The 56,671-nt window shown below is 60.5% G+C and carries 51 protein-coding genes and 1 riboswitch (1 of these 52 running past the window's edge); of the genes, 31 read left to right on the top strand and 20 right to left on the bottom strand.

What is annotated here, in order from left to right:
• Positions 1 to 586, top strand: the 3' portion of a protein-coding gene (locus tag HX875_RS19870; protein WP_177044898.1) for a GNAT family N-acetyltransferase. It extends 539 nt beyond the left edge of the window; 586 of the gene's 1,125 nt are visible here — the last part of the coding sequence; its start codon lies off the left edge, out of view; the stop codon is at positions 584 to 586.
• An 11-nt stretch (positions 587 to 597) separates the two neighbouring features.
• Here the strand turns inward: HX875_RS19870 and aqpZ are convergent, their stop codons facing one another.
• The 5 genes from aqpZ to HX875_RS19845 all read right to left on the bottom strand — a co-directional run bounded on the left by aqpZ (position 598) and on the right by HX875_RS19845 (position 5,702).
• Positions 598 to 1,299: an aquaporin Z gene (gene aqpZ / locus HX875_RS19865; protein WP_177044896.1), complete on the bottom strand. Its 702-nt coding sequence runs from the start codon at positions 1,297 to 1,299 to the stop codon at positions 598 to 600.
• Positions 1,300 to 1,478: 179 nt separating this feature from the next.
• The gene (locus HX875_RS19860) at positions 1,479 to 3,311 is read right to left on the bottom strand and encodes an ABC transporter ATP-binding protein (protein WP_177044894.1); all 1,833 of its coding nucleotides are present in this window, start codon (positions 3,309 to 3,311) and stop codon (positions 1,479 to 1,481) included.
• Between the two features lie 83 nt (positions 3,312 to 3,394).
• Complete coding sequence (locus HX875_RS19855) at positions 3,395 to 3,958, bottom strand: peptidylprolyl isomerase (protein ID WP_063032494.1); 564 nt, start codon at positions 3,956 to 3,958, stop codon at positions 3,395 to 3,397.
• Positions 3,959 to 3,961: 3 nt separating this feature from the next.
• Positions 3,962 to 4,765, bottom strand: a complete 804-nt coding sequence (locus HX875_RS19850; protein WP_177044892.1) for an alpha/beta fold hydrolase — start codon at positions 4,763 to 4,765, stop codon at positions 3,962 to 3,964.
• Between the two features lie 13 nt (positions 4,766 to 4,778).
• Positions 4,779 to 5,702: a LysR family transcriptional regulator gene (locus HX875_RS19845; protein ID WP_177044890.1), complete on the bottom strand. Its 924-nt coding sequence runs from the start codon at positions 5,700 to 5,702 to the stop codon at positions 4,779 to 4,781.
• A gap of 49 nt (positions 5,703 to 5,751) precedes the next feature.
• Here HX875_RS19845 and HX875_RS19840 point away from each other — a divergent pair, with 49 nt between their 5' ends.
• The 3 genes from HX875_RS19840 (at position 5,752) to HX875_RS19830 (ending at position 7,890) form a co-directional block, all read left to right on the top strand.
• The gene (locus HX875_RS19840; protein ID WP_177044888.1) at positions 5,752 to 6,066 is read left to right on the top strand and encodes a 3-phosphoglycerate kinase; all 315 of its coding nucleotides are present in this window, start codon (positions 5,752 to 5,754) and stop codon (positions 6,064 to 6,066) included.
• 151 nt (positions 6,067 to 6,217) lie between these two features.
• Positions 6,218 to 6,817, top strand: a complete 600-nt coding sequence (locus HX875_RS19835) for an FMN-dependent NADH-azoreductase (protein WP_177044886.1) — start codon at positions 6,218 to 6,220, stop codon at positions 6,815 to 6,817.
• Positions 6,818 to 7,020: 203 nt separating this feature from the next.
• Entirely contained in the window at positions 7,021 to 7,890 is an 870-nt protein-coding gene (locus HX875_RS19830; RefSeq protein WP_177044884.1) for a carboxylate/amino acid/amine transporter, read from the top strand.
• Here the strand turns inward: HX875_RS19830 and HX875_RS19825 are convergent.
• Entirely contained in the window at positions 7,887 to 9,185 is a 1,299-nt protein-coding gene (locus tag HX875_RS19825) for a mechanosensitive ion channel family protein (RefSeq protein WP_177044882.1), read from the bottom strand. The two genes, HX875_RS19830 and HX875_RS19825, sit on opposite strands and share 4 nt — an antisense overlap.
• A 193-nt stretch (positions 9,186 to 9,378) precedes the next feature.
• On the opposite strand from HX875_RS19825, the gene HX875_RS19820 reads away from it, so the two are divergent.
• Entirely contained in the window at positions 9,379 to 10,725 is a 1,347-nt protein-coding gene (locus HX875_RS19820; RefSeq protein ID WP_177044880.1) for a DEAD/DEAH box helicase, read from the top strand.
• Between the two features lie 46 nt (positions 10,726 to 10,771).
• Here HX875_RS19820 and HX875_RS19815 read toward each other — a convergent pair whose 3' ends face one another.
• On the bottom strand, positions 10,772 to 11,047 hold the full coding sequence (locus tag HX875_RS19815) for a hypothetical protein (protein ID WP_177044878.1): 276 nt from the start codon (positions 11,045 to 11,047) through the stop codon (positions 10,772 to 10,774).
• A 155-nt stretch (positions 11,048 to 11,202) separates the two neighbouring features.
• On the opposite strand from HX875_RS19815, the gene HX875_RS19810 reads away from it, so the two are divergent.
• Positions 11,203 to 11,592, top strand: coding sequence for a transcriptional regulator (locus HX875_RS19810; protein WP_177044876.1), 390 nt, complete (start codon positions 11,203 to 11,205; stop codon positions 11,590 to 11,592).
• Between the two features lie 3 nt (positions 11,593 to 11,595).
• On the opposite strand, the gene HX875_RS19805 is transcribed toward HX875_RS19810, so the two are convergent.
• The 3 genes from HX875_RS19805 to HX875_RS19795 all read right to left on the bottom strand — a co-directional run bounded on the left by HX875_RS19805 (position 11,596) and on the right by HX875_RS19795 (position 13,641).
• Positions 11,596 to 12,462 (bottom strand): DUF6279 family lipoprotein, encoded by an 867-nt coding sequence (locus HX875_RS19805; RefSeq protein ID WP_177044874.1) that lies wholly within the window; start codon positions 12,460 to 12,462, stop codon positions 11,596 to 11,598.
• 66 nt (positions 12,463 to 12,528) lie between these two features.
• Positions 12,529 to 13,254 carry a TorF family putative porin gene (locus HX875_RS19800; protein ID WP_177044872.1) on the bottom strand — a complete coding sequence of 242 codons (726 nt, stop codon included), beginning with the start codon at positions 13,252 to 13,254 and terminating at the stop codon, positions 12,529 to 12,531.
• Positions 13,255 to 13,461: 207 nt separating this feature from the next.
• Positions 13,462 to 13,641: a hypothetical protein gene (locus HX875_RS19795; RefSeq protein ID WP_088422903.1), complete on the bottom strand. Its 180-nt coding sequence runs from the start codon at positions 13,639 to 13,641 to the stop codon at positions 13,462 to 13,464.
• A 323-nt stretch (positions 13,642 to 13,964) separates the two neighbouring features.
• On the opposite strand from HX875_RS19795, the gene HX875_RS19790 reads away from it, so the two are divergent.
• The 3 genes from HX875_RS19790 to HX875_RS19780 all read left to right on the top strand — a co-directional run bounded on the left by HX875_RS19790 (position 13,965) and on the right by HX875_RS19780 (position 16,973).
• Positions 13,965 to 14,801, top strand: coding sequence for a CvfB family protein (locus tag HX875_RS19790; protein ID WP_177044871.1), 837 nt, complete (start codon positions 13,965 to 13,967; stop codon positions 14,799 to 14,801).
• A 110-nt stretch (positions 14,802 to 14,911) separates the two neighbouring features.
• On the top strand, positions 14,912 to 15,319 hold the full coding sequence (locus HX875_RS19785; protein WP_177044869.1) for a DUF2177 family protein: 408 nt from the start codon (positions 14,912 to 14,914) through the stop codon (positions 15,317 to 15,319).
• Positions 15,320 to 15,530: 211 nt separating this feature from the next.
• A complete protein-coding gene (locus HX875_RS19780; protein ID WP_177044867.1) occupies positions 15,531 to 16,973 on the top strand; it encodes an NCS1 family nucleobase:cation symporter-1 in 1,443 nt (480 codons plus the stop codon).
• Here HX875_RS19780 and HX875_RS19775 read toward each other — a convergent pair.
• Positions 16,885 to 18,093, bottom strand: a complete 1,209-nt coding sequence (locus HX875_RS19775) for an MFS transporter (RefSeq protein ID WP_177044866.1) — start codon at positions 18,091 to 18,093, stop codon at positions 16,885 to 16,887. The two genes, HX875_RS19780 and HX875_RS19775, sit on opposite strands and share 89 nt — an antisense overlap.
• Before the next feature lie 104 nt (positions 18,094 to 18,197).
• On the opposite strand from HX875_RS19775, the gene ptrR reads away from it, so the two are divergent.
• The 3 genes from ptrR (at position 18,198) to HX875_RS19765 (ending at position 21,892) form a co-directional block, all read left to right on the top strand.
• Positions 18,198 to 19,091, top strand: coding sequence for a putrescine utilization regulator PtrR (ptrR, locus tag HX875_RS19770; RefSeq protein ID WP_177044865.1), 894 nt, complete (start codon positions 18,198 to 18,200; stop codon positions 19,089 to 19,091).
• A 137-nt stretch (positions 19,092 to 19,228) separates the two neighbouring features.
• Entirely contained in the window at positions 19,229 to 19,351 is a 123-nt protein-coding gene (locus HX875_RS32820; protein WP_003210728.1) for a PA1414 family protein, read from the top strand.
• A 441-nt stretch (positions 19,352 to 19,792) separates the two neighbouring features.
• Positions 19,793 to 21,892, top strand: a complete 2,100-nt coding sequence (locus tag HX875_RS19765; RefSeq protein WP_177044863.1) for an NAD(P)-dependent oxidoreductase — start codon at positions 19,793 to 19,795, stop codon at positions 21,890 to 21,892.
• A gap of 62 nt (positions 21,893 to 21,954) precedes the next feature.
• Here the strand turns inward: HX875_RS19765 and HX875_RS19760 are convergent, their stop codons facing one another.
• The 4 genes from HX875_RS19760 to speB form a co-directional block, all read right to left on the bottom strand.
• Positions 21,955 to 23,337: a sodium:solute symporter gene (locus HX875_RS19760; RefSeq protein WP_177044861.1), complete on the bottom strand. Its 1,383-nt coding sequence runs from the start codon at positions 23,335 to 23,337 to the stop codon at positions 21,955 to 21,957.
• Positions 23,338 to 23,449: 112 nt separating this feature from the next.
• Complete coding sequence (locus tag HX875_RS19755; RefSeq protein WP_177044859.1) at positions 23,450 to 24,955, bottom strand: purine-cytosine permease family protein; 1,506 nt, start codon at positions 24,953 to 24,955, stop codon at positions 23,450 to 23,452.
• A gap of 21 nt (positions 24,956 to 24,976) precedes the next feature.
• On the bottom strand, positions 24,977 to 25,402 hold the full coding sequence (locus HX875_RS19750) for a YybH family protein (RefSeq protein WP_177044857.1): 426 nt from the start codon (positions 25,400 to 25,402) through the stop codon (positions 24,977 to 24,979).
• A complete protein-coding gene (gene speB, locus HX875_RS19745; protein ID WP_003210733.1) occupies positions 25,402 to 26,352 on the bottom strand; it encodes an agmatinase in 951 nt (316 codons plus the stop codon). Before speB ends, HX875_RS19750 begins: the two co-directional genes overlap by 1 nt.
• Before the next feature lie 236 nt (positions 26,353 to 26,588).
• Here speB and HX875_RS19740 point away from each other — a divergent pair, with 236 nt between their 5' ends.
• The 8 genes from HX875_RS19740 (at position 26,589) to HX875_RS19705 (ending at position 40,358) form a co-directional block, all read left to right on the top strand.
• Positions 26,589 to 27,482 (top strand): LysR family transcriptional regulator, encoded by an 894-nt coding sequence (locus tag HX875_RS19740; RefSeq protein WP_003210734.1) that lies wholly within the window; start codon positions 26,589 to 26,591, stop codon positions 27,480 to 27,482.
• A gap of 5 nt (positions 27,483 to 27,487) precedes the next feature.
• Complete coding sequence (locus HX875_RS19735) at positions 27,488 to 28,078, top strand: tRNA-uridine aminocarboxypropyltransferase (protein ID WP_177044855.1); 591 nt, start codon at positions 27,488 to 27,490, stop codon at positions 28,076 to 28,078.
• A 70-nt stretch (positions 28,079 to 28,148) separates the two neighbouring features.
• Positions 28,149 to 34,076 carry an NEL-type E3 ubiquitin ligase domain-containing protein gene (locus tag HX875_RS19730; protein ID WP_177044853.1) on the top strand — a complete coding sequence of 1,976 codons (5,928 nt, stop codon included), beginning with the start codon at positions 28,149 to 28,151 and terminating at the stop codon, positions 34,074 to 34,076.
• Positions 34,077 to 34,183: 107 nt separating this feature from the next.
• The gene (cysM, locus tag HX875_RS19725) at positions 34,184 to 35,086 is read left to right on the top strand and encodes a cysteine synthase CysM (RefSeq protein WP_003210736.1); all 903 of its coding nucleotides are present in this window, start codon (positions 34,184 to 34,186) and stop codon (positions 35,084 to 35,086) included.
• Complete coding sequence (rlmD, locus tag HX875_RS19720) at positions 35,086 to 36,438, top strand: 23S rRNA (uracil(1939)-C(5))-methyltransferase RlmD (protein ID WP_177044851.1); 1,353 nt, start codon at positions 35,086 to 35,088, stop codon at positions 36,436 to 36,438. The genes cysM and rlmD overlap by 1 nt, the downstream gene beginning before the upstream one ends.
• 135 nt (positions 36,439 to 36,573) lie before the next feature.
• Positions 36,574 to 38,817, top strand: a complete 2,244-nt coding sequence (gene relA / locus HX875_RS19715; RefSeq protein WP_177044842.1) for a GTP diphosphokinase — start codon at positions 36,574 to 36,576, stop codon at positions 38,815 to 38,817.
• A 136-nt stretch (positions 38,818 to 38,953) separates the two neighbouring features.
• A complete protein-coding gene (mazG, locus tag HX875_RS19710; protein WP_177044840.1) occupies positions 38,954 to 39,787 on the top strand; it encodes a nucleoside triphosphate pyrophosphohydrolase in 834 nt (277 codons plus the stop codon).
• Between the two features lie 25 nt (positions 39,788 to 39,812).
• Positions 39,813 to 40,358: a DUF2058 domain-containing protein gene (locus tag HX875_RS19705; protein WP_177044838.1), complete on the top strand. Its 546-nt coding sequence runs from the start codon at positions 39,813 to 39,815 to the stop codon at positions 40,356 to 40,358.
• A gap of 240 nt (positions 40,359 to 40,598) precedes the next feature.
• Here HX875_RS19705 and HX875_RS32815 read toward each other — a convergent pair whose 3' ends face one another.
• The 4 genes from HX875_RS32815 to purM form a co-directional block, all read right to left on the bottom strand.
• Entirely contained in the window at positions 40,599 to 40,787 is a 189-nt protein-coding gene (locus HX875_RS32815; RefSeq protein WP_008438187.1) for a hypothetical protein, read from the bottom strand.
• 252 nt (positions 40,788 to 41,039) lie between these two features.
• Entirely contained in the window at positions 41,040 to 41,753 is a 714-nt protein-coding gene (locus tag HX875_RS19695) for a DUF3108 domain-containing protein (RefSeq protein WP_088426114.1), read from the bottom strand.
• 8 nt (positions 41,754 to 41,761) lie between these two features.
• Entirely contained in the window at positions 41,762 to 42,412 is a 651-nt protein-coding gene (purN, locus tag HX875_RS19690; protein WP_177044836.1) for a phosphoribosylglycinamide formyltransferase, read from the bottom strand.
• Positions 42,412 to 43,470, bottom strand: coding sequence for a phosphoribosylformylglycinamidine cyclo-ligase (gene purM, locus HX875_RS19685; protein WP_063032448.1), 1,059 nt, complete (start codon positions 43,468 to 43,470; stop codon positions 42,412 to 42,414). The genes purN and purM overlap by 1 nt, the downstream gene beginning before the upstream one ends.
• A 360-nt stretch (positions 43,471 to 43,830) precedes the next feature.
• Here purM and HX875_RS19680 point away from each other — a divergent pair, with 360 nt between their 5' ends.
• The 5 genes from HX875_RS19680 to HX875_RS19660 all read left to right on the top strand — a co-directional run bounded on the left by HX875_RS19680 (position 43,831) and on the right by HX875_RS19660 (position 48,450).
• Positions 43,831 to 44,871, top strand: coding sequence for a DUF2066 domain-containing protein (locus HX875_RS19680; RefSeq protein WP_177044834.1), 1,041 nt, complete (start codon positions 43,831 to 43,833; stop codon positions 44,869 to 44,871).
• 53 nt (positions 44,872 to 44,924) lie between these two features.
• Positions 44,925 to 45,998, top strand: coding sequence for an AI-2E family transporter (locus HX875_RS19675; RefSeq protein ID WP_177044832.1), 1,074 nt, complete (start codon positions 44,925 to 44,927; stop codon positions 45,996 to 45,998).
• 217 nt (positions 45,999 to 46,215) lie between these two features.
• Positions 46,216 to 46,920 (top strand): DnaA regulatory inactivator Hda, encoded by a 705-nt coding sequence (gene hda, locus HX875_RS19670; protein ID WP_010176467.1) that lies wholly within the window; start codon positions 46,216 to 46,218, stop codon positions 46,918 to 46,920.
• Positions 46,921 to 47,133: 213 nt separating this feature from the next.
• On the top strand, positions 47,134 to 47,763 hold the full coding sequence (locus HX875_RS19665; protein ID WP_177044830.1) for a C40 family peptidase: 630 nt from the start codon (positions 47,134 to 47,136) through the stop codon (positions 47,761 to 47,763).
• A gap of 144 nt (positions 47,764 to 47,907) precedes the next feature.
• On the top strand, positions 47,908 to 48,450 hold the full coding sequence (locus HX875_RS19660) for a C40 family peptidase (protein WP_003210749.1): 543 nt from the start codon (positions 47,908 to 47,910) through the stop codon (positions 48,448 to 48,450).
• A 74-nt stretch (positions 48,451 to 48,524) separates the two neighbouring features.
• On the opposite strand, the gene HX875_RS19655 is transcribed toward HX875_RS19660, so the two are convergent.
• Positions 48,525 to 49,838, bottom strand: coding sequence for a PQQ-dependent sugar dehydrogenase (locus HX875_RS19655; RefSeq protein WP_177044828.1), 1,314 nt, complete (start codon positions 49,836 to 49,838; stop codon positions 48,525 to 48,527).
• A 99-nt stretch (positions 49,839 to 49,937) separates the two neighbouring features.
• A riboswitch (cobalamin riboswitch) is annotated at positions 49,938 to 50,174 on the top strand.
• 80 nt (positions 50,175 to 50,254) lie between these two features.
• Here HX875_RS19655 and cobO point away from each other — a divergent pair.
• From cobO to HX875_RS19625, 6 genes are read left to right on the top strand one after another with little or no spacing between them, the layout of a single operon-like run.
• Positions 50,255 to 50,866, top strand: a complete 612-nt coding sequence (gene cobO / locus HX875_RS19650) for a cob(I)yrinic acid a,c-diamide adenosyltransferase (RefSeq protein ID WP_177044826.1) — start codon at positions 50,255 to 50,257, stop codon at positions 50,864 to 50,866.
• Complete coding sequence (locus HX875_RS19645; protein WP_177044824.1) at positions 50,863 to 52,254, top strand: cobyrinate a,c-diamide synthase; 1,392 nt, start codon at positions 50,863 to 50,865, stop codon at positions 52,252 to 52,254. The genes cobO and HX875_RS19645 overlap by 4 nt, the downstream gene beginning before the upstream one ends.
• Positions 52,251 to 52,901: a 5,6-dimethylbenzimidazole synthase gene (bluB, locus tag HX875_RS19640; protein WP_177044822.1), complete on the top strand. Its 651-nt coding sequence runs from the start codon at positions 52,251 to 52,253 to the stop codon at positions 52,899 to 52,901. Before HX875_RS19645 ends, bluB begins: the two co-directional genes overlap by 4 nt.
• Positions 52,898 to 53,806, top strand: coding sequence for an adenosylcobinamide-phosphate synthase CbiB (gene cbiB, locus HX875_RS19635; protein ID WP_177044813.1), 909 nt, complete (start codon positions 52,898 to 52,900; stop codon positions 53,804 to 53,806). The genes bluB and cbiB overlap by 4 nt, the downstream gene beginning before the upstream one ends.
• Positions 53,799 to 54,788, top strand: a complete 990-nt coding sequence (cobD, locus tag HX875_RS19630) for a threonine-phosphate decarboxylase CobD (protein ID WP_177044812.1) — start codon at positions 53,799 to 53,801, stop codon at positions 54,786 to 54,788. Before cbiB ends, cobD begins: the two co-directional genes overlap by 8 nt.
• Positions 54,785 to 56,236 (top strand): cobyric acid synthase, encoded by a 1,452-nt coding sequence (locus HX875_RS19625; RefSeq protein WP_177044810.1) that lies wholly within the window; start codon positions 54,785 to 54,787, stop codon positions 56,234 to 56,236. Before cobD ends, HX875_RS19625 begins: the two co-directional genes overlap by 4 nt.
• Positions 56,237 to 56,671 lie beyond the last annotated feature (435 nt).

The following is a 56,671-nucleotide window of genomic DNA, read 5'->3' as shown; positions in this document are numbered from 1 at the left end:
CGACGCCCTGAGTTCACGCAAGCGCAAACAGATGCGCAAGGAGCGCGAACAGGTGGCGGGGCAGGGCATCGAGTTCGAGTGGTTGCAAGGCCATGAGTTGAGCGAGGCGCAGTGGGATTTTGTCTATGCCTGTTACGCCAATACCTACGCCGTGCGCCGACAATCGCCCTACCTGACCCGGGCGTTTTTCAGCCTGCTGGCCGAACGCATGCCCGAGGCCATTCGCGTGGTGCTGGCCAAGCAAGGTTCACGGCCGGTGGCCATGGCCTTCAGCCTGATCGGCGGCGACAGTTTTTATGGACGTTATTGGGGCTGCCTGGCGGAGTTCGACCGGCTGCATTTCGAGACGTGTTTCTATCAAGGCATGGACTATGCGATTGCCCATGGCTTGCAGCGTTTCGACGCCGGCGCTCAGGGCGAGCACAAGTTGATTCGCGGGTTTGAGCCGGTGATCACCCATTCCTGGCACTACCTGCGGCATCCGGGATTGAAGGCGGCGGTGGCGGATTTCCTGGAGCGCGAAAGCGTGGGGATTCTGGCGTATGCCGAAGAGGCGAGAACAGCCCTGCCTTACCGGCAAGGCTGAACCCGGTTGGCTCAGGCTGTTTCTTCCTTGCCCAGCCATCGATAGGTGAAACCGCCGACCACTGCACCCAGGATCGGCGCCAGCCAGAACATCCACAACTGCTGCAGCGCCCATCCGCCGACAATCAGCGCCGGGCCGGTACTGCGGGCCGGGTTGACCGAGGTGTTGGTGACGGGGATCGAGATCAGGTGGATCAGTGTCAGCGCCAGGCCGATGGCGATCGGCGCCAGGCCTGCCGGGGCACGGCGGTCGGTGGCGCCGAGGATGATCAGCACAAACATCGCCGTCATCACCAGCTCACAGACAAACCCCGCTGCCATCGAATAACCACCGGGCGAATGCTCGCCATAGCCGTTGCTGGCGAGCCCCGAGGCCAGTTCGAACCCGGGCTTGCCGCTGGCGATGAAGTACAACAGCGCGGCGGCGATGGTGCCGCCGATCACCTGGGACACGATGTACGCCGGTAACTCCCTGGCCGGAAATCTTCCGCCCACTACCAGCCCCACCGAGACTGCCGGGTTCAGGTGACAGCCGCTGATATGCCCGATGGCAAATGCCATGGTCAGCACCGTGAGCCCGAACGCCAGGGCCACACCGAGCAGACCGATCCCGACGTTGGGGAACGCTGCGGCCAACACCGCACTCCCACAGCCGCCCAACACCAGCCAAAACGTACCCAGTCCTTCCGTAACTGAACGTTTGAACAGTGACATGAACACATCCTTAGTAGATTTCTCTATCTGATTAACGGGTCTGTAATGCGTCCCTGCTGCCTTAAATCAGGGCCCTCCTGGGGCCTGATTGGAGTACAGCAGGATTGTGTCGCGAGACCAGCGGGATAGAGAAAACTGTCAGAATTGTTCGGAATTGAGGTAGTCGTTAACCAACGGAATCAGTCTATTCCGACGAACCCGCCGGTCTGGTGTTGCCACAATCGCGCATACAAACCGCCATGTGCGAGCAGTTCAGCATGGCTGCCGCTCTCGGCAATCTGGCCTTTTTCCAGCACTACCAGCCTGTCCATTCTGGCAATGGTGGAAAGGCGGTGTGCGATGGCGATTACCGTCTTGCCCTGCATCAGGGTTTCCAGGCTTTCCTGGATCGCCGCTTCGACTTCCGAATCCAGCGCCGAGGTGGCTTCGTCCATGATCAGGATCGGCGCGTCCTTGAGCAGTACCCGCGCAATGGCGATGCGCTGGCGTTGCCCGCCGGAGAGTTTGACCCCGCGCTCGCCGACGTGAGCATCCAGGCCGGTGCGGCCCTCGGCGTCCGACAGCAGCGGAATGAATTCGTCGGCCCGGGCCTTGTGCACGGCAGCCCAGAGTTCTTCATCGGTGGCGTCCGGCTTGCCATACAGCAGGTTGTCGCGGATCGAACGGTGCAGCAGCGAGGTGTCCTGGGTGATCATGCCGATCTGTTCGCGCAGGGTTTCCTGGGCGACTTCGGCGATGTTCTGGCCGTCGATCAGGATGCGTCCGCCTTGCAGGTCGTACAGGCGCAGCAGCAGGTTGACCAGGGTGGATTTACCCGCGCCGGACGGCCCGATCAGGCCGATTTTTTCACCTGGCTTGATGTCCAGGTTCAGGCCGCTGATGATTCCGCTCTTCTTGCCGTAGTGGAAATCCACCTGATCAAACCGCACTTCGCCATGGGGCACTTCCAGGCGCGGGGCGTTCTCCCGGTCGGTTACCGCCAGCGGCTGGGCGATGGTTTTCAGGCCGTCCTGCACCATGCCGATGTTTTCGAAAATGCCGTTGACCACCCACATGATCCAGCCGGACATGTTGACGATACGAATCACCAGGCCGGTGGCCAGGGCGATGGCGCCCACCGAAATCAGCGACTGGGTCCACAGCCACAGGGCAAGGCCGGTGGTGGTGACGATCAGCAGACCGTTCATGGTGGTGATCACGATGTCCATGCTGGTCACCACACGGCTGGCCATCTGGGTTTTCTCGGTCTGCTCGACGATGGCTTCCTTGGCGTAGTTCTGCTCGAAATTCGTGTGAGCGAACAGCTTCAAGGTGGTGATGTTGGTGTAGCCGTCGACAATCCGCCCCATCAGTTTGGAGCGTGCCTCGGAGGAAATCACCGAGCGTTCCTTGACCCGCGGCACGAAGTAACGCAGGGCCAGGCTGTAGGCGACGATCCAGGTAATCAGCGGGATCATCAGGCGCCAGTCGGCTTCGGCGAACAGCACCAGGGCGCTGATGGCGTAGATCGCCACGTGCCAGATCGCATCCACGGCGGCCACTGCAGAGTCGCGCAGGGAGTTGCCGGTTTGCATGATGCGCTGGGCAATACGCCCGGCGAAGTCGTTCTGGAAGAAATTCAGGCTCTGCTTGAGCACATAGCTATGGTTCTGCCAGCGGATCAGGCTGGTCATGCCGGGGCTGATGGTCTGGTGCACCAGCAGGTCATGCAGGGCGCCGAAGATCGGGCGCAGCAGCAGGGCGACCACGGCCATCCAGATCAGCTCGGTGGCGTGGATCTGGAAGAAGTTGGCGGGTGGCGTACCCTGGGCCAGGTCAATGATGCGGCTCAGGTAGCTGAACAACGCCACTTCGATCAGCGCGCCGATCAGGCCCACCACCAGCAAGGCGGCAAAGCATGGCCATACCTGGCGCAGGTAATAGATATAGAAGGGCAGGACTTTATCGGGAGGAGCGGCGCTGGGAGCGTCGCGGAAGATGTCGATCAGTTGTTCAAAACGACGATAGAGCATTAGGTCTGACGCCCGCGCGGCGGGCTCTCCTGTTCAAATGCGCACGGTGCCTTTTGGGCACCGCGCGAAACTCCCTGTAGCCTTCAGTCGATGCGCTTGGCCGACTTGATCAGGACAGGATCGATTGGCACGTTCTGCATGCCCTGTTTGGTGGTGGTTTGCGAGTTGACGATGATGTCGACCACGTCCATGCCCTTGACCACTTTGGCGAACACGGCGTAACCGGCATCGCGGCCCGGGTCGAGGAAGGCATTGTCCGCAACGTTGATGAAGAATTGGCTGGTGGCGGAGTTCGGGTCGTTGGTACGGGCCATCGACAAGGTACCGCGCACGTTATGCAGGCCGTTGCTGGCTTCGTTCTTGATCGGTGCTTCGGTCGGCTTTTGCGACATTTGCGAGGTGAAACCGCCGCCCTGCACCATGAACCCCGGGATTACCCGGTGAAAAATGGTGTTGGTGTAGAAGCCCTTGTCGACATAGGCCAGGAAGTTCTTGGTGCTGATCGGGGCCTTGACCGGGTCCAGTTCGATTTCGATGTCGCCATTGGTGGTAGTGATCAATACGTGCGGTGCCTTGGCAGGCTCGGCCGCCATCAGGTTGGCAGCGAACAGTACGGAACCGGCAAAGAAGGCGATTTTTTTCAGCATGGGTCAGTGATCCTGGGTTGTGGTTTCGACTGTCTTGAGAAAATCGAGCAGGGTGTTATTGAAGTGTTCGGGTTGGTCCAGCGGCGTGGCATGGCGGGAATCCTCGATCACCACCAGCCGCGCATCGGGCAGCAGTTTTACATAGATTTCTTTCTGCGCCACGGGGGTGTAGTCGTGGTCGGCGCTGATGACCAGGGTTGGACAGGAAATTCTCGAAAGTTGTTCCTGTACGCCCCAGCCAACAATGGCGTCGAAGCTGGCGAGGTAAGCACGTTTGTCGTTTTTTGCCCAGCGTTCGGTCATCTTGCGGCGCAGTTCGGCCTGTTCGGGCTTGGGAAACAGCATGCTGCCCAGGGCTTTGCCGATGGTGTTCAGGCTGAGGATGCGCGCCAGGCTCCAGCGCCTGGCCCACTGCCAATAGTCACTGGCGCTGCGAACCTTGACCTGGGGCGCGCTGTTGACGATGCACAGGCTCTTGAGCCTCTGTGGTTCGTCCACCGCCAATTGGAACGCAATCATGCCGCCCATGGACAGGCCGACCACATGGGCCGGCGGCAGTTGCAGGTGTTCGATCAAGGCCACCAGGTCGGCGGTGAAGCCCGCGATGCTGTAGCGTTCCCGGGGTTTGTCGGAGCGGCCGTGACCGCGCACATCTACCACGATCAACCAGTAGTGTTTTGACAGCACCGGCACTTGCAGCTCCCAGTCCAGGCAGCTGGAGCCCAGGCCGTGGATCAGGATCAGCGGCGTGCCATGGCCATATTCCTCGTAATGCAGGGTGCAACCTTCATGTTCGAAATAGGCCATGTGAACTCCTTGTTCAGGCTTGTTGCGGTGCGGCGAAAGGTGCGTCCAGCGGAGCCGTGTCGAAGGTGCGCAACAACTCGACAAGAATCTGCGTGGCCGGGCCCAGGGGTTTGTCCTTGTTCGAGTAAAGATAGAACGTCGGGTTGCGGCTGCCACCCCGTTCCAGGGGCAGCAGCTTGAGCAGGCCTTCCTTGAGTTCGCGCTCGATCATGTGCCGGGGCAACCAGGCAAAGCCCAGGCCGCTGCTGACGAAGGTGGCGGCGGTGGGCAGGCTGCCGACGGTCCAGCGTTGTTCGGCGCCGAGCCAGCCGACATCCCGTGGCTGCTGGCGGCCGGAGTCGCGGATCACTACCTGCATGTGGCTTTCCAGGTCCTGGAAGCTCAGTTCGCGGTGCAACCGATGCAACGGGTGATCGGGGTGGGCCACGGCGACAAATTCAACGTCGCTCATTTCCGTGCCCAGGTAGCCCGGAATGATAAAGCCGCAGATGGCGAGGTCGGCCATGCCGTCCATCAACAGCTCTTCGACGCCGGACAACACTTCTTCACGCAGTCGCACCCGGCAACCACGGCTTTGCGGCATAAAAGCGGTGAGGGCGCGCACGAGGCGGGCGTTGGGGTAGGCCGCATCGACCACCAGCCGCACCTCGGCTTCCCAACCCTGTTCCATATGGTGGGCGAGGTCTTCCAGTTGGCTGGCGTTTTTCACCAGTTGCCGCGAGCGGCGCAGCAGCACTTCGCCGGCTTCGGTGAGCACCGCCTTGCGCCCGTCGATGCGTAGCAGCGGGACGCCGAGCTGATCCTGCATGCGGGCCACGGTATAGCTCACCGAGGATTGCGAACGGTGCAGGGCTTCGGCGGCCTGGGCGAAGCCGCCATGGTCGACCACGGCTTGCAAAGTGCGCCATTGATCGAGGGTAACGCGGGGCGCTTTCAAGATGAGCTCCTCTTGTCCTAAGCTGGCGGTCCTTATTGGAGACTGCCGAATGAGAAAATTCTGTTGTGTGATGCTGGCGCTGCTGCCGTTGAGCGCGTTTGCATTTACTACCGACGTTACGAAAGACATTCAGGGCGTGAAGATCGATTACAGCGCGTCGGACGTCGACAGCAATATCAGTTCGATCCAACTCACCAACTACGGCCTCAATGATGCGGAGTGCAAGGTACGCTTTACCAACGGCCCGGAAGCCCCGCGTACTCGCAAGCTCACGGTGGCTGCGGGGAAAACCACCAACACCACGGTCAATTTCAGCCGTGCCATTATCAAGATGCGTATCCAGCTGACGTGCGCACCGAAATAAGGCAAAAGCGGAGATTGCATACAGCAATACTCCGCTTATAAACAAATTTATAGATGGGTTATAGCAGTTTTTTACGCTTTTTAATCGAACGAGCCCTGATTAACCTTCACTCCATCGCCTTACAGCATTCACCGATGGAGCTTACATAATCATGGCCCGTGTTCTGATCATCGAAAGCAGCGCCCGTCAGCAGGACTCAATCTCCCGCCAACTGACCCAACAATTCATCAGCCAATGGAAAGTCGCCCACCCGGCGGATCAGATCACCGTGCGTGACCTGGCCGTCAGCCCGGTGCCGCACCTGGACGCCAACCTGTTGGGTGGCTGGATGAAACCTGCCGAGCAGCGCACCGCAATCGAACAGGCCTCTTTGGACCGCTCCAACGAACTGACCGACGAACTGCTGGCCGCCGATGTATTGGTAATGGCCGCGCCGATGTACAACTTCGCGATTCCCAGCACCCTCAAAGCCTGGCTCGACCATGTGCTGCGTGCCGGCGTGACCTTCAAGTACACCGCCACCGGTCCACAGGGCCTGCTGACTGACAAGCGCGCCTTTGTGCTGACCGCTCGCGGTGGTATCCATGCCGGTGGCAGCACCGACCACCAGGAACCGTACTTGCGTCAGGTCATGGGCTTTATCGGCATCCATGACGTCACGTTCATTCACGCCGAAGGGGTGAACCTGGGCGGTGATTTCCAGGAAAAGGGCGTGAACCAGGCCAAGGCACTGCTGGCACAAGTGGCGTGAGATGTTAATCGTCAGATAATCGCCCGCTGTTTAGATAGCTCCACGCAACCCTTCAAGTACGCGTATCGAACCTCCCTTTGCACTTTTTGCTCCTGAGTGCTCCTGCCCGACTGACGCTTTTAGCGAGGTCGGGTTTTTTTTGCCTTGAGTTTCGTAAAGGGCCGAAAACCGCTAATGTCGCGCCCATTCAAAATGAGGCGAGCATGGGCTATCTACTTGTTGTGACGCTGATCCAGGCGTTTTCCTTCAGCTTGATCGGCGAATACCTGGCCGGTCACGTCGACAGTTACTTCGCGGTGCTGGTGCGCGTGGTGCTGGCCGGGCTGGTGTTTATCCCGCTGACTCGCTGGCGTTCGGTGGAGCCGGCGTTCATGCGCGGCATGCTGCTGATCGGCGCGCTGCAGTTTGGCGTGACCTACGTGTGCCTGTACCTGAGCTTCCGCGTGCTGACGGTGCCGGAGGTGCTGCTGTTCACCATCCTGACGCCGTTGCACGTGACCTTGATCGAAGACGCGCTGAACCGCCGCTTCAACCCGTGGGCGCTGGTGGCTGCGTTGGTGGCGGTGACAGGAGCGGCGGTGATTCGCTTTGACCAGATCACCCCGAACTTCTTCATGGGCTTTTTGCTGCTGCAACTGGCCAACTTCACCTACGCCGCCGGGCAAGTGCTTTATAAGCATCTGGTGGCTCGTCATCCGAGCGATCTGCCGCATTACCGGCGGTTTGGTTACTTCTACCTTGGTGCATTGGCGGTGGCGTTGCCGGCGTTCCTGATGTTCGGCAAGGCCAACTACCTGCCGGAAGCACCGTTGCAATGGGGCGTGTTGGTATTCCTGGGGCTGGTCAGCACGGCACTGGGAATGTACTGGTGGAACAAGGGCGCATGCATGGTCAATGGCGGCACCCTGGCGGTGATGAATAACCTGCATGTGCCGGTGGGGTTATTGCTCAACCTGCTGATCTGGAACCAGCACGAGCCGCTGGGCAGGTTGCTGCTGGGCGGGTTGGTGATTCTGGGGGCGGTGTGGATCAGTCGGCTGGGCATCAAGTCGCCCAGCCGCTCCGTGGCTTAAAGCGCGCGGCTTTCGGGCGCCGGCAAATGACTGGCGCCCAACACCGCCGGCAACATCCCCGCCCGCAAGTCTCCACCACTCGGCTGCTGGTACAGGCTCAAGCCAAATTCCGGCAGCACCGCCAGCAGGTAATCGAAGATATCGCCCTGGATGCGCTCGTAATCGGCCCACGCAGTGGTGCGGGTAAAGCAGTAGATCTCCAGCGGAATGCCCTGGGCCGTGGTCTGCATCTGCCGCACCATGCAGGTCATGTTCGGCTGGATTTCCGGGTGGCTTTTCAGATAGGCCAGCGCATAGGCGCGGAAGGTGCCGATATTGGTCATGCGCCGGCGGTTGGCGGACATCGCCGCGACATTGCCCTGGGCTTCGTTCCAGGCCTTGAGTTCGGCCTTTTTGCGGCTCATGTAGTCGGTCAGCAGGTGTACCTGGGAGAGTCTCAGCTCTTCGTCGTCGCGGATGAAGCGCACGCCGCTGGCGTCGATGTACAGGCTGCGCTTGATCCGCCGGCCACCGGAGGCCTGCATGCCGCGCCAGTTCTTGAACGACTCGGACATCAGGCGCCAAGTGGGAATCGAGACGATGGTCTTGTCGAAATTCTGCACTTTGACGGTGTGCAGGGTGATGTCCACCACGTCACCATCGGCGCCCACCTGAGGCATTTCGATCCAGTCGCCGACCCGCAGCATGTCGTTGCTGGTCAGTTGTACGCTGGCGACGAACGACAGCAGGGTGTCCTTGTAGACCAACAGGATCACCGCCGACATCGCACCCAAGCCGGAAAGCAGCAATAGCGGCGAGCGGTCGATCAGCGTGGCGACGATGATGATTGCGCCAAACACGAACAGTACCATCTTTGCCAACTGCACGTAGCCCTTGATCGAGCGGGTGCGGGCGTGTTCGGTACGGGCGTAGATATCCAGCAGGGCGTTGAGCAGGGCGCTCATCGCCAGCACCATGAACAGGATGGTGAACGCCAGGGCTACGTTGCCGATGAACAGGGCGCTGGTCTTGCTCAGGTCCGGCACCAGGTACAGGCCGAACTGGATCACCAGCGACGGCGTCATCTGTGCCAGGCGGTGGAAGACTTTGTTGTGCCGCAGGTCGTTGAGCCAATGCAGCGCGGGTTGCCGGCCCAGCAGCTTGACGGCGTGCAGGATGAGGTACCGCGCCACTCGTCCGAGCAGCAAGGCCACCACCAGCAACACCACCAGCGCCAGGCTGGAATGCAGTAACGGGTGCTCGTCGAGGGTGCCCCAAAGGTCTTGGGCGTTGAGCCAGAGCTGTTTGATATCCATGGGTAAACGCGATTCTTCTGTAAGACGTGACGGGGCGATTAGAGCATTTAAGTCCTTCAAAGTTGTCGTTGTGGACAAATTCGCTGACAAAAAAGCGCCTGATTGACGCAGTACGCGTAAAGAAACTCGGCCTCGGCGCCCGAAACCGTTACCCTATGCAGCTGTTTTTTTGTATTTCTTCGAGGTAGCACCCGTGTTTTCCCAATTCGCCCTGCACGAACGCCTGCTCAAAGCCGTGGCCGAGCTTAAATTTGTCGAGCCAACGCCTGTGCAAGCAGCGGCCATCCCGCTCGCGCTCGAAGGGCGTGACCTGCGGGTGACGGCTCAAACCGGGAGTGGCAAGACCGCCGCTTTCGTACTGCCGATTCTGAACCGGCTGATCGGCCCGGCCAAAGTCCGTGTCAGCATCAAGACCCTGATCCTGCTGCCGACCCGGGAGCTGGCCCAGCAGACCTTGAAGGAAGTGGAGCGCTTTTCGCAGTTCACCTTCATCAAGTCCGGCCTGATCACTGGCGGCGAAGACTTCAAGGTCCAGGCCGCCATGCTGCGCAAGGTGCCGGACATCCTGATCGGCACCCCGGGCCGGATGATCGAGCAACTGAACGCCGGCAACCTGGACCTCAAGGAAGTTGAAGTGCTGGTGCTCGACGAAGCCGACCGCATGCTCGACATGGGCTTCGCCGACGACGTGCAGCGCCTGGTGCAAGAGTGCGTAAACCGCCAGCAGACCATGCTGTTCTCGGCCACCACCGGTGGTTCGACCTTGCGCGAGATGGTCGCCAAGGTCCTGAACAACCCGGAGCACCTGCAGGTCAACAACGTCAGCGACCTGAACTCCACCACCCGTCAGCAGATCATCACCGCTGACCACAACGTGCATAAAGAGCAGATCCTCAACTGGCTGCTGGCCAACGAGACCTATCAGAAGGCCATCGTGTTCACCAACACCCGCGCCATGGCCGACCGCATCTACGGTCGCCTGGTGGCTCAGGAGTACAAGGCGTTCGTCCTGCACGGTGAGAAAGACCAGAAGGACCGCAAGCTGGCCATCGACCGCCTCAAGCAAGGCGGCGTGAAGATCCTGGTGGCCACCGACGTTGCCGCCCGCGGCCTGGACGTGGACGGCCTGGACATGGTGATCAACTTCGACATGCCTCGCAGCGGCGACGAATACGTGCACCGTATCGGTCGTACCGGGCGTGCCGGCAACGATGGCCTGGCGATCTCGCTGATCTGCCATGGCGACTGGAACCTGATGTCGAGCATCGAGCGCTACTTGAAGCAGTCGTTCGAGCGCCGCACCATCAAGGAAGTCAAAGGCACCTACGGCGGGCCGAAAAAGGTCAAGGCGTCGGGCAAGGCCGTTGGCGTGAAGAAGAAAAAGGTCGATGCCAAGGGCGAGAAGAAGAAGGCCGGCGCCAAGTCGCCGACCAAGCGCAAGATCGCCAACCGTCCAAAGACCGACAACTTGTCGTTGGTCAGCAAGGACGGCATGGCTCCCCTGAAGCGCCGCAAGCCGGAAGCACCGGCTGCCGAGTAAGGCTTGAGCCACAAAAAAACCGGACAATGTCCGGTTTTTTTTCGCCTCAGTTTTTGGCTTTGGCGGCCGCTTCGTCCATTTCCTTGAGGCGCTGGTCGATCAGTTGGCACTTGTCGGGCAGGTCTGCGCTGGCGGTTTCCAGCTTCATGTTCTGCAATTCCTCGTTGATCTCCTTGGCCTTCTGCGGGTTCTGTTGGGTGAGCTTGGTCACCTCCTTGGCCAGTTGCTCACGTTTGGCGGTGGCTTCTTCCAGCGTGCAGGCCCAGGCGGGCAGGGCGGTTAGCAGCGTGGCCGCGACGGCGATATTCAGCAGGGTTTTCATGGTTCGGACCTCCTTGGCGATGATATTCGGTTGAGGGCTTCGAACGCTGAAAAGTTCAGCGAAATCGCGCCTGTCCGCTAGGCTGAACGGACGATGGGTCCGGCATGTCACACCTTTGAAGGGCCTATATTCGTGTGCCTTCAGGAGGAATCAGGATGACGACTTACGATTGGGATTTGATCGAACGATTGCTGCATGAGGTGCAGAACGGTGGCAGCAGCTTTGCCCCGCGCAAATATGCCGAGGAAGAAGCCGCCAAAAGGGCTGCCGCTGGTGAGCCCATCGGTAATCTCGATGAGTTTAAAAAGACTGCAGCGGATTACGAGGGATTGTTGTTCACGCGCGGCTTTATTGAGTCGCGGTCAGAGGAAGAGCGTGGCAATGGCGAGAATTTCAAATTGACCCCGCGCGGCTCACAGCTGCTGAGCCTGATCGACAGCTGCATCCCTGGCGATAATCACCCGCGCCAGGTGCTGGATGAGCAGGCGGATGCGCTGGATCCGGCGACGTTTGATGAACTGGCCTCTAAACCACAGATTGCCTGATGACTACGGGGTGCCAGCCTTCAGGCATTTGAGGGCCTTGAAGTCGCTGCGCACCTTGTCGATCTTCTGCGTCAGCTTCTGGCGTTGTTGCACGGTGCTCTGCGCCATCAGGTCGACGATCAGGCTGCGGGCGGCGGTTTCGGTCTGGGCGTAGGCCTGGCGATACTCCGCAGTCCATAGGCTTTCGCGGTCTACCAGCAGTTGCTCGATCTTCTGTGGGAAATCGCTGCTGTGGCGGTCTTTTACCGCCGAGATAAACAGCGCCTGCCAGTGAGCGCGGTTACCGATCCACTGCTGGTTCTGCTCTCCGAGGGCGATTGACCAGGCGGTGACGCGATTCTGCTGGCTGGCGCTTAACGGCCCGAGCCATGCGTCCAGCCGCTTGTTCATGCGCTCGGCGCGTTCCTTGATCTGCTGTTCGAGGGACGGTTTCAGGTATTCATCCTGACGCTTGCCCAGGTCTTTGGCGAACGCTTGCTCCATGTCCTGCACTTGCTGGTCGTCGAGCCCCTGCAATAATGCGACGGCGGAGGGTGTGATCGCCCGTGCGCTTTCGGCAATCGCTTGCTTGGCCTCGGCGGTGCGGGTTTGCAGGGCGGCGTCGGTCACGTGGTTGTCGTCGACCATCTGTTGGAGGCGGTCGAGCCAATCCAGGTAGCCTGGCAGTTGCGTGGTGCAATGCCAGGCCAGGTGTTCCTTGAGTTTGTCGTTGAACCAGCTCTTCTGCCCGGCGTTCATGTCCAGGTAGTCGCTGAGGGTCCAGGGGATGATCACATCCAGGTTGCGATAGGCCAGGCCCACCCGGTTGCAGCCGGCAAGCACCAGGCTGACGGTTAGCAATACAACAAGAAGTTTTAACCGACGCAGCATGAGCGAGTCCTTGCGCAGACGAGAGTATTGCATCTGAACCCGTCAATGCAGCGACAGTTCATCCCATCAATAAAACGCCCGCTCGGCCTTCAGGGTCAAGAGACCGTCGCATTGCGAGTTGTGTCCGGAGTAGGCCGAGCAATCGCCGCCGCTGAGGCTGGAGTCGCTGTAGATCAGGTTCAGGTCGACGCCCATCCACGGCCTGGAAAATTGCACCGACCAGTCGCTGAAGCTGCGAATGGAGCTGCCATCGGCGACCGAGACCGGCGTGCCCAACTGGTGGGTGGTGTATTTCATGCTGACGCCGATGCCGAAAGGCTTGGTGCCGCCGAGGTCGGCGAACAGGGTGCTGTCCTGTCGGTCCGGGTCGTTGCTGAAGGAGGCGCCGAAACGATTGCCCAGCAAGGTCAGGCCGCCGTAGAACTCCTGGCTGTCGAGTGGGCTCAGCTTGGGATAGCTGTAGTGGATCATCCCCAGTTCATAACCCAGGGTCTGGTCAAAGGGACGCTTGAAACCCAGGTAGGAGTCGACTTCCAGGTTGCTGGTCGGGGAAATCCCCATGCTCGGTGAGAATTGGCCGAGGTACAGGCCGCTGTCGTGGCTCAGGTCCAGCCCGCCGTGGAACGAGTCGCTGCCGGGCGAAGTGGGTTTGACCAGGCCTTGGGCCATGCTGCGACTGGGTGTGGTGCCCAATTTCAGGTCGAAGTCACCCAGTTCACGCTGGAAAACCTGCGCTTCGGCCAGGGGGCTGGCCAACAGGGCGCCGGCCAGGAAAATACAGGATTTGAGCATGCTTCACTCCATGAAAAGCGAGGAGCAGTAACGGGGAATATCAGGCAAATGCCCGATCTAGACGTGTGCAAGCATACCGGCGATGGTTCGCGGATGAAGCCCGTTCGTCGATTGGTGCAAAAGGGGGCGTATCAGGGGGTGTTGCGGGCTCTAGTCCTAGCGCCTTGAAAGGCAAAGCGCATAGGGACCAGGTGTAATGCGCGAGTATTACTTTTTACCCAGGGTGATCTGCTTGGACGGGCCGAAAGTCTGGCCGCTTACGCCTTTGGCGATCTGCTGGATTTCGCCGCCCTGCTTGAGGAATGCAGCAATTTGGTTGTTGATCGATTCGCTGGTTTCAACGGCGGGAGCTGGCTTTGCTTTGCTGTTGGATGCTTTTACGCGCATGGCGGCCACTAACCTGTAGAAAATTAACTTGGCCATGCATCGTACATGAAATGCTTGACAATTGCTTGGCAAATATCCTCCTGAAATAATGGCGGGCTTATGAATTGCCCACAATTAATGATTGAAATAGTCACCTAACTTGCTGTTTTAACTCGAAACCCATGGGGAAAAAAGGCTGCGTGCACTGGCAGAATCCAGGCCGATGATCTGACGAGCGGGTTGGTGGCCGGCAAACCCATGATTTTTCAGGCCTGTGCGCCGGTACGCGGGACCGCCGCCGTCAACTCGGGTAGAATGCCGCCCACGCAATGAGGGTATTGAAAATGGCTTTAGTCGGGCGCTACAACAGCTTGCAAGTGGTTAAACACACTAACTTTGGTTTGTACCTGGATGGTGATCAAGAGGGCGAAATCCTCTTGCCCAATCGTTATATCCCCAAAGATATTCCCAGTGAAGATGAAGACTGGCTCAACGTTTTTATTTATCTGGACAGCGATGACAAACTTATCGCCACCACCGAAAAACCAAAAGTACAGGTGGGTGAATTTGCCAGTCTGAAAGTAGTTGAAGTCAACAGCATTGGTGTATTCCTCGATTGGGGATTGCCCAAGGACCTGCTGCTGCCTTACTCCGAAGAAAAGCGCCAGCTGACCGCCGGTGAATATTGCGTGGTGCACGTCTACCTCGACAAACACACCAAGCGCATCACCGCCACCGCGCGCCTTGACCGCTACCTGGACAAGACCCCGGCCACCTACAAGGTAGGCCAGGAAGTTGACTTGCTGGTGGCCGAGGCCACCGACATGGGCTTCAAGGCCATTATCAACAACAAGCACTGGGGCCTGATCCACAAGAACGAAGTGTTCAAGTTCCTGCGCCCGGGCAAGGAAGAGAAAGGCTTCATCAAGGAAATCCGTGCCGACGGCAATATCAGCCTGAGTCTGCAACCGGTGGGTGAGGAAGCGGCGTCCAGCCTGAACTCGAAGATCCTTGCCAAGTTGCGCGAGAACAACGGCACCTTGCCGGTCAGCGATAAAAGCGACCCGGCAGTGATCAGCAGTTTGTTCGGTGTCAGCAAAGGCAACTTCAAGAAGGCCATCGGTGCCCTCTACAAGCAAGGCAGCATTGTGATCCACGCGGATCGTATTGAACTAAGCTGATCGCGGTTTGCTCTTCTGTAGGAGCCGGCTTGCCGGCGATAAGGCCCGTGAGCCTTGGGCGATTCTTCTGACGCCATCGCTGGCAAGCCAGCTCCTACAGGATCATGTGAATGTCCAGAAAAACCCTCTTCGCCTATCTCGGCACCTTGCTCGCCTTTTTGATCCTCGACGGCCTTTGGCTCGGCGTGTTCATGGGGCCGACCTACAAAGCCCTGCTTGGCCCGCTGATGCTCGATCAACCGCGCCTGTTCCCGGCCGTGGCGTTCTATCTTCTTTATGTATTCGGTTGTGTGGTGTTTGTCGTCCTGCCCGCTTTGACGAGCGGCGGCTGGCAACGCGCCGCGCGGCTTGGCGCGTTGCTGGGCCTGGTGGCCTACGGCACGTATGACCTGAGCAATTGGGCGACCTTGCAGGGCTGGTCCGCCGGGTTGGCCGTCATGGACATTGCCTGGGGCACCTTCCTCAGTGCAGTTTGCTGCACCTTCGGCTATCAATGTGCACGCAAGGTGCACAATTGATTGTGTACAGGATTGGTCTGCACCATCCCTGAGCGAAGCCGCACCGTTTAATCATCTTTACGCCTCCTGTAGATCCAGGCCTGGCGCGGGATTGTGCCGGGTTTCGCGCCATTGGCACGCATTCTGCTCATCAACTCGTATACAAACCATGCCGCCTCCCGTACGCACTCCCGTCGCGGGTGGCAGGCCGGTATTTACGAGGAGCCCTGCGATGACCGAACAATTGCCCAAAGGCTACAGCCCGCGCCTGTACAACCAGGACCTGGGGCCGCTGCCGCAAAAATGGAACTGGTACAACATCTTCGCTTTCTGGATGAGCGACGTGCACAGCGTTGGCGGCTACGTGTTTGCCGCCAGCCTGTTTGCCCTGGGGCTGGCCAGTTGGCAGGTGCTGATCGCCTTGCTTGCCGGGATTTGCATTGTGCAATTGATCGCCAACCTGGTGGCCAAGCCGAGCCAGCAGGCCGCGGTGCCATACCCGGTGATCTGTCGGTTGGCCTTTGGTGTGTTCGGGGCGAATATTCCCGCGGTGATTCGCGGCTTGATCGCAGTGGCCTGGTACGGGATTCAGACTTACCTGGCGTCCAGCGCACTGATCATCGTGGTGCTGCGGTTTTTCCCACAGATGGCGGTATACGCAGAGCCACATTTCGCCGGCCTGTCGTATCTGGGCTGGTTCGGTTTCCTCAGCCTGTGGACGCTCCAGGCACTGGTGTTCTGGACCGGCATGGAATCTATCCGCCGCTTCATTGATTGGGCGGGTCCGATCGTCTACGCAGTGATGTTTGCCCTGGCCGGCTGGATCGTCTGGAAGGCAGGCTGGGCCAATATCAGCTTCACCCTGGCGGAAAAATCCTTGTCGGGCTGGCAGGCCTTTGGCCAAATCATCGTGGCGACCGCATTGGTGGTGTCGTACTTCTCCGGCCCGACTTTGAACTTCGGTGATTTCAGTCGCTATTGCCGCACGATGAAGGACGTACGTCGCGGAAATTTCTGGGGCTTGCCGGTTAATTTCCTGGCGTTCTCTCTGGTCACCGTGGTGATTGTCTCGGGCACCTTGCCGGTGTTCGGCGAAATGCTCCACGACCCGATCGCCACCGTCTCGCGCATAGACAACGACATGGCCGTGCTGCTGGGGGCGTTCGCCTTTGTCACCGCGACCATCGGCATCAATATCGTCGCCAACTTTGTCTCACCGGCCTTTGATTTCGCCAACGTGGCCCCGAGCAAGATCAGCTGGCGCGCCGGCGGGATGATTGCGGCGGTGGCCTCGATCTTCATCACCCCGTGGAACCTGTTCAACAACCCGTTGATGATCCACTACACCCTCGACATCCTCGCAGCGTTTATCGGGCCGTTGTTCGGGATTCTGCTGGTGGATTACTACTTGGTGAAGAAGCAGAAGATCGACGTCGACGCGCTGTTCGATGACAGCCCGAACGGGCGCTACTACTTTGACGGCGGCGTGAACTGGACGGCGGTCAAGGCGCTGGTGCCCGCGACGCTGGTGGGCGTCGCGATCACTTTCACCCCGGCGTTGCAGGGCATGGCCAACTTCGCCTGGTTTACCGGCTGCTTCCTGGGTGGGCTGTTTTTCCTGGTGTTGGCGCGGCGTGAACAGGTTCGCGCAGCTGTGCCGATGGTTGCCGGTTGACCAGCACCGATCCCGCCACCAACAAACCGGCGCCAGCGACCACCAGCGCCGGTTGCAGGCCACCACTGAGGTGGCTGCTGACCGATGCCAGCAACGGTCCGCTCAATTGGCCGATCGCAAAGCTGGCGGTCAGCAACCCGGTGCTGCGCTGGTAGCCGTGGGGGGCGACCTCACGCAAGCGCGCCATCACCAGTTGCATGCACGCCAGGAATGGCCCGCCGCACAGCAACACCCCCAGCGCCAGCCCCCAACCGTTGCCCAACAGGCAGGCAAACACCCCGGCCGCTTGCAGCCAAAGGGTGGTCATCAGCCAGCGGCGGGTGGTGTCCGGGTCCTTGCGGCGCAGGCTGGCGGCGACCACGCCAATCGCGGCGGCCAGGCCAAAGCAGGGCCAGAACAAGTCCGCCTGCCATGCACCCTTGAATTGCGCGCTGGCCATCTGTGACAGGAAGGTCGCCGGGATGATGTAGCCCAGGCCGTACAGCACGTAGATCCAGCACAGGTGCGTGATGCTGCCGTTGCAGGCCACGGCGGTGTGGCTGGCAACGGGTGAGCTGGCGGCGGAAGGCTTGGGCAGGAAGGGCAGGATGGCCAGCAGCATCACCAGCGCGACCACGCCATACACCAGCCACAAGGTTGCAGAGTCTTGCCCCAGCAGGTTGGAGCCCAGGGCCAGCAACCCGGTCAACAGAATCCCCAGCCCCGGCCCGGCAAATACCAGCGCACCCAGGCGTGGGCGCCCGGCCGCAATGGCCAGCGGCTGGCTCAGGCTGGTGATCATCACCAGCGCCCATGCGCTCGCCACACCGGTCCCAAAGCGCAGCAGCAGATGCGGCCAAAACCCGTGGGCCCAGTACGACGCCAGGGTCAACAGCACGCATAACCACAGCCCGCCATACAAACGCCCGCGTACATGGTGATGGCTGCGGGCGAATATCGAATCCACCGCGCCGACGAAGTAGCCCAGGTAGTTGGCTGCCGCGATCAGGCCGGCGCCGGTCAGGTCGATCTGGCCCTCGCTGAGCAGATGCGGCATTTGCGGGGTCAGTGCGAAGCGGCCAATGCCCATGGCCATCATCAAGGCGATAAAACTGGCGAGTAAGCGGATCAGCGGTGACATGGTGGTTTTTCCTGGGAGCAGCAAGTGACCCTCAGGCTAAAGTGAATTGACTTTCTGTAAAAATGAATAATAGTGAGTAACTTGTTCAGTTTTGGAGAATGGTGATGGAGTTCAGTCAATTGCGTATTTTCCAGGCCGTGGCCGAGGAAGGTTCCATCACCCGCGCCGCCGAGCGTTTGCACCGGGTGCCGTCCAACTTGTCGACCCGGCTTAAACAGATGGAAGAACAGCTGGGTGTCGAACTGTTCGTACGTGAGCGCCAGCGTTTGCAGCTTTCTCCCGCAGGCAAAGTGTTGCTGGACTACAGCGCACGCCTGCTGGCCCTGCATGACGAAGCCCATGGCGCGGTGCAGGGCGGGCAACCGGCCGGCGACTTTGTGCTCGGCAGCATGTACAGCACAGCGGCGATTCATCTGCCCAAGCTGCTGGCGCGCTACCACAAGGCGTATCCGATGGTGAATCTGCAGGTGCAGTCGGCTCCCAGCGGTGAGCTGCTGGAAGGCTTGATCACCGGGCGCCTGGACGCCGCGTTGGTGGACGGGCCGTTGACGCTGGCCACCCTTGACGGCGTGCCGCTGTGTGAAGAGCGCCTGTTGCTGATCTGCGAGGCGGATCACCCACCCGTGCGTGGGCCGCAGGATGTTGCCGGCCGCTCGGTGTTCACTTTCCGACGCAGCTGTTCCTACCGGGCACGGTTGGAAGCCTGGTTTTCCCACGACCGCGTGGCCATGGGCCGGGCCATCGAGATCGAGTCCTATCAGGGCATGCTCGCCTGTGTGATCGCCGGTTCCGGGGTGGCATTGATGTCTGAATCGATGCTCGACAGCCTGCCGGGCAAGGACAGCGTGTCCATTCATCCGCTGGCGGAGCCGTTTGCCAGCGCCACCACCTGGTTGATGTGGCGCAAGGGCATGCTCGGCGCTAACCTCAATGCATGGATTGACCTGCAACAAGAGGGCAAGGTGCTACCAGACACTGAAACCAGAGCGATTGCTTGAACGATCCGTCAGGATTTTGATCAATTCAGTAATAGTTCGTTGTGGTTTCGTTCAAGCAATCCGTAGGACTTAAGACTACTATCTGTAGGAAGCGGCCACAGAATTCCAGCCGCTCGGCATTACCCCAAGGGGGCACCATGAAAGAGAAACTGCAAAACTGGCTGCACGACCTCGGCGTCGCACTCGGCTTGATCGAGCCACCGCTGCAACCGGTGCCAATTCGCACCGATGACGAGCAGCGTCGCCCGCGTCGCAGGTAAGTCCTGAAAAGCGCTCAAACCCCTGTGTTTGGGCGCGTTCTGAAGCGGCATAAATTTTATGTGGGAGCGGGCTTGCTCGCGAATACTGTGTATCAGTGACCTTTACACTGACTGACGCACCGTATTCGCGAGCAGGCCCGCTCCCACATTTGTTTTGTACACTTGCAAAAAACAGGCTGCGGTCAGGAAGTTTTTCGAACAAGCCATTTGATAGTTTCACGGTAATACCTAAGTAGTCCGATTCTGTGCACTCCAGTCAGGCTTTGGCGTTCAAGTGTCGGAAGTGGACTACCTGTTTGTCAGAAGTGTCTGGCTTATTCAATTCTGAAGATAAGCGTAGGTTGAGTTCCGTTAGGAAAAGATTTGTATCGTTTGCGTTTTCAAACATCCCAACTTTATTGAACTCCCCTTGAGCAAGTCAGAGTTGTTGGAGATAAAGCCATGATGCTTTCTTCCGTCCCGCCAGTCGCCGCGTCACTGATCGCCACAACCGGAAATATCTTGCATATCGCACCTGTGTCGAGGTGCTGGAAGGCCGATGCACCCAGTAACGTAGTGTTTTTCCCTCCATCATTAACCAAGCAAGCTCTGCTCATACAGATCGGACTCTTGCGTCCAACAACGATCATTGTCGCAGACCAAACTATCGATGCAAACGTCATAGAGCAATGGCGTATATCTCACCCGTTTGGAGACCTTTACTTAGTTCGCAGAGGTACGAGCCTGGATAAGGTGCGATTGGATTTGTGCGTATCCAACAACATTCGGGTGATCCATACGCCCGGAGTTAATGCGCCGCATGTTGCTGCTTATATTGCGCACTGGTTGACACTCGCCGATGGCTCCCTGCCTCGTGATGTCTGTGTACTGGGATACGGCAATGTAGGAAAAGAACTCGTCAAGTTATTGCTTGAACTGGACCCGGGGGTTCGGATCAAGGTGTTGTGTCGACGCGGTCGGATTCCCGACACTGTCGAGAAAGCCTTTTCCGATTGCAGGGTGTCATTTGTCGAAGACTGGTTCGAGGCGCTGGACGGGGCCAAGGCGGTCGCCCTCTGCTTATCCCTGAATGTTGAATCTGTTCATCGCATTGATCAGGCCCTCATTCAGCATATGCACAGACACGCTCGCCTGGTCTGTGTCGCCAAGCCCGATGTCTTCAGCGACGATGCTTTGCAGGCCCTGGCAACAGCTGAAGGCATTCAGCTTGTATTGGACTACGGGCCCGGGACACTGGATGCGTTTCGGCTGCGTACACAAGCGCTCGGCTGTGGTGTTTCCACATGGCGCAAGCCGGCGACACTGACTACACAGGCGGCAACCACCGAAGCCTGCAATGGAGACCTTGACTATGCGGTCTCTGTTCAACTGAGCCTGGTGGCCTTGCGCGGCCTTGTCAGGCGCAAACTTGCACACTCATTGATCATCCCTTCTCAGCAGGCGCATGCCGGGGCGCCGCGCGTCTCGATTATCGGCCGGGGTATCAACGGCCTGCTCCAGGCCGTGATGTTCCGCTTGGCGAATTATCAAGTCATGGTTTATGGGGGAAATCAGCAGGCAGATGGAGCCAGTCACAAGCAGGTGAACATGCGCCATTTGTCAGCGACGGAGACCACTGCAAAGCCGCTGCAAAACGATTACCTGACGTGCGGAAACCGGTATTTGGCATTTGAGTGCAATCGTGCGGGCATCGAGTTGTTTGAAAAGCTCCTGGCCGACAACCCGTCGCTGGCACGATTCGCGCGATCGCGGATTGTACGAGCCTATGTGGAGGATGCCATTGGCGTAGATGCCGCGATCCGCGAGCAATGCGATATCGAAAACAGGCCTTGGCCGAGTGGCAAGCCGGGACGTGAACCTGTAGAGATCAGCCAGCGGCAATTCCAGGAGAAACATGGAATCCCTGGGATCGGCCGGTCTATTGAGGTATCGGGCTACGATCTGGAGTTTGTCCATCTCATGGATGAGATAGAGGGGCTTTTGCAGCGCTCCGGTGTGCAGTTCCTGCCCCAATATCTGAGTCCGGTGCAAATTGCTGACCTGAGCAGAGAACACTTCGTCATCACCGCCATGGGGGTAGAGGAAGCAGAAGTCATCGCGATCACTGGCTGGTTTTTCAAACTGCGTGCTGTGGGTAATGAAGGTGCTGGAATGCGCGGGCTCAAGTTGCAATACGATTTGCCAATCGGCGTCATGAATTGCCGCCTGGATGGGGACTGCATTCTTGTCTCCGGCGGGCAGGTTCCGCCCGATTCGACGCAGGAGGACAAGGAGCAGATATTGGCGGCGTGCCTGGCTGCTGTTTCTCGGCACTTTCCGACGTCCTACCGCAGGGCGATCGAAAGTGGCGACTTGCACATTATCGAGTGTGCGAGACCCGGCACCGCAGATGGACTTTCAATCGTTTATTGGTCGGCCTACAACCGAATTGTCGCGGGGGCAACGTATGCCGCAGGCACAACCCAGGGAATGGTATGGGCCTCGTTGGTTCAAGAGGTCATCCAGGCAAGAGCGCCTGCGGTTTCGGCAATGTGGGAATGAAAAAAAACGGGTGCGACATCCGACGTCGCACCCGCTGAAGAAAGCTGCTTTCAAATGTTCGTTCAGACCGCCCGCGCCGCCACCGCCTCCGGGCGGCGCGACAGCAAACTCACCACCACAAAGCTCACCAGGCCCACGCCCAGGCTGTAATAGATCGGGGTATTGGCGTCCAAACCGTCCTTGATCATGAACACCAGCGCCGTCACGAAGCCCAGGGTCATGGAGGTGATTGCCCCGGAAGTGGTTGCACGTTTCCAGAAAATCGCCCCGATCAGCGGAATCAGCATGCCGCCCACCAACAGGTTGTAAGCCAGGGTCAGCGCGCTGATCACGTCGGTCACCACCAGCGCGATACCCAGTACGGCAATCCCCGTCAGCAAGGTAAACAGGCGGTTGATCTTAAGGCTCGACTGTTTGCCGCCCCGCAGGCGCGGCAGCAGGTCTTCGGTCAGTACGGTGGAGGCGGCGAGCAGGCCGGCGCTGGCGGTGGACATCATTGCGGCCAGTGCCGCAGCAATCACCAGGCCGCGGATACCGTCCGGCAGCGAGACTTTGACGATGGCGGCAAACGCATTGTTGACGTTGTCCAGGTCCGGGATCAGCACGTGGGCGGCCATGCCGATCAGCGCACAGGCCAGGCCGTAGAGGATGCAGTAGAAACCGGCGAAAGTGCCTGCGTACTTGGCGACCTTTTCGTCACGGGCGGTGAACACCCGTTGCCAGATGTCCTGGCCGATCAGGATGCCGAAGAAGTAGATCATGAAGTAGGTGATGATGGTGTCCCAGCCAATTTCAGTGAAGCTGAAATTCGACGCGGGCAGCTTCGCCACCAATTCATCCCAGCCGCCGACGCGATACAGGCAGATAGGCAGCAGGATAAACATCAGGCCGACGGTCTTGATCACGAACTGCACGATGTCGGTCAGGGTCAGCGACCACATGCCGCCGATGGTCGAGTACACCACTACCACGCCACCGCCCAGCAGCACCGAGATCCAGAACGGCAGGCCGAACAGCACTTGCAGCACGGTGCCGATGGCCAGGATCGAGGTCACACCGATCATCAGCGCGTAGGCCAGCATGATCACCGCACTGGCCTGGCGGGCCATGGGGTTGTAGCGCTTTTCCAGGACCTGGGTCACGGTGAAGATTTTCAGTTTCAGCAGCGGCTTGGCCAGGAACAGGTTCAGCGCAATGATCCCCGCACCCAGTGCGGCGCACAGCCAGAAGCCGGAAATGCCATGCACATAACCCAGGCGCACGGTGCCGACGGTGGACGCTCCGCCCAGCACGGTGGCAGCCATGGTGCCCATGTACAGCGTCGGGCCGAGGTTGCGGCCGGCTACCAGGTAGTCTTCATGGGTCTTGGCGCGGCGCATGCCGTAGTAGCCGAGCACCAGCATGCCGGCGGCGTAGATGAGGACGACGAATAGATCTAAAGCCATGACGGCGAGTCTCCGATTTATCTTTTTTATGTGGGGCTAAAGGGGGCTGTGTGGCGAGGGAGCTTGCTCCCGCTGGGCTGCGCAGCAGCCCCAATCCATTCCACGCCATTCATCAGGCGGCCTCGCGACTGCTGCGCAGTCGAACGGGAGCAAGCTCCCTCGCCACAGTCGGGCCGTAGACCGAGGCAGGCTCAGGGAACACGCGAAGCAGCGTCAGGTACACCAGCGAGGCCAGGCCAAGGGTCACCGGCAGGCTGATGTCGATGCCGTCGGCGAGGTTGCCCAGCGGCCCGACAAACTGCCCCGGCAGGTTGACGAAGCACAGGCCCACCAGCGCACTCGGGATCCAGGCCCCCAGGCCGCGCCAGTTCCAGCCGTGGCTGAACCAGTAGCGCCCGCCGGTTTCACCGCGGGTGAACACTTGCAGGTCGTCCGGGCAGTAGTAACCCCGGCGTACGATCAGCCCGATGATCATCATCACCATCCACGGCGTGGTGCAGGTGATGATCAGCACGGCGAAGGTCGACACGCTCTGCACCAGGTTGGCGGCGAAACGTCCGATAAAGATGAAGGCAATCGACATCACCCCGATCAGCAGCGTCGCCTTGACCCGTGACAGCAGCCGTGGAAACACGCTGGACATGTCCAGCCCGGTGCCATACAGCGACGTGGTGCCGGTGGACATGCCGCCGATTACCGCGATCAGGCACACCGGCAGGAAGAACCAGCTCGGTGCCACCGCCAGCAGGCCGCCGACGTAGTTGTTGGCCGCGATATAGTCCGGTGCCTTGACCGCCACGATGGTCGCCGTGGCCAGGCCGAACAGGAACGGGATCAGGGTGGCGATCTGCGCGAACACCACCGCCAGCATGATCCGTACTTTCGAGGTTTCCCGCGGGATATAGCGCGACCAGTCACCGAGGAACGCACCGAAGGAAATCGGGTTGCTCATGGCCACCAGTGCCGCACCGATAAACGCGGCCCAGAAGCCGGTCTGGCCGAGGGCAACGGTGCCGGCGAAGTGGCTGTCGAAAGCGGGGGCGAAGGCGAAGATGCCCAGCAGGAACAGCAGGCTCGCCGCCCACACTGCAATACGGTTGACCCACAGCATGAAGCGAAAGCCGTAGATGCATACCGTCAGTACGAGAATGGCGAACACGCCGTAGGCCAGGCCCAGGGTCAGGTCGGTTTCCGGCAAGCCCACCAGCCGTTTCGCACCGCCCACCAGCGCATCGCCTGAACTCCACACCGACAGTGAGAAGAACGCGATAGCGGTCAGCAGCGACAGGAACGAGCCGACAATCCGCCCGTGCACCCCAAAGTGCGCACCGGAAGACACGGCGTTGTTGGTGCCATTGATCGGGCCGAACAGGCCCATGGGCGCGAGGATAACCGCCCCCACCAGCACGCCCAGCACAATCGCCCAGACACCGGCCTGGAACGACAGGCCAAACAGCACCGGAAAGCTCCCCAGCACGGCGGTGGCGAAGGTGTTGGCGCCGCCGAAAATCAGGCGAAACAAATCCTTCGGCCCGGCGGTACGTTCGTGGTCCGGGATCTGTTCGACGCCGTTGGTTTCTATGTTGCGAATACTATTTTCGTTGTTTTTATTATTCATGATCAGCTCCGATCACATTGGCTAAGGGGGCGGCAGCCCTTCCGGCATAGCGGACAAATGTTCGTGACAGGCCAGCCACAGGCCTTCTTTTTGTTGTGTGCGATCACCTTGTCGTTTGAAGACAATGGTCTCGCGTTCCTGGCTAAAGAATTGCTCCCCGTTCATGCGCAGCTCGGTGGCCACGTCATGCACAAATACCGCGACGTCACCTTGCAGGCTGACGAATGCGTTGCTTGAGGTGCAGGACAGCACCTCGAATCCTTCGTCCCGGCGCCAGCTGTCCCACAACACCTGGTAGGCGTCGCGACTCAGCAGCGGCTGGGGGAGGGTGTAGAACACGAAGCTGGCGTCGGCGCTGAACGCACCAAAGTAAGCCTCGCGGTCATTGCGGGCGAAGGCCGACACCAGGTCGGCCGCGGCTTTTAATACCTCGGCCTGGTCGTTCATCAGCGGTGCGCCACGCCAGGCAGTACGCAGAGCATTTCGTACAGCAGGTTGGCGCCCAGCAGCGAGGTGTTGCCGGTGGTGTCGTACGGCGGCGAAACTTCTACCAGGTCGCAACCAATCAGATCCAGGCCTTGGCAGCCGCGGATGATTTCAATCGCCTGGATCGTGGTCAAGCCACCGATTTCCGGGGTGCCGGTGCCAGGCGCCCAGGCCGGGTCGATGCCGTCGATGTCGAAGCTCAGGTACACCGGGCCGCCGCCGACTTTTTCGCGTACTTCAGCCATCAAGGGTGCCAGCGAGTGGTGCCAGCATTCTTCAGCCTGCACTACACGGAAGCCTTGCTTGCGGCTCCAGTTAAAGTCTTCGGCGGTGTAGCCCTGGGCCCGCAGGCCGATTTGAACAACGCGGTCGCAATCCAGCAGGCCTTCTTCCACCGCCCGGCGGAAGGTGGTGCCGTGGGCGATTTTCTCGCCGAACATGTGGTCGTTGACGTCGGCGTGGGCATCGATGTGCACCAGACCGACCTTGCCGTGTTTCTTGTGGATCGCCCGCAGGATCGGCAGGGTGATGGTGTGGTCACCACCCAGGGTCATCGGGATCACGTTGTGTTCGAGGATCTCGTCGTAGGCTTCTTCGATGATGCGCACGGCGTCCAGCAGGTTGAAGGTGTTGATCGCCACGTCGCCGATGTCGGCAACCGACAGCGAGTCAAACGGAGCGGCACCGGTGGCCATGTTGTAAGGGCGGATCATCACCGATTCGGCGCGGATTTCCCGAGGCCCGAAACGGGTGCCGGCACGCAGGGATGTGCCGATGTCCAGGGGCACGCCGACGAAGGCGGCATCCAGGCCCTTGGCCGATTGCAAATGGGGAAGACGCATCATGGTGGCGATGCCGGCGAAGCGCGGCATTTCGTTGCCGCCCAGTGGTTGGTGGAAAATCTTGTCCACGGGATTGCCTCATCGTTTTGTTTATTAGAAGCCGATTCTGCGAAATGCACGGGAAGGGAAGAATCGGCAGGGGCAAATACTTAGTTCAGATTTTTCTAAACTAACGCTTAAGGTAAACTCGGCTGCAACTGTAGGCGCTGGCTTGCCAGCGATGCAGGCGCCTCGGTGTACCAGGCGCACCGAGTGGATGCCATCGCCGGCAAGCTGCTACAGGTTTTGTGTTACTTGGAGATCTTATGGCCAACGCCTTGCCCGACCTGAAACTCCTGCGCATCTTCGTCAGCGTCGTGCGGCACCAGGGTTTCGCCAATGCTCAGCACGAACTCAACCTGTCCACCTCGGCCATCAGCACCTATATGAGCCAGCTGGAAGCCGCGCTGGGCCTGGTGCTGTGCCATCGCGGGCGGGGCGGGTTCAGCCTTACCAGCAAGGGCGAGCTGTTCCATCAGGAAACCCTGCGTCTGTTGGGCGAACTGGAAGGCTTCGAGCAATACGCCGCTGCACTCAAAGGCGAGTTGCGCGGCACCCTGAAGCTCGGCGTGCTCGACTCCACCGTCAGCGACAAGGCCCTGCCGTTTGCCGAAGTGATCGGTGCCTACAGCCAGGAGCACCCGGCGGTGCATTTGCACCTCTCGGTGATGAGCCCGTACGAATTGCAGCTGGGGGTCCAGGACAATCGCCTGGACCTGGCCATCGGTGCCTTCTCCAACCGCATGAGCGGGCTCATCTATATGCCGCTCTACCGCGAACAGCACTGGCTGTATTGCAGCACCCGCCACCCGTTGTTCAACGAGCGGCGCATCCCTGAGCAAGTCATCACCCAGCAGCGCATGGTTGGCCGCGGCTACTGGAGCCAGGCCGAACTGGCGCGCCATGGCTTCAAGCACAGCGCCGCCACGGTGGAAAGTATGGAGGCGCAATTGATCCTGGTGCTGTCCGGCGCCTACATCGGCTACTTGCCGGAACACTACGCCCAGGCCTGGGCCGACAAGGGCGATTTGCGGGTGCTGCTGCCGGCGACCTTTGGTTACCAGGCGCCGTTCTCGATGATCATGCGCCGGGGCCGCAGCCGCGAGCCGTTGATCCAGACCTTCCGCGATTTACTCAAAGCCCAGCTCAACCAGGCCTGAAAACCATGTCCAGACCCCAATGCTCCCGCTGCCTGCGCCCCACCACCCATTGCCTGTGCGCGCTGATCCCCCGCCTGGACAGCCGCACCCGCGTATTGCTGTTGCAGCATCCGAGTGAGGTCAATCACGCCTTGAATACGGCGCGGTTGGCGGCGCTGGGATTGGTGAATGCGCAGTTGGTGGTGGGGGAGGTCTTTGAGGACATGCAGACGCTATTAAACCCTCCGGGCTACCAGGCGCGTTTGTTATTCCCTGCCGAGGGTGCGCAACCGTTGCAGGCTTACACGTCATCTGACGAACCGTTGTTGTTGGTGGTGCCGGACGGAACTTGGCGCAAGGCGCGCAAGTTGCTGCACCTCAATCCCTTGCTGGCGGCGTTGCCCCGGGTGACGCTGGCGGAAGGTGCCGTGTCCCGCTACCGCTTGCGCAAGGCGCCGGGCCCTGGAGCGTTGTCGACGGTGGAGGCCATCGTTCAAGCCTTGCAGACGCTCGAAGCGCCTGCGTTATTTGAGCCGCTGCTGAAACCGTTCGAGGCCCTTATCGACGGTCAGATTGCTGCCATGGGGCCAGCGGTTTTCGAGAAAAACCATGGTTGAGGTGCACGCGCCATAGATACCGCGCAGGCGGCGGGTGACGGGATAGGCTGACCTTTTCAGGAACACGGAAATGGCCGACCCGATTACCCCCGCAGCGCTCCCGGACACGCTGTACGAATTCATGATGCAGCAACGCGCTCCGCTGATGGCTGAGCCAGAGTGGCAGGTGTTGCAAGCACTGGATGCCATGCGAGCGTCGTTCGACGATTTTTTCGGTGCGCTCAACCACGAAGAACGGCTTGAGTATGTACGCCTGCAAGGGGCATGGGTGGAGGCGCAGAAAGCCCTGGAGCAGGCGGTTCTTGAACTCACAGACGCGTTTCGGCAACAGGCACTGGCTTCATTGCGCAGCGAGCTGAAAATCCTGACAGGCCAGGACATCGACCCCAGCGTCGCGCGTATCCATACGCGTTATCTGCAACCGGCAAGCCGTGTGCGACGGGCATCTTCGGGCGCCGGCGGAACGGTGGAGGTCGCCAGCATTACTTTTTGGGACGCGGCCTGCATGAGTTACGACGGTCTGACTGGCTGGAGCTATCCCGGCCGGACCGGCCTGGCCGATGCCAGTTATCTCGATGCAGGTATCAATGCCACCGCCGGACAGTTCATTGCGTTGGTGCGCAGGCTTGATATCGGCGGTCAACTCAAAACCCGTCTGGACCAGGCGTTGATGGCCAACGCGGCCCTGGGAAGTTGCCTCATGGGGCTGGCGACGACCGAGTTTGAGTTCGCCTTGATAGAGGCACTGAAAAACACAACGGCCAGTCGAGTCGACCGGGACAAGTACCAATACGTTAAACGCGCTTTGACGGGGGAGGTGCGTTGGGGCTCGATGGAAGAGATGCTGCTGTTCGTGCCGCATGGTGTGGACAACGTCAGTTGGGTGCCTCAATCCTTGGGCCTGACCGGGCAGTACGTGGGCCCACCGCCAGGCGATCGCCTGACGATTCCTCATCTGGTGTTCTCCGTCAGCGGTTGCAATGGGGCCTTCAGCTTTTTTCCGAACCGCCCTGGCGGGTCTCTGCGCCACCATGGCAGCCATCGAGAGGCCTGCCAGGAGTTCCATGTGGCGTTCCAAGCGTTCTATCGCTCGGGTCATGTCGACTGGTTGTATCAGATGATGTTGCTGCGTGATTGCGCACGGTTGAAACAAATCGTCAAAGTCACTCCGCCTCCCGACGCCGGGTTGCTTGCCAAGCTCCTCTATTCGCTGGCTCAAGCCATTCCGAGGGTCGATGGTGTCAAGCAGATCGGCTATGTACGCACGCCAGTGGAAAAAGTGCCGATCGTCAGTTTGTACGATTTTTATGTCAGACGCAGCCGTGCCAACTTGCAGGAGCTGGCCAATGAAACATCGGGTTTCATGACGACTCTGATCGAACTGTTCCAGGCCTTGATCACTGAGATTCTCGATGTGCTGTTGATCCCTGCGCCGGGGGCGTTGAAAGGTTTGGGGCGGGTGCGGGCCTTGGCGATGTTTGTGGCTATGGAGCAGGCGTTGGTCGAGGGCGGTGCCCTGGCGCTTCAAGGGGAGCCCGGCGAATTTCTTCAAGGGCTTGTCGACGTGGCCGATCTGCTGATTGGCAGTCGATTGCACACCCGATTGGACCGTTCCGTGCAACGTCGGCATCAGCGCTTGTTCCAGCGGCTGTCCGTGCCACGCGCAGGCGCTTCCAATCATCAAGCGCTGACCAACCCACAGGTTCTGGAAAGAATGCTCGGCACCCCGGATATTCCGGCCCGGGATCTGGATATTCTGCTCGACTCAAGTGCCACTTCACGACAAACGCTAAACCAGGTCTGGCAGGGCGTGCGTCCTTCTGCATCGCTGACCGAGGCTGTGAATCGGTTCAGGGCCGACAGGCTGATTGAGTGGGTTGCGCAAGGCGCTGATCCCGGTGTGCCATCGCTGGTGGGGGCCGTTGAGGTCATGGCTCCGTTGCTGACCCAACTGGACAATTGGCCTGCGGAAACGGCCTTGAGCATTGAAAACCAACAGGGCCTGGAAGTCCGGCGCTATAGCAAGATGGCGTCATCGCCGGCGACGGACGTGATCAGGGTCACCCGGCTGGAAAATCATCAGTTCGCTTATGCCACTGCGCGCCGGATCAGCATCGATTTTCCACAGGCAATCGCGGAATTGTTGCCGGCGGTTTTTGCGGGTGGGACACAGCCGCTTCGTCAGCAATTGGCGGCGTTGGCAAAGGCCTTGAAAATCGATCTGTTTGAGGCGCTTACCCAGTTCGCTGATGCCAGTCGTTCTGTGCCAGGCGGTGCCGGTGCTTCAGTGCGCAGGTTATTACCCGACAGCATCGGTCACGAGTATCCCGTACCTGCCGTGATTACCCAACTGCGGGCCTTGTACCCCGAACTGAGTCAGGCGCGGTTGTTGGAAGTGCTGCGCGAACATCCCTTGTCGGAGCATCAGCAAACGCAGTTGTTGCACTCGCAACTGCAACCCGAAGCGCTTTATGACGCTTTGCGCGCTGCTCTTCAGGCTGCGCGCCGTTCAGCCATCGTTGATGGGGTTTTCCATCCCCGGCGGTTCAATCGGCAGACTCAGGCCTGGGCCGCAGCGTTCGCCGATGGCGTACTGCGCGACGTTACTGGCCTGGCATTGGTCGTCAGCCCCGCGAAGCAGGCGGTTCCCTACGTTTCGCGGCGGGCCGGGGATCAAACCGTTGTGGTGATCGATCAAAACCGTGGACGATTTTCGCCATTTTTTCAGGGTGAAGGCCTTGTCGGGGCGATGTTTACCGGCGCAGACAGCTTCTATCAAGCGGTCCTCATCCAGCTCTCGGAGAATGATCAGCGCCGATTTGGTGTGAGTACGCAGCAGGCCATCACCGGGTTTCGTTATCGGGTCGCCCAGGCCCTGCTGAGCAACCGTGTCTCTGATGGCTCGTTTTATCCCTGCCAGCGCGCAATCGAGCACTATGCCAGCGCCGTCGATGCCGCTCGTCTTGAGCCGCAGCCTGATGCTCTCGGCCTTTACAGGCTGGGGGCGGATCGCTATCTGTTTCTTGACAGTGCGTTTCTCAAGGTTGTCCAGGGCGAGCCGCCTCAACCCTGGCGCGTCCAGCACCCGGTGCTGAAGGACGCGTATGCACCGGTGTTGAGCCACAACAGTGCAGGCAGTTGGCATCATGAATGGGAGAACCCGCTGACCTGGGACGGCCATAAACCGTTTCATCGCCTGGGGCCATTGGTCAGCACGTTATCGCCGGATGACATCATGCGGATTCAGCAGATCAGTGGCGTTTCCCCGGACATCCTGCGGCGCATGCATGTGCGTAACGAGCGCCCGCCGGCGGTGCTGGTGGAGACCATCGAGCGTTTCAAGGTTCATCAGCGAGTCAAGGCTGGCATGGAGCTTGGCGCGGACTTTTTCGATGAGGTGCTTGCTGAGGTCGGGGCTGCCAGGGCCGATGCGCTCGTTGGTCGAGCGGGCCTCGGTCGCGCCGAGCAGATCGCCCTGCTTGAGGAGAAAGTCCTGTTCAGCCCACCAACAATGGAGCGGTACTTTTTCAAGGCGTTGCTTCACAAGAGCGAACTGTCGTCTGACCCCTTGGCGCAGGTGGTGCAACGGCATTTTCCTGGTTTGACGGCGGCCGTCGCCGAAGAACTGGTGCGTCAAACCAATGCGGATGAGGCACGGCTCCTGGAGTCGGGCCGTGTGCCTTGGACACTCACCCCGTACGTGCGCTGGTGGATCGATTATTTGCGAAAGGCTCGGGCTTTTGAGGGCGTGCACTTGCCTGCTGCGGCGAGTGGAGACAGTTCCAAGTTGATCCTGCATACATTGCCCTACATAGACGGCTGGCCGAATCATTTGCGAGTCGAGGTGTGGGAAAGGGGGCGACTGATCGACAGCATCGGCCCCGTCGACGGGTCGCTCAAGCGTGAATTAGAGTCGGTGGCCGGTCAATACCAGGCATACATCCCCCAACTGAACGGCGGCCGGCAGCCGATAGGAAACCTTGGGGCTTTTTTGCCCGCTCTGTTAGCTGCGCTGCCGGAGTTTGAGCGCCGTGTACTTGGCTACACCCATGCGTCCGGAGTCGAGGAACTGACGTTGATTATTGGCGATCACCTGGAGCGTAACCGGGAGGCCTCGCAAGCCTTACTCAAAATTGGGCGCAACTCCTGGCGCATCCTGCCGCGGCGGATTGCCGATGGTCGTATCGGGTATCCGCTCAGTGGCGGTGATGAACTGAGGCCGATGGATCGCGCGCAAGTGGTGCGAATGCGTGAGTTGTTTCCTTCCCTGACAGATACAGAAGTGTTGGATTTACTGCTGGACGCTGGCGATTCGTTCGGGGAGCGCAAGTTAATCATTGATCATCTGTTCAGCGAGCGAAACGCGTTGAATACAACATTGCAGCGCTGGAACGACGAGGCGTTGGTAAGCGACCCGGACAGCATTTCGGCGGGCTTGCGCGCCTTGGCGGTGACACGGATTCAGCGTTGCTGGGCCAGGGAAGGCTTGACGTTGGGCGTTGCCCAGGAACTCAACCTGGACAGCCTCGACCTGGCGAGTTTGCCGACATTAAGTGCCCATTTCGGGCATGTAACGGTGTTGAGCTTGAAGAACAACCGCCTGACCGAATTGCCTTCGCACTTTCTGCGAAGCTTTCCAGGCCTTCGTGTCCTGTATTTCAACGGCAACCGGCTAACCCGGCTGCCATCGCTGGAGGGGGCTCCCTATCTGGCGGTGCTCAACCTGGCCCATAACCGCCTGAAGTTTGACTTGCAGAGCGAGCTTGAACTGGAAGCATTGACCGGGTTGAGGTCGCTCGATTTGTCGTTCAACCCGCTGGGGCAGGGGCGGCAATTGTCGTTCTATCGCTTGACCAATTTGCAGGAGTTGAGCTTGCGTGCTGCCGGGTTGAACCGCTTGCCACGGGGCGCGGTAGCCCTGCGTTCACTGCGCAGCTTTGATCTGCGTGACAACCAGATCAGCGAGTTGGCCGAGACGGACCTGTTCATCTATCCGCACGTGCATCGGGGGATCAATCTGAGGGGCAATCCACTGAGCCTCCAGGCCAGGCAAATGCTGCGCCGCCTCGGTGAGCGCCAGGGGCAGCCGGATATCGATTTCGGATTGTGGGAGCCTGCGGCTTCGCTTGACCAGCGCGCCAACCGTTGGCTGGCGTTGCTTCCTCCCGCAGAAGTGCAAGGGCGCGAACGTGATTGGGCGGCGCTTCAAGAGCAGCCGATGGCGGACTACTTTTTTGAGCTGCTGGGCAGCATCGCCAAGTTTCCCGGGTTTGTTGACCCTGAATATCGGGCACAGCGAGAAAATGTGACACGACGCATTTGGGCGTTGATCGACGAAGCGCTATTTCATGACGGCGTGGACATGATTGCCTACTTGCCGGCGTATCGATTCATGAGTGGTGGTATCGACGGCTGGCTGCTGTGCTTGCATGAGCTTGAGTTGCACAGGTTGCCGCAACAAATGCTCGCCGCCAACGTACAGAGTACCGGGCCGGCCTTTGTGCATTATTACCGGGCATTACGTCGGATTGATGCCTTGAACCAGCTGATTGCCGAGCGCTTCGCCCCTCAATCCACGGGGCACGCCTGCACGCGAATTTTGAGTTATCGCATCGCGTTAGCCACCAGCCTCGATCTGCCTCAAGTATTACCGGAGCGTTTTAGTGCCTCCACCGCGATCCCTGATGCGCAATCGGTCGACACGCTGCGTCGGGCGATTTTGCGTCAAGAGTCGGGAATCAACTGGCCTGCGCGGCTTCAGAGAGCGCACCACTGGGTGACGTTTCTGGAGCGTAAATATACGACACGATTCGAGTCAGTCCTCAAACGCTTTGACCGGGCCCTGGAAATAGCGACAGACAAAGTTGCCAATGGCTTGATGACAGAGGGTGAGTACCTGAACTACATCACGGTGCTGCAAGGCGCGAGGCAAATGGCCAAAAACACCTTGATTGAGGGACTCACGCAGCAGGAATGGGAAAATTTCGTGGTGGGTTGATTCGTTGCTTATGTCTTTAGGTAATAAGCACCGCACTTTGCGTGATATGGCCCGCCAGCCTTTCCCGGTATGATGGTCGCCCCCGCAGTCTGGATTGCGAATACGCCATGACCTTGCAGTACCCCACCATCGCCGATTGCGTCGGCAACACCCCGCTGGTCCGCTTGCAGCGCCTGCCGGGTAACACCAGCAACACCTTGTTGCTCAAGCTCGAAGGGAACAACCCGGCCGGCTCGGTCAAAGACCGCCCGGCGCTGTCGATGATCACCCGTGCCGAGTTGCGTGGGCAGATCAAGCCTGGCGACACCCTGATCGAAGCCACTTCCGGTAACACCGGGATCGCCCTGGCCATGGCTGCGGCAATCAAGGGCTACAAGATGGTCCTGATCATGCCCGACAACGGCAGCGCCGAGCGCAAGGCGGCGATGACGGCCTATGGCGCCGAGCTGATCCTGGTCACCCAGGAAGAAGGCATGGAGGGCGCCCGCGACCTCGCCGAGCGCATGGCCGCCGAAGGCCGTGGCCTGGTGCTGGACCAGTTCGCCAACGGCGACAACCCCGAGGCGCACTACACCACCACCGGCCCGGAAATCTGGCGCCAGACCCAGGGCACCATCACCCACTTTGTGAGTTCGATGGGCACCACCGGCACCATCATGGGCAACTCGCGCTACCTCAAGGAGCAGAATCCCGAGATCCAGATCGTCGGCCTGCAACCGATGGAAGGCGCGGCGATCCCGGGGATCCGTCGTTGGCCCGAAGAGTACTTGCCGAAGATCTACAACGCGGCCCGCGTTGATCGCATCATCGACATGGCCCAGCGTGAAGCCGAAGACACCACCCGCCGCCTGGCCCGTGAAGAAGGCATCTTCTGCGGCGTGTCGTCCGGTGGTGCTGTTGCCGGGATGTTGCGCTTGTCCCAGGAATTGGAAAACGCGGTGATCGTCGCGATCATCTGTGACCGTGGCGACCGTTACCTGTCGACCGGCATTTTCGACGCGCCCAACTGATGGCCAAGCACGAGAGAGGCCTGCGCTTCCAACCGACGGGCGGCAGCCGGGCCCCACAGATTCCAGTAGGCAAGAAGCAACGCCTGACCATCGAACGCCTGGCCAATGACGGCCGTGGCATCGTGTTCTTCGAAGGCCGCACCTGGTTTGTGGTGGGTGCCCTGGCGGGCGAAGAGGTTGAAGCGCGGGTGTTGGGCGCCCACGGCAAAGTGGTGGAGGCGCGCACCGAGCGCGTCTTTAGCGCCAGCGCACTGCGCCGCCCGGCACCTTGTGTGCACGCCGGCCGGTGTGGCGGTTGCAGCCTGCAACACTTGCCCCATGACGAACAGCTCGCCCTGAAACAGCGCATGCTCGCCGAGCAATTATCCCGTGTGGCGGGTGTCGAACCCCAAGAGTGGGCAGCGCCGTTGAGCGGGCCGGAATTCGGCTATCGCCGGCGTGCCCGCGTGGCCGTGCGCTGGGATGCCAGGGCGAAGAAACTCGAGGTGGGCTTTCGCGCCGTGGCCAGCCAGGACATCGTCGCCATCGACGATTGCCCGGTGCTGGTACAGGCCTTGCAACCGATCATGCAGCGGTTGCCCAACATGCTGCGGCGCTTGAGCAAACCTCAGGCGTTGGGCCATGTGGAATTGTTCAGCGGGTCGTCGATTGCCGTGTTGTTGCGACACATGGCGCCGTTGTCCGAAGCGGACCTGACGATCCTGCAGGAATTTTGTACCTTCCATGAAGCGCAATTGTGGCTGCATGGCGAGGACCAGCCGCAACCGTTCGAACCGGACCAGGCCCTGGGCTATCGTCTGGAACAGTGGGATCTGCAGTTGGCGTACCGCCCGGGAGACTTTGTGCAGGTCAACGCCGGGGTCAACGAGGCGATGGTCGCCCAGGCCCTGGAGTGGCTGGCGCCAAAGCCCGACGAGCGGGTGCTGGACTTGTTTTGTGGCTTGGGCAACTTCGCCTTGCCGCTGGCCCGCCAGGTGCGGGAAGTGGTGGCGGTGGAGGGTGTACAGGCCATGGTGGACCGGGCGGCACAGAATGCCGCCAGCAATAATTTGCATAATGCGCATTTTTTTCAGGCCGATTTATCCCAGCCTTTGACCGACGCGGAATGGGCCAAAGAGGGCTTTTCTGCGGTACTCTTGGACCCACCCCGCGATGGTGCCCTGGAGGTTGTGCGCAAGCTCGCCACTCTGGGGGCCGATCGCCTGGTGTATGTGTCCTGCAATCCGGCAACGCTGGCGCGGGACACGGTCGAGTTGGTCAAGCAAGGCTACCGGCTAAAACGTGCCGGGATCCTCGACATGTTTCCCCAGACGGCCCATGTCGAGGCCATGGCGTTATTTGAAGCGGGCTAGGATGCCCGTTTAATCCGACTGGCCTGCATCTCCTGGGCCTGTGACCTGCCAGGGAGCGTGCACAAGCTTTTTTGTAAAGCAGGTCAGCGATGATTTTGACGCACTAAAAGGTGCGTCGTAGGGAAGGTAAGCAAGATGGTACAGGTGAGAGCACACCAGCCGATCAACACCGACGGCAGTATCAATCTCGAGGCATGGCTGGATCATGCCATCAGTGTCGACCCGGCACTGGACCGTGAAGCCTTGAAAGCAGCCTGCGAGTTCGCTCGTGAGTCTGAACAGCAAGACAATGCGGCCAAGAACCTGTGGGCCGAAGGCACTTCAAGCTTTCGCACCGGGTTGGAGATCGCCGAGATCCTCGCCGATCTCAAGCTCGATCAGGATTCGCTGATCGCGGCGGTGCTGTATCGCGGCGTGCGCGAAGGGCATATTCAACTGCCCACCGTCAGCCAGCGTTTCGGCACCGTGGTGGCCAAGCTGATCGACGGCGTGCTGCGCATGGCGGCGATCAGTGCCAGCCTCAGCCCGCGCCAGTCCATGGTGCTGGGCACCCAGGGCCAGGTGGAAAACCTGCGCAAGATGCTGGTGGCGATGGTCGACGACGTCCGCGTCGCGCTGATCAAGCTGGCCGAGCGCACCTGCGCGATTCGTGCGGTAAAAACCGCCGACGACGAAAAGCGCAACCGTGTCGCCCGCGAGGTGTTCGACATCTACGCGCCGCTGGCCCACCGCCTGGGCATCGGCCATATCAAGTGGGAGCTGGAGGACTTGTCCTTCCGTTACCTCGAACCCGATCAATACAAACAGATTGCCACGCTGCTCCATGAGCGGCGGCTGGACCGTGAGCGTTTCATCGCCGACGTGATGAGCCAGCTGCGCACGGAATTGCAGGCCACCGGGGTTGAAGCCGACATCAGTGGCCGGGCCAAGCACATCTATTCCATCTGGCGCAAAATGCAGCGCAAGGGCCTGGCCTTCAGCCAGATCTACGACGTGCGCGCCGTGCGCGTGCTGGTGCCGGAGATGCGCGACTGCTACACCGCGCTGGGGATCGTCCACACGCTGTGGCGGCACATCCCGAAAGAATTTGACGACTACATCGCCAACCCCAAGGAAAACGGTTACCGCTCATTGCATACAGCAGTGATCGGCCCCGAGGGCAAGGTGCTGGAAGTGCAGATCCGCACCCACGCCATGCACGAGGAAGCGGAGCTGGGCGTATGCGCCCACTGGCGCTACAAGGGTACCGACGTCAAGGCCGGGTCCAACCAGTACGAAGAGAAAATCTCCTGGTTGCGCCAGGTGCTGGAATGGCATGAAGAGCTGGGTGACATCGGCGGTTTGGCCGACCAGTTGCGGGTGGATATCGAACCTGATCGGGTCTACATCTTCACCCCCGACGGCCACGCGATCGACCTGCCCAAGGGCTCCACGCCACTGGATTTCGCCTACCGCGTGCACACCGAGATCGGCCACAACTGCCGTGGCGCGAAGATCAACGGGCGCATCGTGCCGCTCAACTACAGCCTGCAGACCGGTGAACAGGTCGAGATCATCACCAGCAAGCACGGTACGCCGAGCCGCGACTGGTTGAACCCGAACCTGGGCTACATCACCACGTCCCGGGCGCGGGCGAAGATTGTCCACTGGTTCAAGTTGCAGGCGCGCGACCAGAACGTCGCCGCAGGCAAGACCTTGCTCGAACGCGAATTGGCGCGCCTTGGCCTGCCGCAGGTGGACTTCGACAAGCTGGCCGAAAAGGCCAACATGAAGATCGCCGAAGACATGTTTGCCGCCCTCGGTGCTGGCGATCTGCGCCTGGCGCAGTTGGTCAACCTGGCCCAGCAACTGGTGGAGCCGGAGCGCGGCAGCGAGCAACTGGAACTGATTCCACGCAAGGCCACCGGCTACAAGCCGGGCAAGCGTGGCGATATCCAGATCCAGGGTGTGGGCAACCTGATGACGCAGATGGCCGGCTGCTGCCAGCCATTGCCGGGGGACGCCATCGTCGGCTACATCACCCAAGGCCGTGGGGTGAGCATTCACCGCCAGGACTGTGCCTCGGTGTTGCAACTGGGCGGGCGCGAGCCGGAGCGGATCATCCAGGTCAGCTGGGGCCCGGTGCCGGTGTTGACCTATCCGGTGGATATCGTCATCCGCGCCTACGACCGTTCCGGCCTGCTGCGTGACGTGTCGCAGGTGCTGCTCAATGAGCGGATCAACGTGCTGGCGGTCAACACCCGCTCGAACAAAGAGGACAACACCGCGTTGATGTCCCTGACCATCGAGATTCCGGGGCTGGACGCGTTGGGGCGGTTGCTGGGGCGTATTTCCCAGTTGCCGAACATCATTGAGACCCGGCGCAATCGCACGCCATAACCCATTTTTTTGTGGGAGCCGGGCTTGTGTGGGAGCTGGCTTGCCTGCGATGCAGACGCCTCGGTATTTCAGATGTATTGAGTCGATGCCATCGCAGGCAAGCCAGCTCCCACAGAACACGGATAGAGATTGATCGATGTATTCACTTGAAGACCTGCTGCACCTGATGAACCGCCTGCGCGACCCGCAATACGGGTGCCCGTGGGACATCAAGCAAACCTACGCCACCATCGTGCCCCACACCCTGGAAGAAGCCTATGAAGTCGCCGACGCCATCGAGCGCGGGGATTTCGATCACCTGCAAGGTGAGCTGGGCGACCTGTTGTTCCAGGTGGTGTATTACAGCCAACTGGCGCGGGAAGAAGGGCGCTTCGAGTTCGCCGGGGTGATCGACAGCATCACCCGCAAGCTGATTCGTCGTCATCCCCACGTGTTCCCCACCGGCGACTTGTATGCGCCGCTGGATATCCCGCAACTGAGCGAAGAACAGGTCAAGGAACGCTGGGAGCAGATCAAGGCCGAGGAGCGTGCGGAAAAATCCGACGCGCCGGAGCAGTTGTCCTTACTGGACGATGTGCCCACAGCCCTGCCTTCGTTGTCCCGTGCCGCCAAATTGCAAAAGCGCGCCAGTCAGGTCGGCTTTGATTGGCCTGCCGCATTGCCGGTGGTGGATAACGTGCGCGAAGAGCTGGATGAAGTGCTCGAGGCCATGGCCGACAACGACCCGGCAGCCATCGCCGACGAGGTGGGTGACCTGCTGTTTGCGGCGGTCAACCTGGCCCGTCATCTACAGGTCGACCCGGAAGCTGCGTTGCGTTTAGCCAACGCCAAATTCGAACGACGTTTCCGATTTATCGAACAGGCATTGCGCGAGACCCATCGTCCCATAGAAGATTGCACCCTCGAAGAGTTGGACGCCCTGTGGGGCGAAGCCAAACGCCAGGAAAAGAATCTGTCCAGCTGCGGCTGAGCCGTTGCCCAAGTGAGTAAGCACCATGAGCATTTCCCTTCGCGACCAGTTGCTCAAAGCAGGCCTGGTCAATCAAAAGCAGGCCAAGCAGGTCGGCAAAGAGAAACAGAAACAGCAGCGTCTGGTGCATAAAGGCCAGGCTGAAGCGGATGACAGCCAGGCGCGCCTGGCCATTGAAGCCCATGCCGAGAAGGTCCGGCGTGACCAGGAGCTGAACCGTCAGCAGCAGGAAAAAGCCGAGGCCAAGGCCCGTGTTGCCCAGGTCAAGCAGTTGATCGAAACCTCGCGCCTGCCCAAGCTGACCACCGAGGACTACTACAACTTTGTGGACGACAAGAAGGTCAAGCGCCTGTCGGTCAACACCCTGATGCGTAACAAGCTGAGCAACGGCTCCCTGGCAATCGTCCATCACGGTGGCGGTTACGAGGTGATCCCGCGCGAGGCAGCGCTGAAGATCCAGGAGCGGGCGCCGGAGCGCATCGTGCAGATGAACGTCCTGACCGAAAGCCAGGTGCCGGATGAGGATGATCCATACGCCGCCTACCAGATCCCTGATGACCTGATGTGGTAAGGCTGTAGAAACGACATTGTGCCAAGGGAGCTTGCTGTGGTGAGTGAACTTGCTGTGGCAAGGGGGCTTGCTGTGGCGAGGGAGCTTGCTGTGGCGAGGGAGCTTGCTCCCGCTGGGGCGCGAAGCGCCCCCAAAAATCCCCCCGCCCCCCAAAAAAACACAAACCCCGCTCAAAAGGCGGGGTTTGTGTTTATAAACACTCCAGCTGCGTGGGGCCGGGTGTCTAAGGATTTCAGAGTTTCAGGAGCTTTGCGCCTGGCGTTTCATCTCAAGGGTCTCGAGCTCGTTTTTATAATTATGAGCTTCGGTCTCGTCGTGAAACATGCCGACCAGCAGGTCTTGCTGGTGTACATCCCAGATGTGAATCCCGTGGGCTACTGCTTCATGGGACATATGTTCATCGTCGCGTTCAGTTACTTTTACAGTCATCTGCTTGCTCCAATCTCTGGTTGATCTGCGGCAAGGCGTCGCAGGCCTTTGTTATATGATTTGTTAGCTTGCTAAGTAAATAACCAGAATTTGCAACACACCTTTACAGAAGCTGGAACAATCACCGAGCCCCCGTAAACCGCGACATTGCGTCGCAGGGCGCTGAGTTTTATGACAAAAGTTTCATGTTGGCGTCAGTCGGCAGGCGAAAAAAAGCCCCGCAATAGCGAGGCTCTTTCATTGCGCAGCGGATCAGCTGCCTTTGACAGCCTTGCCGTCAACGGTACCGTCTTGCAGCATGATGTTGTATTCCTTGCCGTCGGTCTCGACCTGACGCAGGGCAACCAGGATGCCGCCCCAGTCCTTGGCAAACCACATTTGGGTAATGCGCTTGCTTTGCGTCGGGTCACGCACGCGCTCGACCTTGATCGCATCGATTGAGCCGGCTTTGGTCTGGACCTTTTCCGGGCCAATCACGCGGAAGTCGTAGGTATCGGTATCAGTACCCTCGACCACGCGGTAGCTCATGCTTTTCTTGCCGGCTGCGACATCGCGCTGCAGGGCAAGCTGGTAGGTCGATTTGTCCATCATGCCGCTTTCAAGGGCGACATTGACCGGGTCCTTGTTTTCGAAGCCGGTGACCTTGTTGGCCGTGCGGTCGAAGTCCAGGTTGATCTTCTTCGCCTTGCCCAGGCCTCCGCGTTCGAAGGTGTAGCTCTGCGGCTGCAGGGCGTCCTTGTCGAAGCGGATCACGCTGGTTTCGGTCAGGCTGGCGATCATCATGGAAGCCTTGAAATTCAAGGTCCAGGTGCCGTTGTCATTCTTGGTCAGGCTGCGTTCTGCCGAACCACTCATGGGCAACTGTTTCCAGTCGGCGGTGTAGCTGGCGGAGAAAGGGTGAAGGTCTGCCGCTTGCACGGCAGGCAAGGCGAACAGCGCAAAAGCGAAGAGCAGGGCGCGACGCATAAAGTCTCCTAGATTCGAATCAAGTGGCCGCTGGCCGCAAGTAACTGACCGTCCAATAATGCACCGTGGTCGCCAAGAATCAACCGCCCCTCAGCGAACCAGCGAACAGCCAGCGGGTAAATCCTGTGTTCCTGGGTGTGAACCCGTTGCGCAAGCGTCTGCGCAGAGTCCGCAGACTCTACCGGAACTACTGCCTGTACGACCAGAGGCCCGCCATCGAGTTCCTCGGTAACAAAGTGCACGCTGCAGCCGTGCTCGGTGTCGCCGGCCTCCAGGGCACGCTGGTGGGTGTGTAACCCTTTGTATTTTGGCAGCAGGGACGGGTGGATATTCAGCAGGCGCCCGTTGTAGTGGCGTACGAAGTCAGCGCTGAGAATGCGCATGAAGCCGGCCAGTACCACGAGTTTGGGATTGAAGGCGTCGATCAGTTCGATCAAGGCGCTGTCGAAGGCCTCGCGGCCTTCGAAAGCCTTGTGATCCAGGGAGCGGGTGTCGATACCTGCGTCCCTGGCGCGTTGCAGGCCGTAGGCGTCGCTGCGGTTGGAGATCACCGCAGCGATGCGCACCGGGCTGTCGCCGGCGCGCGTGCTGTCGATCAGGGCCTGCAAGTTACTGCCGGTGCCGGAGAGCAGCACCACGACATCACAGGTTGCAGGCATCAGTGCGCCTTAAGGTTCTTCAGTTCAACCTGAGCCGCACCTTCAGGAGCGGTGGCGATCTGGCCGATGACCCAAGGCTGCTCGCCGGCTTCACGCAGTACGTTCAGCGCGGTTTCAACGTGCTCTTGAGCCACGCAGATCACCATGCCCACGCCGCAGTTCAGCACGCGGTGCATCTCGGTTTCGTTGACGTTGCCTTTCTCTTGCAGCCAGTCGAATACCGCAGGGCGCTGCCAGCTGGCCACGTCGACGATGGCCTGGGCGCCTTTTGGCAGAACGCGCGGGATGTTGTCCAGCAGGCCGCCACCGGTGATGTGGGCCATGGCCTTGACCGCGCCGGTGTCCTTGATCAGCTTGAGCAACGGCTTCACGTAGATGCGGGTCGGGGCCATCAGCAGGTCGGTCAGAGGCTTGCCGTCGAGCTGGATGGTTTCGATGTCGGCGCCGGACACTTCGATGATCTTGCGGATCAGCGAGTAGCCGTTGGAGTGCGGGCCGGACGATGGCAGGGCCAGCAGGGCGTCACCGGCAGCGACTTTGGAGCCGTCGATGATTTCGGATTTCTCTACAACGCCGACGCAGAAACCGGCCAGGTCGTAGTCTTCGCCTTCGTACATGCCTGGCATTTCAGCGGTTTCGCCGCCGACCAGGGAGCAGCCGGACAATTCGCAGCCGGCGCCGATGCCGGTAACCACTTGGGTCGCGGTCTCGACGTTGAGCTTGCCGGTGGCGTAGTAGTCAAGGAAGAACAGCGGCTCGGCGCCGCACACCACCAGGTCGTTCACGCACATGGCAACCAGGTCGATGCCGATGCTGTCGTGCTTGTTCAGGTTCAGTGCCAGGCGCAGCTTGGTGCCCACACCGTCGGTGCCGGAGACCAGTACAGGCTGCTTGTAGCCGGCCGGGATCTCGCAGAGGGCGCCAAAACCGCCCAGGCCGCCCATGACTTCGGGGCGCGCAGTGCGCTTGGCGACGCTCTTGATGCGTTCGACCAATGCTTCACCGGCGTCGATGTCTACACCGGCGTCCTTGTAGCTCAGGGAGGGTTGCTTGCTCATGATCCAGGCCTTTAGGGGGGATTTCTGGGTAACGACCGAATGCGGCGGGTATACCGAAACCTGAAGTTTCAGCATGGCCTGCCATTGACGGTCTGCGAAGGCGCGCGATTTTATCAGGCTTGAGGGGCAGCGGCCATCCTCGGGCCGACGGGCAGGGGCAATAGCTGTTAAAAAAATCGCTAATCGAGTCGGTCACGGGCCGTATTAAGGTATAGCCTTTAACTCGCTATCGTTATGACAGTACAAAAACTTGCCGAGGCCCTGTGAATGTTTTGCCGGTCGCTGTGGTCACAGCCTTGCTAAACACTGTTCACGCGGTCTGTTCCAACCGCTTATTTTGCCGTTCGGGAATCTTCTTTCATGGGTCTGAGTAAATATTTTTTTGTGGGCTGTTTGTCGTTGGTCAGCCTGGCGAGTCATGCCGAAACCCTCAATGGCCTCTATCAAGTGCTGGAACCGGTCAGCAGTCAGTCTCCTCAGGAGCGTGACCAGGCGACCCAGCGTGCCCTGCAAACCCTGGTGATCCGCCTGACCGGCGACGCAAAGGCCGCCGATGGCCCAGCCCTGGCGGCGATCCGCAAGGACCCGCAGCAGATCATCAGCCAATACGGCTACGACGCCGGCCCGCCGGAAAGCCTGCAGGTGGATTTCGATCCCGTGAGCACTGATCGCGCCTTGCGTGGCGCGGGCCTGGCGCTGTGGGGCAGCAATCGGCCGTCGATCCTCGGTTGGTGGCTGAACGATTCCGTCGAAGGCAGCAGCCTGATTGGCGATGGCCAAGCCGTCGCCCAACCGCTGCGCCGCGCGGCCCAGCACCGTGGCTTGCCGTTGCGCCTGCCGTTGGGTGACCTGGACGAGCAAATCGTCGCCACCGCGCCGAATCTCGAAAGCCCCGACGCCACGCCGCTGCGTGCCGCCTCCGAACGTTATGGCGCCGATGCCTTGCTGGCGGTGCACGCCCGCGAAGACGGCGGCCAGTGGTCGGCGAAATGGCGCCTGTGGCTGGGGGATAAAAGCGAGCAGGGCACCGCCACCGGCACAGACACCGGCACATTGGCCGACGCCGTGCTGCTGGCCGTGAGCGAACGCCTTGCGCCGCGCTTTGCGGTCAAGGCCGGCGCTGCCACCAGCGATCAGTTGCTGGAAGTGCAGGGCATGAACCTGGAGCATTACGCCGCCCTCGGTCATCTGCTGGAGCCGTTTGGCGCCCAGCCGGTACGCGTGGACGGTACTCGCATTGTCTATCGCGTGAATGGCAGCGCCGAGCAGTTGCGTACCCAGTTGAGCCTGGCCAAGTTGCAGGAAGTCCCGGCAGGTGAAGCGCCGGCTCCGCAGCCGGTGGTGGAAGGTGCACAACCGGCGCCGGTCGAGCCGACGCCGCAGTTACGTTTTCATTGGTAAGCGTTCTTCCTCCTTATATAGAAGCAGGAAGCAAATAACAGACGGAGTGGTATATGGCGGATACGCGTCGTTGGGTGTGGATTGGCGGGATTGTCCTGCTGTGCGTTTTTGTGTTCCTGCTGCATTCGATCCTGACGCCGTTCCTGGTTGCGTTACTGCTGGCCTATCTATTCGATCCCGTGGTGGATCGCCTGGAAAAGCTCGGCCTGTCACGTACCTGGGGCGTGGTGGCGGTGTTTGCCTTGTTCACGTTGATCATCACGGCGTTGGTGCTGGTGCTGGTGCCGATGCTGGCCAAGCAATTGTTCAAGCTCTATGAACTGGCGCCGCAGATGCTCGACTGGCTGCAACACACGGCCATGCCGTGGGCGCAGGCCAAGTTGGGGCTGGCAGACGGCTTCTGGAAGTTCGACAAGGTCAAAGCGGCCATCAGCGAGCATATGGGCCAGACCACTGACATCGTCGGTGTAGTGCTGAGCCAGGCGACGGCGTCGAGCCTGGCGCTGATCGGCTGGCTGACCAACCTGGTGTTGATCCCGGTGGTGGCGTTCTACCTGCTGCGGGACTGGGACATCATGATGGCCAAAATCCGCAGCCTGCTGCCGCGCGACCGCGAAGAGCGTGTGGTTTCCCTGGCCGGGGAGTGTCATGAGGTGCTCGGCGCGTTCGTCCGTGGCCAGTTGCTGGTGATGCTGGCGTTGGGGATTATCTACGCGGCGGGGCTGATGGCTATCGGCCTGGAGCTGGGTCTGTTGATCGGCCTGATCGCCGGCCTGGCGGCCATCGTGCCGTACATGGGCTTCGTGATCGGGATTGGTGCGGCACTGGTGGCTGGGTTGTTCCAGTTCCACGGCGACCTGTACCCGATGCTCGGGATTGTCGCGGTGTTCATGGTTGGCCAGGCCCTGGAAGGCATGGTGCTGACGCCGTTGCTGGTGGGCGACCGGATCGGCCTGCACCCGGTGGCGGTGATCTTCGCGATCCTGGCGGGCGGCGAGCTGTTCGGCTTTACCGGCATCCTGCTGGCGCTGCCGGTGGCGGCCGTGATCATGGTGCTGGTGCGCCATGTGCACGACTTGTACAAGGATTCGGACATGTACGCCGGAACAGACGAACCGGAGTTATAACCGCAGCATCACAAACCCGGCTCAAGGCCGGGTTTGTCATTTAACGGCTCTGGCGTTTTGCCGATGCGTCAAACAATCTTCACCAAATCCAACAAGTTAACGCAAACCTTTGATTTTGCTTGTGGTCTGCTGCATTGTGCGCCCGGCGTCACGGGTATAAACTTTGCAAACTTTACACAGAGGCCACTAACGGTTCGATTGGAACCGTTCAGTCAGCATGAAACCGATTCAGCTGCCCCTAGGTGTGCGTCTGCGTGACGACGCCACCTTTATCAATTACTACCCAGGCGCCAATGCCGCTGCACTCGGCTATGTCGAGCGGCTCTGCGAAGCCGACGCCGGGTGGACCGAAAGCCTGATCTATCTCTGGGGCAAGGACGGCGTGGGGCGTACCCACTTGTTGCAGGCCGCGTGCCTGCGTTTCGAGCAGATGGGCGAACCGGCGGTGTACCTGCCGTTGGCGGAGCTGCTGGACCGCGGTATCGAGATCCTCGACAACCTTGAACAATACGAACTGGTCTGCCTGGACGATTTGCAGGCGGTAGCGGGGCGGGCGGATTGGGAAGAGGCGCTGTTCCACCTGTTCAACCGCTTGCGTGACAGCGGCCGGCGTTTGTTGATTGCCGCATCCACCTCGCCCCGAGAGTTGCCGGTGAAGCTGGCCGACCTCAAGTCACGACTGACCCTGGCGCTGATTTTCCAGATGCGCCCTTTGTCCGACGAAGACAAATTGCGCGCCCTGCAGTTGCGTGCTTCCCGTCGCGGCTTGCACCTGACCGACGAAGTCGGGCATTTTATTCTCACCCGTGGCACCCGTAGCATGAGCGCACTGTTCGACTTGCTCGAACAGCTCGACCAGGCCTCCTTGCAGGCCCAGCGCAAGCTGACCATTCCCTTCCTTAAAGAAACCCTCGGCTGGTAGCCAGCCCTTCAAAATCGGGGCTTTCGGCAAATTCCAGGCGCCAGAAAACCTGCGTTTGGGCCGTTTTGGCCACGCAAATGGCTTGTATAGGGTGTTAAGGGCTTAGATGTCATAGTCCAAACAAGAAGTCACATAGATCACGATTGAATTTGCAAATCGATGTGATAGAAGGCATAGTCTCGGCTTCTTTACACATCAGCCACGGTCGTGCCCATGCTAAATCGCTTCGCACCCCTCGTGCCTCTCGCACTCGTTACCCTGTTGTTTGGTTGCGCCACCCACACTCAAAACGTGGCTGAGCAGCAAAAACCGGCACAACAGTCCCAGGCAAAATTCGTTGCATCGCAGTCTTCCACTGTTTATCAGGAAGAGATCGCAACTGAAAAAGAACTCGCCGATTTCGCCGGCGCCAAGCCTTACCAGCTTCCAGTTCTGGCCGACAGCATTCTCGAACGCGGCATGTCCCTGATCGGTACCCGTTACCGTTTCGGCGGTACCTCTGAAGCCGGTTTCGACTGCAGCGGTTTCATCGGCTACCTGTTCCGTGAGGAGGCCGGCATGAACCTGCCGCGCTCCACCCGCGAAATGATCAACGTTAATGCACCGTTGGTCGCACGGAACAACCTCAAGCCCGGTGATCTGCTTTTCTTCAGTACGGCTGGCCGTGGTCGTGTCAGTCACGCCGGTATCTACCTGGGCGACAACCAGTTTATCCACTCCAGCAGCCGCCGCAGCGGTGGTGTGCGAGTCGACAACCTGGGTGACAGCTACTGGAGCAAAACCTTCATCGAAGCCAAGCGCGCCCTGGCGATGGCCCCGACTACCGTTACCGCCAGCAAGTAAAGTTAAAGTGATACTTGAAGTTTGACGTGTAAGCGCTAGAATCCCTGGACATTGTTGTAAATCGATCGCGCGAGCTTTGCTTGCGCGTTCTGTTTTTCAACGTTCGGCAGCGAAAGCCGCATCCAGATCAGGATTGTTCTGCCCATGTCGACCTCGGCCCGCCTAATTCTTCTCGTTTGCGCCGCGCTGCTCAGCGCCTGCGCAAGTCGTCCTCCGCCTGCTCCCGTGGCCGTCAAGCCCAAGCCGGTGTTCAACACCTACGCCACCCAAAGTTTCTCGCCGGCAGCCGAAGACGTGCTCTTTCGTGCGCTGGGCCTGGTGGGCACGCCTTATCGCTGGGGCGGCAATACGCCGGACTCGGGGTTTGATTGCAGCGGCCTGATCGGTTTTGTTTACCGTGATGCAGCCGGCATCTCCCTGCCGCGCACCACCCGCGAGCTGATCGTGATGCGCGCCCAGGACGTGAGCGAAAACAACCTGCAAACCGGTGACCTGATCTTCTTCGCCACCGGTGGCGGCTCCCAGGTCAGCCATGCCGGGATCTACGTGGGAGAAGGGCGCTTTGTGCATGCGCCGCAAACCGGCGGTACGGTGAAGCTGGACACGCTGTCCAAGGCTTATTGGCAAAATGCCTACCTGAGCGCCAAGCGTGTGTTGCCGGCCGAGCACCTGGCGCGAAACCCTTAGGAAAAACGCTAATCAAAATGTGGGAGCTGGGCAAGCCCAGCTCCCACATTGTTTTGTGTGGTGAGTTGAATCGGCTATTTCGCCGCCGACACCCGCCACACCTTGTTCCCCACATCATCCGCCACCAGCAAATCCCCCTGCTTGTCGATCACCACGCCGACCGGGCGGCCCATGGCTTTCTCATCGCTGTCGAGGAACCCGGTCAGCACATCCACCGGCTGGCCTTTTGGCTTGCCTGCCTCAAACGGTACGAAGATCACCTTGTAGCCACTGTGGGGCTTGCGGTTCCACGAGCCATGCTGGCCGATAAACGCGCCGTTGCTGAACTGCGCTGGCAACTTGCTGCCGTCGGCAAAGGTCAGCCCGAGGGACGCCGTGTGCGGCCCTACCGCATAGTCCGGTGCAATGGCCTTGGCCACCAGATCCAGGTTCTGCGGTGTCACCCGCACATCCACGTGCTGTCCGTAGTAGCTGAATGGCCAGCCATAGAAAGCTCCGTCCTTGACCGAGGTGATGTAGTCCGGCACCAGATCACTGCCGATCTCATCGCGCTCGTTGACGGCCGTCCACAGCTTGCCGCTTTGCGGTTCCCAAGCCATGCCATTGGGGTTGCGCAGCCCGGAGGCGAAGATGCGATGCTCGCCGGTGGCGCGGTCCACTTCCCAGATCGCGGCCCGGCCTTGCTCGGCTTCCAGGCCGTTTTCCCCGACGTTGCTGTTGGAGCCCACGCTCACGTACAACTTGCTGCCATCCTTGCTGGCCACCACGTTTTTGGTCCAGTGATGGTTAATGCTGCCGCCCGGCAAGTCGGTCACGGTGGTGCCGGCTTCCTTGATCGAGGTTTCGCCCGGCTGATAAGGGAACCGCAGCAGTTTGTCCGAATCGGCGACATACAAGTCGTTGCCCACCAGCGTCATGCCGAAGGGCGAATTCAGGTTCTCCAGGAACACCGTGCGGGTCTCGGCGACGCCATCGTGATCAGCGTCTCGCAGCAGGGTTATGCGATTCGGGCTGGGCACGCCAGCGCCGGCACGGCCCATGACTTTTTCCATCACCCAACCACGAATGCCCTTCGAGTCGTCCGGCTTGGGCGGCGCGTTGGTTTCCGCCACCAGCACGTCGCCATTGGGCAGCACATACAGCCAGCGCGGGTGATCCAGGCCTTCGGCAAACGCTGCCACCTGGGTGCCCGCCGCCGGGGTCGGCTTGGTGCCTTCCGGCCAGCCGATCGCCGGTGCGATATTCACCGTGGGAATCAGGGTTTTATTCGGTTCCGGCAGCTTGGGCGACGGTCCGGTGCCGTCGGACACTTGCAGGGTAGAGCTTTCACCACAGGCGGCGAGGGTGCCGGCGAGCATGATCAGTAGGGCAAGTCGGGTCTTGTGCATGGTTTTCTCCTTGATACCTGTAGGGGTAGAGGTGCAGGGCGGTCCGATGGTTCACGCGCGTGTCCGGCTTTAATTGACGCTCCACCCCCAACCCACTAACCTTCGCGGCTTGTTTCAGGTGCTCTGTGGCGTACGCGTCGACTGAGTGAAACAGGGAAGCCGGTGAGTGAGCGTACTTTTCTACAGTGCAGCCACGATCCCGGCGCTGCCCCCGCAACGGTAAATGAGTCAAGACGGTGCCTTAAGCCACTGTATCGCCCGCGATATGGGAAGGCGCACCCTCGGCATTGCATGTCACTCATGAGCCCGGAGACCGGCCTGATCCATCCAACAGCATCACGGTGGGCGATGCTTGGCTGTCTATCTGTACCTTTTTCCTGCCCGCCGTTTTTGTCCAGCCCCAACGGAGAGCTGCCATGACTGAATCCCCCGATCGTGACGAACGCCACCTGGCGCGCATGCTGCGCAAAAAAGCCGTGATTGACGAGCGCATTGCCAATTCACCGAACGAGTGCGGGTTGCTGCTGGTGCTCACCGGCAATGGCAAAGGCAAGAGCAGCTCAGCCTTTGGCATGCTGGCCCGGGCCATGGGCCACGGTATGCAGTGCGGCGTGGTGCAGTTCATCAAGGGCCGCAACAGCACCGGCGAAGAACTGTTCTTCCGCCGTTTCCCCGAGCAGGTGCGCTTCCACGTGATGGGCGAAGGTTTCACCTGGGAAACCCAGGACCGTGCCCGCGACATCGTGGCTGCCGAAGCCGCCTGGGCGGTCTCCCGTGAAATGCTGCAAAACCCGGCCATCGGCCTGGTGGTGCTGGATGAGCTGAACATCGCCCTCAAGCACGGCTACCTCGACCTGGACCAGGTGCTCAGCGACCTGCAGGCCCGCCCGGCCATGCAACACGTGCTGGTGACCGGCCGGGGTGCCAAACCCGAATTGATTGAAATGGCCGACACCGTGACGGAAATGGGCATGCTCAAGCACGCCTTCCAGGCCGGTATCAAGGCACAGAAAGGCATCGAACTTTGAATCAGCCCCGTCACTGTCCTGCTGTTCTGATCGCCGCACCGGCATCCGGCCAGGGCAAAACCACCGTCACCGCCGCGCTCGCCCGTTTGCACCGCAACCTGGGGCGCAAGGTGCGGGTGTTCAAATGCGGCCCGGACTTTCTCGACCCGATGATCCACGAGCGCGCCAGTGGTGCGCCGGTCTATCAATTGGACATGTGGATGGTGGGCGAGCAGGAAAGTCGCCGGTTGCTGTGGGAAGCGGCGGGGGAAGCGGACCTGATCCTGATCGAAGGCGTGATGGGCCTGTTCGACGGCACCCCGTCCAGCGCCGACCTGGCGCGCCATTTTGGCGTGCCGGTACTGGCCGTGATCGACGGTACCGCCATGGCCCAGACTTTCGGCGCCCTGGCGCTGGGCCTGGCGCGCTACCAGCCGGACCTGCCGTTTGCCGGCGTGCTGGCCAACCGCGTCGGCACCCTGCGCCACGCGCAATTACTTGAAGGCAGCCTCACCGAAGGCCTGCGCTGGTATGGCGCACTGTCCCGGGAAACCGGCATCGAGTTGCCCAGCCGGCACCTTGGCCTGGTGCAAGCCAGCGAACTGAATGACCTCGACCTGCGCCTTGACGCAGCCGCCCAGGCCCTGGGCAGCAGCTGCGAGGTAGCGCTGCCACCGCCGGTGGAGTTCGCCGCGCCCGAGGTGATCGAGGCCCAGCCGTTGTTGGCCGGCGTGCGCATTGCCGTGGCCCGCGACGAAGCCTTTGCCTTTACCTACGGCGCCAGCCTCGACCTGCTGCGGGCGATGGGTGCCGAGCTGCGATTCTTCTCGCCGATTCGCGACAGCGCGTTGCCTGAAGCTGACAGCCTCTACCTGCCCGGCGGCTACCCGGAACTGCATCACCAGGCGCTGTCGGAAAATACCGCGATGCTGGACGCCATCCGCGCCCACCACGCTGCCGGCAAGCCACTGCTGGCCGAATGCGGCGGTATGCTCTATCTGCTGGACTCGCTCACCGATGTCGACGGTACCCGTGCTGAACTGGTCGGCCTGCTCCAGGGGGATGCCGTGATGCAAAAGCGTCTGGCGGCATTGGCGCTGCAAAACGTCGAACTGCCTGAAGGCCTGTTGCGCGGCCACACGTACCATCACTCGCTGACCACTACCGAGTGGCAGCCGATTGCCCGGGGCCTGAGCCCGAATGGCGGGCGCGGCGCCGAGGCGGTTTACCGTCAGGGCCGGATGACGGCGTCCTACGTGCACTTTTATTTCCCGTCCAACCCGGTGGCGGTGGCTGCCTTGTTTGCGCCGGACCCTCAGGCCGCCATCGCAGGCAAGCCAGCTCCCACACTTGACCGAGTTGAAACGCAATCCACTGTGGGAGCGGGCTTGCCCGCGATGAGGCCATGACTGACAACGCCTTTCCCCAGGCCGACCGCGAAGCCGTCTACCGCGCCATCGCCGAACGCCGCGACATGCGTCACTTCAGCGGCGGCAGCGTCACGCCGCAATTGCTCCATCGCCTGCTGCAAGCCGCGCACCAGGCGCCGAGCGTCGGCTTGATGCAGCCCTGGCGGTTTATCCGCATCAGCGACCGCACTTTGCGCGGGCAGATCCAGCAACTGGTGGAAGAAGAACGCGTACGCACCGCTGAAGCCCTCGGCGAGCGCTCCGACCAGTTCATGAAGCTCAAGGTCGAAGGCATCAACGACTGCGCCGAAGTGCTGGTGGCCGCCCTGATGGACGACCGCGAGCGGCATATCTTCGGGCGACGCACCTTGCCGGAAATGGACATGGCGTCGTTGTCCTGTGCGATCCAGAATCTATGGCTGGCGGCCCGCGTCGAAGGCCTGGGCATGGGCTGGGTCTCGCTGTTCGAGCCTCAGGCCCTGGCCGACCTGCTGGGCCTGCCACCCGGCGCAAAACCGTTGGCGGTCTTGTGCCTGGGCCCGGTGACCGAGTTCTACCCGGCACCGATGTTGCAGCTCGAAGGCTGGACCGAACCACGGCCACTGAGTGACATGTTGTATGAGAATGTTTGGGGAGTGAGTCAATGAGTGTGGCCTTGCTGAGTGTCGCTGCGGTGGCGCTGGATGCGCTGCTGGGCGAGCCCAGGCGCTGGCATCCGCTGGTGGCGTTCGGCAATTTTGCCGGGCGCATCGAGCAGCGTTTTAATTCCGGCGGTCGTGGCTGGCGCAGCCATGGTGTCACCGCGTGGGTGATCGCGGTGGTGCCGCTGACCCTGCTGGCCACGGCCCTGTCGTGGGCGCCTTACATCGGCTGGGTACTGGAAATCCTCGCGCTGTATTGCGCCCTCGGCATGCGCAGCCTCGGCGAGCACGTGCTGCCGGTAGCGCAAGCCCTGCGCAGCGATGACCTGGACGAGGCGCGCAAGCGTGTCAGCTACCTGGTCAGCCGCCAGACCAGCGAACTGGACCGCACCGAAGTCGCCCGCGCGGCCACCGAATCGGTGCTGGAGAACGGCAGCGATGCGGTATTTGCCGCCTTGTTCTGGTTTGTGGTCGCAGGCGTGCCGGGCGTGGTGCTCTATCGTCTGAGCAACACCCTGGACGCCATGTGGGGCTATCGCAATGAACGCTTTGAACGTTTCGGCTGGGCTGCGGCAAAGATCGACGACGTACTCAACTACATTCCTGCACGCTTGGTGGCGTTGACCTACGCGCTGCTGGGTAAAACCCGCCTGGCCCTCACATGCTGGCGCACCCAGGGCCCGACCTGGGACAGCCCTAACGCTGGTCCGGTGATGGCGGCCGGTGCCGGCGCCCTCGGCGTTGAACTGGGCGGCGCGGCGATCTATCACGGCGAACTGCACCAGCGCCCGCAACTGGGTGAAGGCCCGCCCGCGGACGCAGACTCCATCGAGCGTGGCTGGCAACTGGTGCAGCGCGGCGTGTGGCTATGGTTGTTGATCCTGTGCGTGGGGGCTGAGTTTTATGCTTGAGCACGGTGGCCGCTTGCGCAAGGCGGCGATGCAGTACGGCATTCCAGAAGCCGAATGGCTGGACCTGTCCAGCGGCCTGGCGCCGTGGCCGTTCCCTATCCCGGAAATTCCGCTGCGGGCCTGGGCGCGCCTGCCGGAAACCGATGACGGCCTGGAACAGGCCGCCTGCGAATATTATGGGGCGACCCATGTGCTGCCGGTCGCTGGCTCCCAGGCCGCGATCCAGTTACTGCCGCGCCTGCGCCGGGCGGGCAAGGTCGGTGTGTTGTCGCCTTGCTACGCCGAACACGCAGAAGCCTGGCGTCGTGCCGGCTATATCGTGCGCGAAGTGCTGGAGCAGGAAGTCGACTTCTTCCTCGACAGCCTCGACGTGCTGGTGGTGGTCAACCCCAACAACCCCACCGGCCTGAGCCTTGCGCCCCAACGCTTGCTGGACTGGCACGCACGCCTGGCCCAGCGCGGTGGCTGGCTGGTGGTGGATGAAGCCTTCATGGACATCACTCCGCAGTTGAGTCTGGCGAGCCAGGCTCATCAAGTCGGGCTGATCGTGCTGCGCTCGTTTGGCAAATTCTTTGGTCTGGCCGGGGTACGGCTGGGGTTTGTATTGGCCGAGCGCAAGCTGCTCAAACTGCTCGCCGAACAGGTGGGGCCGTGGGCCGTCAGCGGGCCGACGCGGGTGCTGGGGCAAGTGTGCCTGCGCGATACCGCCGGCCATGCGCAACAGCGGCTGCGTTGCGAGTCGGCCAGCCAGCGCCTGTTTGATGTGCTCGAACGCTACGACTTGCGGCCTCAGGGCGGCTGCGCGCTGTTCCAGTGGATGATCACCGACCGGGCTGAGCTGTTGCATGAATTCATGGCCCAGCGCGGGATTCTGCTGCGCCTGTTTGTTGACAACAGCAGCTTGCGGTTTGGCCTGCCGGACACCGAGGCCGACTGGCTGCGACTGGAACAGGCGCTCAGCGCCTACAAGGACGCCACATGAGTACCTTGATGGTGCAGGGCACCACATCCGACGCGGGCAAAAGCACGCTGGTGACCGCACTTTGCCGCTGGCTGGTGCGCCAGGGCATCCCCGTGGTGCCCTTCAAACCCCAGAACATGGCCCTCAACAGCGCCGTGACTGCCGAAGGTGGCGAGATCGGCCGCGCCCAGGCGGTGCAGGCCCAGGCGGCGAACCTGGCGCCCCACACCGACATGAACCCGGTGCTGCTCAAGCCCAACAGCGACACGGGCTCCCAGGTGATTATCCATGGGCGTGCCGTGACCACCATGAATGCCGTGGCCTACCACGACTACAAAGCCATCGCGATGCAGGCAGTGCTGGCCTCCCATGCGCGGTTGAGTGCGGCGTATCCGGTGGTGATGGTCGAGGGCGCGGGTTCGCCGGCCGAGATCAACCTGCGGGCGAATGACATTGCCAACATGGGCTTTGCCGAAGCGGTGGACTGCCCGGTGCTGCTGATTGCCGACATCAATCGTGGCGGGGTATTTGCGCATCTGGTGGGCACGCTGGAATTGTTGTCGCCGACCGAGCAGGCGCGGGTCAAAGGCTTCATCATCAATCGGTTTCGCGGGGATATTGCCCTGTTGCAGCCAGGGCTGGATTGGCTGGAAGCGCGTACCGGCAAACCGGTGGTGGGGGTGTTGCCGTATGTGATGGATTTGCACCTGGAGGCGGAGGACGGTATCGACCAGCGTCAGATCGACAAGGCGGCGCAGGTGCTCAAGGTGGTGGTGCCGGTGTTGCCACGCATCAGTAATCACACGGATTTTGATCCGCTGCGGTTGCATCCGCAGGTGGATTTGCAGTTTGTCGGGCCGGGGCAGGCGATTCCTGCGGCGGATCTGATTATTTTGCCGGGCTCGAAAAGTGTGCGCAGTGATTTGGCGTATTTGCGGGCCAATGGGTGGGATACGGCTTTGGCGCGGCACCTGCGTTATGGCGGGAAGGTGTTGGGGATTTGTGGTGGGTTGCAGATGCTCGGGGAGCAGGTGCATGACCCGCTTGGGTTGGAAGGGCCCTGCGGTTCCAGTTTGGGTTTGGGGTTGTTGGCGTTCAGTACGACGTTGGAAGAAGAGAAGCAATTGCGCAATGTGCGGGGGCGGTTGTTGCTGGAGGATGCCGAGGTGAGTGGGTATGAGATCCACGCGGGCGTAACCAGTGGCGCAGGTCTATTGCGGGCTGCGGTGCAGTTGGACGATGGGCGCAGTGACGGGGCGCAGAGTGAGGATGGGCAGATCTTCGGCACCTACCTGCATGGGGTGTTTGAGACGCCGGCTGCGTGTAGTGCGTTGTTGCGGTGGGCTGGGTTGGAGGATGTGCAAGAGGTGGATTATCACGGGTTGCGGGAGCGGGATATCGAGCGGTTGGCGGACCTTGTAGAGCAGCATTTGGATACCGGGTTGCTGCTTGATTTGTGTGGGGTTTGATTTTTTTGGACTGTGTACATATCCATTCCTGCGGTAACGGCGGCTTAGGGTTCCGCTCTTACAGCGGGTCACTTTTGGCAAACGCCCGGAATGCCGGCCCAGCCAAAAGTAACCAAAAGGTCTTTGCCCCACCACTCGGTGCCTCGCTTAGGCTCGGCATGCCGGAACGAAGGCCATCGTGGTTGACGGGGCCCGCAGATCAAGATCAAAAGCAAGAGCACGGCGGCCTGAAAGCCGACCTGAGTGTTAAAAGCAAAGGCAAAAGCTGCTTTTCTGTAGGAGCCGGCTTGCCGGCGAAGAACCTGAGAACGCCGCGTTCATTCAGGACGCCAGCGTCATCGTTAACGACCATCGCCGGCAAGCCAGCTCCTACAGTGGACCGTGGTCGCTTTAGATTTTGATTTTGCTTCTACCACTCAAGCCGGCCTGTAGGCC

The organism is Pseudomonas yamanorum, assembly GCF_013386765.1.
Lineage (GTDB): Bacteria > Pseudomonadota > Gammaproteobacteria > Pseudomonadales > Pseudomonadaceae > Aquipseudomonas > Aquipseudomonas yamanorum_A.
This window is presented reverse-complemented; position numbering and strand designations above follow the sequence as displayed.

What these genes read in the sequence shown, in the direction of transcription:
- aqpZ (WP_177044896.1), bottom strand. Translation starts at nt 1,299, where the DNA reads ATGTCACTGTTCAAACGTTCAGTTACGGAAGGACTGGGTACGTTTTGG.
- HX875_RS19860 (WP_177044894.1), bottom strand. Translation starts at nt 3,311, where the DNA reads ATGCTCTATCGTCGTTTTGAACAACTGATCGACATCTTCCGCGACGCT.
- HX875_RS19855 (WP_063032494.1), bottom strand. Translation starts at nt 3,958, where the DNA reads ATGCTGAAAAAAATCGCCTTCTTTGCCGGTTCCGTACTGTTCGCTGCC.
- HX875_RS19850 (WP_177044892.1), bottom strand. Translation starts at nt 4,765, where the DNA reads ATGGCCTATTTCGAACATGAAGGTTGCACCCTGCATTACGAGGAATAT.
- HX875_RS19840 (WP_177044888.1), top strand. Translation starts at nt 5,752, where the DNA reads ATGAGAAAATTCTGTTGTGTGATGCTGGCGCTGCTGCCGTTGAGCGCG.
- HX875_RS19835 (WP_177044886.1), top strand. Translation starts at nt 6,218, where the DNA reads ATGGCCCGTGTTCTGATCATCGAAAGCAGCGCCCGTCAGCAGGACTCA.
- HX875_RS19830 (WP_177044884.1), top strand. Translation starts at nt 7,021, where the DNA reads ATGGGCTATCTACTTGTTGTGACGCTGATCCAGGCGTTTTCCTTCAGC.
- HX875_RS19825 (WP_177044882.1), bottom strand. Translation starts at nt 9,185, where the DNA reads ATGGATATCAAACAGCTCTGGCTCAACGCCCAAGACCTTTGGGGCACC.
- HX875_RS19815 (WP_177044878.1), bottom strand. Translation starts at nt 11,047, where the DNA reads ATGAAAACCCTGCTGAATATCGCCGTCGCGGCCACGCTGCTAACCGCC.
- HX875_RS19810 (WP_177044876.1), top strand. Translation starts at nt 11,203, where the DNA reads ATGACGACTTACGATTGGGATTTGATCGAACGATTGCTGCATGAGGTG.
- HX875_RS19805 (WP_177044874.1), bottom strand. Translation starts at nt 12,462, where the DNA reads ATGCTGCGTCGGTTAAAACTTCTTGTTGTATTGCTAACCGTCAGCCTG.
- HX875_RS19800 (WP_177044872.1), bottom strand. Translation starts at nt 13,254, where the DNA reads ATGCTCAAATCCTGTATTTTCCTGGCCGGCGCCCTGTTGGCCAGCCCC.
- HX875_RS19795 (WP_088422903.1), bottom strand. Translation starts at nt 13,641, where the DNA reads ATGCGCGTAAAAGCATCCAACAGCAAAGCAAAGCCAGCTCCCGCCGTT.
- HX875_RS19790 (WP_177044871.1), top strand. Translation starts at nt 13,965, where the DNA reads ATGGCTTTAGTCGGGCGCTACAACAGCTTGCAAGTGGTTAAACACACT.
- HX875_RS19785 (WP_177044869.1), top strand. Translation starts at nt 14,912, where the DNA reads ATGTCCAGAAAAACCCTCTTCGCCTATCTCGGCACCTTGCTCGCCTTT.
- HX875_RS19780 (WP_177044867.1), top strand. Translation starts at nt 15,531, where the DNA reads ATGACCGAACAATTGCCCAAAGGCTACAGCCCGCGCCTGTACAACCAG.
- HX875_RS19775 (WP_177044866.1), bottom strand. Translation starts at nt 18,093, where the DNA reads ATGTCACCGCTGATCCGCTTACTCGCCAGTTTTATCGCCTTGATGATG.
- ptrR (WP_177044865.1), top strand. Translation starts at nt 18,198, where the DNA reads ATGGAGTTCAGTCAATTGCGTATTTTCCAGGCCGTGGCCGAGGAAGGT.
- HX875_RS32820 (WP_003210728.1), top strand. Translation starts at nt 19,229, where the DNA reads ATGAAAGAGAAACTGCAAAACTGGCTGCACGACCTCGGCGTCGCACTC.
- HX875_RS19765 (WP_177044863.1), top strand. Translation starts at nt 19,793, where the DNA reads ATGATGCTTTCTTCCGTCCCGCCAGTCGCCGCGTCACTGATCGCCACA.
- HX875_RS19760 (WP_177044861.1), bottom strand. Translation starts at nt 23,337, where the DNA reads ATGGCTTTAGATCTATTCGTCGTCCTCATCTACGCCGCCGGCATGCTG.
- HX875_RS19755 (WP_177044859.1), bottom strand. Translation starts at nt 24,955, where the DNA reads ATGAATAATAAAAACAACGAAAATAGTATTCGCAACATAGAAACCAAC.
- HX875_RS19750 (WP_177044857.1), bottom strand. Translation starts at nt 25,402, where the DNA reads ATGAACGACCAGGCCGAGGTATTAAAAGCCGCGGCCGACCTGGTGTCG.
- HX875_RS19740 (WP_003210734.1), top strand. Translation starts at nt 26,589, where the DNA reads ATGGCCAACGCCTTGCCCGACCTGAAACTCCTGCGCATCTTCGTCAGC.
- HX875_RS19735 (WP_177044855.1), top strand. Translation starts at nt 27,488, where the DNA reads ATGTCCAGACCCCAATGCTCCCGCTGCCTGCGCCCCACCACCCATTGC.
- HX875_RS19730 (WP_177044853.1), top strand. Translation starts at nt 28,149, where the DNA reads ATGGCCGACCCGATTACCCCCGCAGCGCTCCCGGACACGCTGTACGAA.
- cysM (WP_003210736.1), top strand. Translation starts at nt 34,184, where the DNA reads ATGACCTTGCAGTACCCCACCATCGCCGATTGCGTCGGCAACACCCCG.
- rlmD (WP_177044851.1), top strand. Translation starts at nt 35,086, where the DNA reads ATGGCCAAGCACGAGAGAGGCCTGCGCTTCCAACCGACGGGCGGCAGC.
- relA (WP_177044842.1), top strand. Translation starts at nt 36,574, where the DNA reads ATGGTACAGGTGAGAGCACACCAGCCGATCAACACCGACGGCAGTATC.
- mazG (WP_177044840.1), top strand. Translation starts at nt 38,954, where the DNA reads ATGTATTCACTTGAAGACCTGCTGCACCTGATGAACCGCCTGCGCGAC.
- HX875_RS19705 (WP_177044838.1), top strand. Translation starts at nt 39,813, where the DNA reads ATGAGCATTTCCCTTCGCGACCAGTTGCTCAAAGCAGGCCTGGTCAAT.
- HX875_RS32815 (WP_008438187.1), bottom strand. Translation starts at nt 40,787, where the DNA reads ATGACTGTAAAAGTAACTGAACGCGACGATGAACATATGTCCCATGAA.
- HX875_RS19695 (WP_088426114.1), bottom strand. Translation starts at nt 41,753, where the DNA reads ATGCGTCGCGCCCTGCTCTTCGCTTTTGCGCTGTTCGCCTTGCCTGCC.
- purN (WP_177044836.1), bottom strand. Translation starts at nt 42,412, where the DNA reads ATGCCTGCAACCTGTGATGTCGTGGTGCTGCTCTCCGGCACCGGCAGT.
- purM (WP_063032448.1), bottom strand. Translation starts at nt 43,470, where the DNA reads ATGAGCAAGCAACCCTCCCTGAGCTACAAGGACGCCGGTGTAGACATC.
- HX875_RS19680 (WP_177044834.1), top strand. Translation starts at nt 43,831, where the DNA reads ATGGGTCTGAGTAAATATTTTTTTGTGGGCTGTTTGTCGTTGGTCAGC.
- HX875_RS19675 (WP_177044832.1), top strand. Translation starts at nt 44,925, where the DNA reads ATGGCGGATACGCGTCGTTGGGTGTGGATTGGCGGGATTGTCCTGCTG.
- hda (WP_010176467.1), top strand. Translation starts at nt 46,216, where the DNA reads ATGAAACCGATTCAGCTGCCCCTAGGTGTGCGTCTGCGTGACGACGCC.
- HX875_RS19665 (WP_177044830.1), top strand. Translation starts at nt 47,134, where the DNA reads ATGCTAAATCGCTTCGCACCCCTCGTGCCTCTCGCACTCGTTACCCTG.
- HX875_RS19660 (WP_003210749.1), top strand. Translation starts at nt 47,908, where the DNA reads ATGTCGACCTCGGCCCGCCTAATTCTTCTCGTTTGCGCCGCGCTGCTC.
- HX875_RS19655 (WP_177044828.1), bottom strand. Translation starts at nt 49,838, where the DNA reads ATGCACAAGACCCGACTTGCCCTACTGATCATGCTCGCCGGCACCCTC.
- cobO (WP_177044826.1), top strand. Translation starts at nt 50,255, where the DNA reads ATGACTGAATCCCCCGATCGTGACGAACGCCACCTGGCGCGCATGCTG.
- bluB (WP_177044822.1), top strand. Translation starts at nt 52,251, where the DNA reads ATGACTGACAACGCCTTTCCCCAGGCCGACCGCGAAGCCGTCTACCGC.
- cbiB (WP_177044813.1), top strand. Translation starts at nt 52,898, where the DNA reads ATGAGTGTGGCCTTGCTGAGTGTCGCTGCGGTGGCGCTGGATGCGCTG.
- cobD (WP_177044812.1), top strand. Translation starts at nt 53,799, where the DNA reads ATGCTTGAGCACGGTGGCCGCTTGCGCAAGGCGGCGATGCAGTACGGC.
- HX875_RS19625 (WP_177044810.1), top strand. Translation starts at nt 54,785, where the DNA reads ATGAGTACCTTGATGGTGCAGGGCACCACATCCGACGCGGGCAAAAGC.